Source organism: Siphonobacter sp., from assembly GCF_048595215.1.
GTDB lineage: Bacteria > Bacteroidota > Bacteroidia > Cytophagales > Spirosomataceae > Siphonobacter.
Genome location: NZ_JBMDWJ010000339.1, coordinates 1 through 42,630, shown reverse-complemented (window position 1 = coordinate 42,630; position 42,630 = coordinate 1). Strand labels below are relative to the sequence as shown.

The following is a 42,630-nucleotide window of genomic DNA, read 5'->3' as shown; positions in this document are numbered from 1 at the left end:
CACCTTGTTTGCCAGTTTTGCCAACCAGGGACAATTCAATAAGGCGTATTTTCTAAAAAACCCGGATTTTCATAATGCAACAGAACTCGTCAGTGAGGAAGCCAGCTTTCTTATTACGCAGATTCTAACGCAGGTAGCTCGTCCGGATTTACCTAACAACTACGCCTATACGTATCGATTACCGAAAATAGCCTGGAAAACGGGGACTTCGTTCGGGAAAAAAGATGCCTGGAGTATCGGCTACAACGCTCACTATACCGTTGGGGTTTGGGTAGGTAACTTTTCGGGTGAAGGCGTCCCCGAACTCAATGGAGCTAATACGGCCACGCCCCTACTCTTCGAAATCTTCAATACGATTGATTACAACGCCGCGGCTCAGGGCTTGCCTACACCCAACGGACTGGCCACGCGGCAGGTTTGTGCCGAAACGGGCCAGTTACCCAGTGAGTTCTGCACCCACACATTACCAGATTACTACTTGCCGGGTGTTTCTTCGACGCAACGTTGTACCCATAAAAAACGCGTATGGCTGGACCTGAAACGGCACATGAGCTATTGCCCCTACTGTAAGCCGGAAGAGGGAAGCATAGAAACCTGGGTGGCCCAGGATCCGCCCGAGCTGATCCACTGGTACGAAACCCGGCACATTGCCTACGAACGCGTGCCACCGCACAACCCGGCCTGTACGCGAGTGGCTGCAACCAGCCAGCAGCTCATCATTACCTATCCGGTGGATGGAGCTACGTATCGCCTGAGTCGGCAGGAGAAAAATCAGTTATCGCTCCATGCTCAGGTAGGTAATGAAGTAAAAAAAGTGTACTGGTACATCAACGATCAGCTCATTCAAACGGCTGATCCTACGCAAGCGGTGTTCTGCCAGCCACCCGCCGGTCGGGTAAAAATTTCCTGTGCCGATGATCAGGGCAGGCACCGCGATAGCTATATCCAGGTAAGCTATCAGGATTGAAATACCGCATCCAATTGAGCCCGAGTCAGCGGCTTTTCCAGCGACCCTTTCACATAGGGATAGAGCTGGGTCTTTTCCCGGTCCCGTATATCTATCGAAGAAGAAAGGATATAAATATGAATATACGCTTGTGCCTGAGTCATGAACGTTTCCAGGGCATCGAGTACTTGCCAACCCGTTAATTCAGGCATATTTAAATCCAATAAGACCAGGGTTAATTGGGGTGTTTGCAGACTTAATACATACGCGAGCCCTTCTTCGGGATTGGTAAAAGCCCGAATAGGAACGGGTTGGGGAAAATACCGTCCCAGTAGATACGTACAAATTTTGTTATTGAGGGGATCGTCGTCGATCAAAATAATCGTTTCAGGGATTGTCATATACTAACGGCGGAGAGCACGGGGAATTTTAGCGTAAAGCGGGACCCACGCCCTAACTCACTCTCTACAAAAACCTGGCCTCCTAATAATTCCACTTGCGTTTTCATTAAATATAAACCCATACCCTTGCCTTCAATGGGACGATGAAAGCGTTGATACAGGCCAAATACCTGCTCGGATTTACGACGTAGATCAATTCCTAGCCCATTGTCTTCCACGACCAGCTGAAAGATGTCCTCCTGCATGGCCCCACTAATGTAGATGAGGGGTTCCTGATCAGGCTGACTAAACTTAAGAGCATTAGAAATGAGCTGGGAGACAATACTATAGAAGTATGAACGAACGGTATACCACTCGTCCACCTGTGAAAAATCCGTCACCAGCTGGGCACGTTTAGCCGTTAAAGAGGGCTGTAATTGAGCTTGTATGTGGGCAACGAGTTGCGGTAAGTCTACCCATTCCTTCTCCGTGGGTACTTCATTGCGTAGGCTTACAATCTGATTAAGGTCTTTAATTACCTGATCCAGCCGCTGGGTGCACAGAACCACATCTTCCAGAAGCTGCTGCCGCTCGGATTCCGGCAGATCCGGTTGCTGCAACATTTCGGTTAGTCCCAAGACATTAGCTACGGGAGCACGAAGGTTATGGGAAACAATGGAAGCGAACTGTTCGAGGTTATGGTTTTTCAGCAATACTTCCTGCGTCATGCGTTGCTGCTCCAACTCCACCTGTTTCCGCCGACTGATGTCCTGCATACTTAAGCAAAGACCCAGCACCTGTTCTTCCCGAACCAAATGGATGGTCACATAAAAATAAAGTTCTCGCTGTTCATCGTAGAGTTCATACCCAACTCCTTCGCCCGTGGTGAGCACCTGCTGTAACAAGGCCTCGACCACCAGTCGCCGCTCGGGTGATACTAAGTCGATAAATCGTTCGGTATGGGCCACGTGGGGCTTCGTCTCCGGCCGACACAACTCCGTAAACCGATGATTATACAAACGAATCCTTCCTTCCGTATCTAACAAGACATAGCCTATTTCCGTATGATCCAAGACGACGCGTAGATTGGCTTCCGAACGTTTGAGTTCCTCAAGGGCTTCTTTGCGTTGCGTAACATCCACTTGATAGCCTTCCCAAACAACGGTTCCATCGTCCAAAAGACGCGGCGTAGCTCGTACCCGAACCCAACGAGCGTCCTGATGAGCATTGATCACCCGCAATTCGATCTTCAGGGGTTGACGATTTTTTAAAGAGGCCCGAAGTTTTTCCCGAAGTTGCTGGTAGTCATCCGGATGGATCCGTTTGAATAATAGATCTGCATTATGGAGTACTTCTTGAGCGGGTTGTCCCGTAGCTTCTCGCACCGTATCACTCACATACGTAAAACGTATGGGTTTGCCGGGCTCCTGCACGGCCTGAAAAATCATCAGTCCATACAGGTGATTGCTCAGTAAGGCCAACTGGGCCTTTTTTTGGGAAATTTCTTCTTCGGCTTGTTTTCGGTCCGTGATATCAGCGGCCTGCAAAATGAAGTGATGCGGCTCCAGGTCCAAGCGAGCGATGGAAAGGAGTACCCAAACGATCTTTCCCGTCTTGTGAACGTAACGCTCTTCGGTTTGATAGGTTTGCTGTTGACCCAGCCGTTCAAACGTTCGAGGGTTCTCGCCATACGTAAGGGAGTCAAAGGTTTTGCCCAGCATTTCTTGCTCCGTATACCCCAGCATCTGACAGAAAGCCCGATTGACGGTCAGGCAAACGCCTTCCTTTGAAGTCAAAGCCACGCCGCTGGCCGAATACTCCAGAGCCGTACGGAAGAGCTTTTCACTTTCCTCTATCTTCCGACTGCTGTATACCAAAGAAGTAATATCCTGAAAATTACCAATAATGGCGTTTAGACCCTCCAAGTCAAGTTTATTGACGATGTATCCTTCCAACCACCGGGTTTGTCCCTGGGCATTGACAATACGGTGTCGGCTTTTGAAGGTTTGATCGGGATGGGCCATGAGTTCCCGGTACATTTCCGTCAAAGCGGGCAGGTCGTCGGGGTGCACCAGCTCGGCGTAGGGCTTTCCCAACAGGGTATCTAAATCATAGCCGGTGAGTTTGCTTACGTAGGGATTTCCGTACAGCCACCTTCCCTGCTGATCGATTAAGGCCATCGTATCCCGGCTGTTTTCACTCATCAGCCGAAACTTTTCCTCACTTTTTTTAAGGGCTTGATACGATTGTTTGGTAGCCGTAATATCCTGGATTTGTGAAATGAAGCAGGAGGTACTGCCCTGACGGGCCAGCGTAACCGTTAACAATCCCCAGACTACTGAGCCATTCTTATGCAAATAGCGTTTCTCCAAAGCGTAACTCGCGATTTCACCGCGTATCACTTGATGGGCCAAAGCAAGATCCTCGGCTAAATCTTTTGGATGGGTAATGGATTGAAAATCCATCTCGAGAAGTTCTTCTTCCGTATAGCCAATGAACTGACAGAGGGCTTGATTTACCCGAATCCACCTGCCATTGAGCTCAAGTAGGGCCATACCAATGGGTGCGTAACGCAGGATGGCTTCAAACTGTTGCTGCCCGGTTATTTGCTCTGCCGGCCACGCTTCGGCCAGGGCCAGAACGCTACTGCCCAGCTTCGTACCTTGGTCATCTAAACGCGGCATCACTTCCAAACGCAAGGATTGATGGGTACCCTGAGCCCGAAACTCATGGATAGCAGGGCTCGGGCTTTTCAGCTGATTTTGTAAATAGATATAATCCAGATCCCCCAAAAGGATTTGAAAAGGATCGTTGGTAGCACTTAGTTCCCGTAATTGGGCGTTACCATAGGTGTAGGTTCCTTGGCGGTCAAATTCGGCGTAATAAATTAATCTAGATTGATCTAGACCTGAAGAATGGGCAAAGCTTTGCATATAGTTGGCGGTCAAGCAAAAGCAATAACAGGTACTCTTCGCTACATAAACTAAGCGTATAAATTTCGAGAGAGGCAGCTATTGCGGAGAAGATAAATACCAAAGCAGGTGGGGTTGAATCCTGCTAGAAACCGATGAGAAAACTGGCTTTTTCCCTTCAGGTTTTTGATTGAGTACCTCTACCGTCCGCACTTCTTGGCTACATAAGTACTAAAGTCGAAATATACTCTCTTTTGCCTAGAAAACTAGGAATAAAAAGGAACAAGTACCTATTTTCAATTCGTTTATATCGCTTGCTTACGGCTTGATTCATAAAAAATCCCGTTTAGTAAGAAAAGTACGTGCTTTCTTAGTAAACGGGATTTTAAACAGGCCATAGCCTCTAATGTGCCGACCTATAGCCCTTTTTCTTTGACGAAACTTAATCCTCGCTGGCTGCTCCCAGAGCTCCGGAAACGAGCGAAACGATGAAGCTAAATATCAGGGCGATCAGCCAGTTGTCGACGGCAAACCCGTCCACGAGATAATCGGTCATTTTGATAATCAAAACGTTGATTACCAGGAGAAACAAGCCTAGCGTGAGAATGGTAATCGGCAGGCTAAGGAGTTGTAAAATCGGCTTAACGAATGTGTTGAGTAAAGCCAGTACAACGGCAACAATGAGAGCCGTCGTAAAACCATCGACCGAGACCCCGGGCAGAAAACTGGCCACCAGGTACACGACAACGGCATTAATCAATAAGCGGACAATAAGGCCCATAAGAAGAAGGTGTTAGTACAAAGGTTGAACATGCAAAATTTTGTACCAAAAACCTAGATCTCCCTAGTGATTATTGACGCTCGCGATGGCGATCTTCGAGAATAGCAATGACCTCGTCGAGATCGATATTGCGGTCTTCGAGCAGGATCAGGTAGTGAAACAGCAAATCTGCTGCTTCGTTTTTGAACAGCTGGTCGTCATTGGACATGGCTTCGATGACCAATTCAACGGCTTCTTCACCCACTTTCTGGGCAATTTTATTCGTACCACGAGCGAACAATTTAGCCGTATACGAACCTTCACTGGGGGATTGTTTCCGCTCCCGGATAATAGCTTTTAACTGATCTAAGAATTCAACGGCCATACAGAATGGGCAAGGTTGCCTTTAAAATGGGTAAAGTATGCCGGAAAGAGCCGATGCTCTTACCGGGGATTTTCTTCAAAAAAACAGGTATCGGCTCCCGTATGACACACGGGACCCACGGGTTCTACTTTAATCAACAACGTATCCTGATCGCAGTCGATACGGATTTCCTTGACGTGCAGAAAATGACCGGAGGTCTCACCCTTGGTCCACAGCCGATTTTTGGTACGGCTGAAAAAGGTGACAATCTGGTCGGCCTCCGTTTTGGCGTAGGCTTCTTCGTTCATAAAGCCCAGCATGAGCACTTTATTCGTCTGAACGTCCTGGATAATAGCTGGTACTAGACCGCCGGCTTTTTCAAAATTCAGTTTCATAAGACTTGATTACAGTCGCATCGTGACGCCCTTTTCCTGGAGGTACATTTTCAAAGGCTGAATACCAATTTCCCGGAAGTGGAAAATACTAGCGGCTAAGCCCGCGTCGGCTTTTCCGGTCGTGAATACTTCGTGGAAATGTTCCATTAACCCCGCTCCCCCCGAAGCAATCACGGGAATACTGAGTTGTCCGGAAACCGCCGCCGTAAGTTCGAGAGCAAACCCGGCTTTGGTACCATCGGCGTCCATGGAAGTCAGCAGTATTTCACCCGCCCCTCGTTCCTGAGCTTCTTTTGCCCAGGGCAAGGTACGCAGTTCGGTAGGCTTACGGCCCCCGTGCGTGTGTACGACGTGCTCGGTCGTCAGGCGAATTTCGTGGGTACTGACGCGTTCGTTGCCAAACCGGCTGGTCGTGGTTTCCTGATGGCTCACTACGTCGCTGGGTACGGAAATCTCCCGCGTGTCAATCGCTACAATGATGCACTGCGAACCGAACTGCAAAGCCAGTTCGTCGATGAGTTCAGGCCGACGGACGGCCGAAGAATTGATTGAAATTTTATCGGCTCCGGCGTTCAGTAAGGCCGATACATCGGCTACGGAACTGATACCGCCGCCGACGGTGAAAGGAATATTGACGTGACGAGCTACGTTACGAACCAGCTCCACGAGCGTTTTCCGGTTATCGACGGTAGCCGTAATATCGAGGAATACGAGTTCGTCAGCTCCTTGCTCGGCGTAGATGGCTCCGAGTTCTACCGGATCTCCGGCATCCCGCAGGTTCACGAAATTCGTTCCTTTGACCGTGCGTCCGTCCTTGATGTCCAGGCACGGAATGATGCGTTTGGTTAACATAGCTGCCTAGTTTTCAACGAAGGTACTTAAATCTTTCAGGGAAACCCGGCCTTCGTAAATGGCCTTCCCGACAATAACGCCGTATACGTTCATTTCCGCCAGCTTCTCCAGATCGGCCATTGAACTTACGCCCCCCGAGGCAATCACCCGCAGGGCTGGCGACTGCTCCTGAAGCTTCTGGTACAGGTCAAAACTAGGACCCTGTAAGAGCCCATCTTTGGCAACGTCGGTCGAAATGATGTACTGAATGCCTCTTTCTTCCCACTGCTTCACGAAATCATACACCCACAGTTCCGTTCCTTCTTCCCAGCCGCTTACAGCGATGCGTTCGTTTTTGGCGTCGGCTCCAAGAATCATTTTCTCACCCCCGTACTGACTGAGCCAGCTGGCAAACAAATCGGGATTTTTCACCGCAATGCTCCCGCCCGTCACCTGCGTCGCTCCGCTTTCGAAGACGATTTTCAGATCCTCGTCCGATTGCACCCCACCACCAAAATCAACCTGCAAACGCGTCTGTGTAGTAATGGTTTCGAGTACTTTCCAGTTAATGACCTTCTTGGCTTTGGCTCCATCGAGGTCCACCAGATGCAGACGCGTCAGTCCGGCTCCTTCAAATTCCTTGGCTACTTCCAGCGGATGGGCGTTGTAGACGGTTTTCTGCGAATAATCGCCCTGCGTCAATCGAACGGCTTTGCCTTCAATCAAGTCGATGGCGGGAATAATAAACATAGCTACCTAGAGTTTCAGGAAATTTTCAAGAATGAGCTGCCCTTCTTTTCCGCTGATTTCAGCGTGAAACTGAGCGGCGTAGAAATTGTCTTTGTGCAGCATCGCCGAAAAGGGCACGACGTAATCGCAACTGGCTACCGTGTATTCGCACACCGGAGCCGCGTAACTGTGCACAAAGTACATGTACGGATGGGGCGTCATCCCCTCCGTCAGTGGTGACTTCAGGTCGTACAAATTATTCCAGCCCACGTGCGGCACCTTCAGTTCGCCCGCCGGAAAACGTCTGACGTCCACCGGAAAAATGCCCAATGCCTGCGTCTGGTTTTCTTCCGAATACTGGCACATCAGCTGCATACCCACGCAGGTGCCCAGTACGGGTTGCTGGAGCGTAGGAATGACACGGTCAAGGCCCTTTTCCCGCAGGTACGCCATGGCGGTTGAGGCTTCGCCGACGCCCGGAAAAATGACCTTATCGGCAGTACGGATCTCGGCCTCATCGTCCGTCCAGAGGTACGATGCCCCGATGCGTTCCAGCGCATACATGACGCTCTGTACATTGCCGGCGTTGTATTTGATAATGACGGTTTTCATAACCTTCAGCGATTACGTTCGATCATAAAAAAACGCCCGATTCGGTGAATCAGGCGTTTGTATCTGTTATTCGGTGTTTGCTAGACCATAAAACCGGAATCACATCAGCCTGTTCAGCGGAGCCATACATGGGAATGATGATGAAATACGGTGCAATTCATACGGCAAAAGTAGAAGAATTTTCCAGAAATCGCATTTCTGCGAAGGGGATACACCCGCTTTTCTTTAAAACAGACTCATCTGATCGACTTTCGGCAAAAACTTAGGTAGCTTCAATGACAAGCCCAGCTGCGTATTCAATTCCTGAATCCAGTAGTTGGCCAGCTCGGGAGCACACTCACTCTGTCCGCAGTGAATGAACGCGTAGAGTTCTTCCAGCCCCTCCTGCTGCCATTTTTTAAGGCGTTGAATCCATTCGTCGGTACGGATATAATCCGTGGGATGTAGCTCATTACCCACAAAGCGAATCACGGCTTTGGGCACCGTCAGCGTCTGATGCAGGACATCCCGGCGACCGGACACATCGGTAATCACTGCCGCGTGCCCCGCCTCCCGCAGGATTTCGCAGGTACGGGCCCAGATGCGGGGATTAGCAAACCAGTCCGGATGCCGGAATTCCACCGCAATCGTCATTTCTTCCGGAATAAGTTTCAGGAATTCCACTAGTCCTTTTCCCTTTTGCGGCGTATAAGCCGGACCCATTTGCAGAAACGGAATACCTAAATGATCGCCCAGTTTGAGTAACTGCCGACAGAAAAATTGCGTCGCGTCTTCTACCCCGAGCAGTTCCTTTTCGTGACTAATCGCTTTGGGAAACTTGGGACAGTATTTAAAGCCCGGCGTAGCCTCTTCCAGCCAACGCTCGATGGTCTCGTCGTTGGGCATCTGGTAATGGGTACCGTTGAGTTCGATGGTATTGAACTGTTGGGTGTAATGAGCCAGTGCTTCTTTATCCTTCATAGCCGAAGGATAGATTTTACCCAGCCAGCTTTTCTCCATCCAGACGGGGCAACCCACATACGCGGGCAAGGGATGAGCCACCGGCTGGCCCGGCAATACCTGCGTATTCAGGGGCGAGTCGGCGGGAAGCGTAAAATTGATGGTATTGATTTGACTGGGTGAAACTTTACCAAAGTCCATGATACGTGCAAATTAGGTGGCATCCGCGATGAAAAAGTCAGGCCACCTTAGTCCCAGTCCTCGCCCAGTACTTTCCAGACCAGGCCTGATTCGTAGCCTTTGCTCAGGGCGTACCGAACCAGTTTCTGTTTCCGTACCCGTGGGTCGGTATCTTTGAGGGAGGCGTCTTTCTTGGCCAGTAAGCTTTTCAGCGAGTCGTGGTATTCCGTCTGGTCGATTTCTTCCAGCGCATTTTTGCGGTCGGTTTCGCCGAGGCCTTTCCGCCGCATTTCCATCTCAATTTTGATTTTCCCCCAGTGGCGGGTTCTGAATTTTCCCCGGGAAAAACTCTTGGCAAAGCGTTCTTCGCTGAGGTACCCGTCCTGAACTAATCGGGCCAGGATGGCTTCGGTATCTTCTTCGGATACCTCCCAGGCGTTGAGTTTCTGACGGACTTCCTGCATCGTTCGTTCCTGGTAGGCACAAAACGAAGCGGCCTGTCGTAGGGCATCTGCATTCATGGCAAAAAGGGCTTAATTCTTAAAATTACGAATTTTTCAGGGGATTTAAAACGCTCTTCTGTCTTCTTTTCAAAGAAAAAACAGAGAATATGTACCTTTGATTCTTCTTCAAACTTCCCTCAGCATAGCACTTGCGTTGACATGATTATACAGCTTTATCGATCCGCCTATAGCGGGCTTTCGCGATCTATATGGTTGCTGGCTCTGGTCATGTTTATCAACCGCTGCGGTACTATGGTAATTCCCTTTCTGGGGGTGTATCTAACGGAGTCCCTACACCTAAGTATTGACCAGTCTGGCGTCATTATGGCTCTGTTTGGCGTGGGCTCCATTGGCGGTACGCTGCTCGGCGGACGACTTACGGATCGCCTCGGCGCCTACCGAGTGATGTGGGTATGCCTGGGGCTGGGTGGCCTGATGTTTCTAGTGGTAGGTCAGCTCAAAACGTTTGAAAGCTTATGCCTGGGTACCTTTGTACTGGGACTAGTTGCCGAGGGATTCCGTCCGGCCGTTACCGCTGCAGTAGCCTTATACAGCACGCCCGAAAATCGTACCCGTTCGTACTCGCTAAATCGATTAGCTCTGAATCTGGGCTGGTCGGTAGGCCCAGCGGTAGGCGGCTGGCTGGCATCCATTGATTACTCGCTCCTGTTTTGGGCGGACGGTTGCACGTGCCTGGCCGCGACGCTTCTGCTTATACTGATTCTTCCTCGAACGTCCGTTTCACACGAAAGCCCAACTGTTCAGCAATCCCGTCAGGATTCGGCCTATCGGGATACGCATTTCATGATTTTCATGGTTTTCGTCACCCTGTTTGCCATTACTTTTTTTCAGTTGTTCTCAACGGTTCCGCTCTACTACAAGCAGGTGTATCACCTACCCGAAAATCAGATTGGTACACTCATGGCCCTGAACGGCGTGCTGATTGTAGCCGTCGAAATGGTGCTGGTCCATCAACTGGAAAACCGCTTTGTACACTTGCGACTCATGGCCATTGGAACGTTACTGGTGGGTATATCCTACCTGCTTTTTAACGTATTCTTTGGTGTCATCTGGTTAGTCGTAGCCATGATCCTGGCTACGCTGGCCGAAATGTTAGCCATGCCTTTTATGAACTCGTATGCTATTGCCCGCTCTAAACCTCACAATCGGGGCCAGTACACGGCAGCGTATACGGCCTCGTGGTCCATTGCTCAAATTTCAGCTCCTTTGCTCGGTACCCAGTTTATCAGTCGCGTCGGCTTTGCATCGGCCTGGTGGTTGATGATCAGCTTTTCTATAGTGGCTACCATCGGTTTTTTAAGCCTTTCGTATCGTTCCAAAAAAAGTTAACGTTTTCATAAAAAATTATGAGATTATTTTCCAACCCTGAAACTTTCAGGTAAGGTCCGCCGTTTTACCTACAATTGCGATTCAAAAAAACAAAAGACCCGACTCTTCAACGAGCCGGGTCTTTTGTTTTTGGGTCATTCGTAGCCTACAATTTCAGCTTTAGGTGACTGGCTTCATCCTGGGTCAGCGTCCGTAGTTTTTCCAGCGAATGTTTTAACTCGTCCTTGTGACGGCTGATTAAGGCCTGCACCCGATCGTCTCCACTTTGGTTCGTCTGCCACTCCTGCTCGTACTTCTCTAGGTTTGCTTCTTCCGCACAGCATAATGCCTCTACAATAGCTTTGGAATCATGGCCGGATAGTTTCGACCGAAAGTCGATCCATAGATTATGCAAATCCCCGGAAAGCGTACTTTGTTCTTCCCATTGGAGATTTAACTCCTGTAAAAGTGTGCGAATTTCCTGCATCATCTGTCCACTTTCCCGTTCGCCATGGCTAAACATTTCTTTCAAATGAGATTCTCGGGCTTCTTCCTGAGCGTTTTGGTATTGTTCATGGCGATCACTGCAAACCGCGTACAGGAAGTTTAATATCTGCTTTTGTTCACTTACGTCCATAGCGATTGCTCTTTAAAAGAGTGGTTTATACGGAGAAGAAAAGATCTGTCGTTGCATTGCCTCAGATACAATGCTTGCCTAAAACCGAAAATGTAGTGCCACTCCCCTAGTCCAGAGATTCTGCCTTATCTTTCGAAAAGTTACGCTGATCTGGACTGTCTTTTTATTGACTTTTACCGCTCCTTAACGTCTTATTCCCATGCTTATTCAAGCCAGTTGCCAGATTGAACTAGAAGCCCTAGCTCTTGTTCCCGCCGTTTTTATGCTTCGACCCCGCAGTGGAGCCAGTCAATTTATTGTCAAGGAAGAGTACATCGTTGATCCGCTCGTTCAGATCACGGAATACACGGATTCGTACGGAAATCTTTGTCAACGCTTGATGATTCCACCCGGCCCTTTTCGACTGGAATCAAGAGTAACGGCCGATTGTGCGGATCAAATTGATGTGCATACCGAAGCTGACTGGGTACCCGTATCTAATGTACCCGATGAAGTAATGCAGTTTCTTTTGCAAAGCCGATACTGCGAAGCCGATAAGCTCGGTGGGTTAGCGGCAGAAATCATTCAGGGTTATTCTTTGGGCTACGCTCAAGTAGAAGCCATTCGACAGTGGATTTATAATAATATTCGGTATGAATACGGCGTAACGAATTCTTCTACGTCGGCGATGGACATTACGCTGAATCGCGTCGGCGTATGCCGGGACTTTGCTCACCTGGGCATTGCCCTATGTCGCAGTTGTAACATTCCAGCCCGTATGGTGGTAGGCTATCTGTATCAACTTGATCCGATGGATTTGCATGCCTGGTTTGAAGCGTACGTAGGCGATCGCTGGTACACCTTCGATCCTACGCAATCGCAGCCCCGCGGGAACCGCATTGCGGTTGCGTATGGTCGCGATGCGGCCGATGTTGCCTTTGCTTCTTATTTTGGAGGAGTTAATTTTAAAAGCTTACAGGTAGCCGTAGAAGCGGCTCAGCCGCCGATACCAACCCCTTCACATGGGTAACGTTCTAGCTGGACTGACCATATTTTGTGTATTTTTTTCTACATATTTCTTTCTAATCGCTAAACTAAGCTTTTCTACACATCTGGCCTTATTAATGGCTTGATGCAATCCGTTAGTAAAGCATTGCCGTTAAAACTTAGGTACATTTCTTTATTTATTAGCTGTTGAGTACGTACAGTTTACTGTTTAAACGAAGAATGCCTTATGAAAAAACAAGTTCTCTCCTGGGTAAACCTGGGAATCTTAGGTTGCTCGCTCTTCATGGCTTGTACCGCAAAAGAGAAACACCAAGCGGCTGAGGATGCCCAGAAAGCCCAAGATAAAATAGAAAACGCAGCGGATCGAGCCGCCGACAAGACCAAGGAAGCCTTTGATGAGGTAGCTACGGATGTTAAAGAATCAGGACAGGAAAGCAAAGAAGACTGGCAACGCGAGCGTTCTGAGTTAGCGGTGAAGGTAGAGGATCAGAAGATGGCTCTGCAAAATGAGATTGACCGCGTAGATGCTAAAATCAAAGTAGCCAAAGACAAAGAAAAAATCCGGTGGCAGGAACGAAAAGCAAAATTAGAAGTGAAGCGGGATGAATTAGATACTTCATTGAAAAAGATTCAAAACAATGCGAAAGAGGACTGGAAAGAGTTTAAGAGTGATCTTAATCGTAAGATAGATGAAGCTCAAAAAAGTTTGAAGGATTAAGTATAAATACTGTGTAGCTCAAAATCCCCCATATTACTCAAGGATTTCTTAGTATTTGGTTGCTTTATTAGGGGTCTACTCATTAGACTATCCATTTACAAACTAGCCAAGTCCCAAGGGGGAATCTTTTTAGAACTGATTGCTAATAAATGTATTAGAAACGAATAAAGCTCCGGCCTATCAAGGACCGGAGCTTTACAAAATAATATAATACGTGTTTCGTACTCGATTAATCCAAAACGGACTCAACTAGTCTAAAACTCAGAGGCTTTTCCAGAAAAGCATCGGCACCATTAGCCAAAGCTCTTTCACGTAAATTACTCATGGCACTAATCATGACAATGCGGCTTTCGGGATATAATTGTCTCCAGCTAGGCAGAGCTTCGAGGCCCGTTCCATCCGGCAAATTATTATCAAGAAAAACGACGTCTGGATTGACATGGTGCAACTGCTCCAAGCCGTTGCGAAGATTATTAGCGTAGCTTACTTCTGCTTTTTTTCTGCGAAGGAAACTTCCTAGCAGCATACATAAATCCTCTTCATCATCTACGATCAAAACCTTCATATTGTCTCCGTATATACTCGGAAGATACGTGGGCATATCTTATACAGTTTATAGCCAAGACTTAACAAGTCTATCATAATCATTTAGGTCTGAACCAATTAAGTTAAAAAAAGATTGGGCAAATCCGGTGGACTTGCCCAATGCCGATCTTCCACCTAACCTAAAACACCTGTACGGTGCGGTATCCGGGTAAAAGTTTTTAAAATAATATACCAAAGCGCTTATGAGGGGTTTTTTCCCCACTTTGAGTCATCCTGTTATCTTTTTGGAAAAACGGATGATTTTTCACATTTCTTGAATTTCCCCGAAATTATACTATCATTTGATAATTTATACCTAATATGTCTTATTACTCAAAAAATTACCCCTTCCTTTTCATTTGCTGGCACGGCTGTTTTTCCATTTTCATTCGAATCAAAAGTTTCACTATTTAAACAGGAGGATGTCATGTCTAATAATGGAAAAATCTTTTTAGGAATTGTTACTGCAGCTGCAGCTGGAGCAGTGATCGGTCTGTTGTTCGCTCCCGATAAAGGAGAAGACACGCGTGGTAAAATGAAAAAGCAAGTGGGGGATTTGGCCGATGAAGTATTGAAAGCGATCCAGAAAGGTAAAATCTCTTTGGAAGACCTAAAGAGCCAAGCTGTTTCAAAAGCTGGTGACTTAAAAGATAAAGCACGCTCGAAATTCGAAGACCTGCAAGATCAGGCTGATGAAGCAAAACAAACTGCTAAGCAGAAAGTGAACGAGCAACTCGGTTAATCTCGCTGGCTAAATCAGTCACCGATTAGTCGATGATCAACGGGGAGCTCACGGTTGAGTTCCCCGTTTGTTATTACATCCTGATATCCTCCAACAGATTGTACATCTTTTGATTTAAATCTACTTTTATTTATCGCTCTCAACCCGTATGGAATCAATAAAGGACCTTCGCGAATCAGCCGAAGACTTATTTGCACGCGTTACTGAATATGTAGAGGCCCGCTGGAATATGGCGGTACTGCAAACAGCCGATAAAACGGCTGATATCGTCTCATCCGTTGTTGCCGGTCTAATCGTCAGTGTATTTGGTGGACTTGTTTTATTGTTTGGCAGTATTGCATTGGCTTGGTGGATTGGTGAATCGGTGGGTAGTGTAGCGGCAGGATTTGGATATGTAGCTTTAGGATACGCTGTATTAACGATTATTTTATTCATGATTCGTGATAAATTTATTAAGATTCCGGTGCTCAATACCTTTATCAAACGCTTCTATTACGAAAAAGATCAATCGAAAAAGTAGCCTCTACTTTAGTCTTATTTGCTAATGACTATGAACAATAGAATAGAAAGTTTATCCGATTTACAGGCCGAAAGAGCCCGCTTGAAAAATCAGATTGAAACGTCAAGGGTAGGAATCCGACGGCAGTTTGATGATATTAAGGAAGATATAAATCCCGCTCGGCAAGTCGTTCAGACGTTTACGCAATTGATGAGTAAACCCAAGAACAATGCCTTACAAATGGGTGTGGTACGGGGCATCGATATGGCCTTAGCCTATACACCCATTGGTCGGATGGCCTGGCCGTTACGATTCGTTATTCGTTTTCTTTTGAAACGGGCTACGGCGAATTACTTGTCATCCAACCAAAATCATTTGCTTCAAAAGTCCCTCACCTGGGTGAAAGAAGTATCTGACGATGAACCCAAAGTGGTTCGGATTTCCGAAGGAAAACCGAAGAAGCACTGGAAAGAGCGATTCTTCCGCTGGTTGAAGGATGCTACGGCCGAGGATGATATTCCGCGGGCTCACGTGGTAGAGTCTTTACCCCTCGTTCAATCGGAACGACCGGTTCGAACACCGTTATAATCGTTAAGCCAACAAAAAAGCCGATTCTCGCAAGAATCGGCTTTTTTGTTGGCTTAACGATCTTATTTCCAAGGTATGGAAGCAATGCTTAACCAAAACTGACCAAAGCTTTTGACAATCTGTAAAAGCTGATCGAATGAAATGGGTTTCGTAATGTAGCAATTTGCTCCTGACTCATAGGTACGAAGAATATCCCGCTCAGAATTTGAAGTCGTGAGTACAACTACCGGAATGGCCTTGAGGTCTGGATTTTGTTTGATTTCAGACAACGCCTCCCAGCCGTCTTTGCGGGGCATGTTCAGATCCAGGAAGATAATGCCAGGACGTGGATAGTTTACGGCATCCGCATAGGGGCCCTGGTGATACAAAAACTGCATCAACTCTACGCCATCGGCTACAAAAAATATATCGTTGGTTAATTGGCTGTCCCGAAAAGCGGTTCGGATTAAAAAACGATCATCTTCATCATCATCAGCCACTAAAATGGGAATCTGTGTATTCATACCTGCACCAGGCTCAGGGCCATACGCTTTTGCTGTCTAATTGCCCTTAAAGATACGGCTATTTTTTTATTCTGTCGTACCAGTCAGATTCTGTTGGGTGGTTTCAACGGGGAGGTAGATCGTAAAGAGAGCCCCTTGCCCCGGTTTACCTTCCGCAAAGATATAGCCTTCATGGTTAGTCACGACCCGGCGACAAATGGCTAATCCAATCCCCGTGCCCCCGTAAGCCGATTTGGCGTGTAACCGCTGAAAAATTACAAAAATTTTCTCTGCATATTCGGGTTCAAACCCGATGCCATTATCGCTGATGCGTATGCGATGGTACCATTGTTCTTTTTTCAAATCCGAATCCAAGGTTGGTATTTCAGACCCATCTACTTTCCGATACGTAACTTCAACAATCGGAAGCACATCCGGCTTGGTAAATTTAAGGGCGTTACTGAGCAAGTTCAGCAAAAGTTGCCGTACCTGCGAAGGATAGCCTTGAATCGTGGGTAAGGACTGTACCTGAACGGAAGCCTGCTGTTCAGTAATCACCTCCGAAAGATCCACCTGAACTTCGTCCAGTACTTCATTCAAATTAACGATCTGCAGCGTGTCCGTACGACTGACCATTCGCGAGAAGGTTAACAGATCGTTAATGAGGCCCTGCATACGTTCGGCGGCACTCGCGATTTTGTCCAGCATGGTCTGCCCATCTTCGGTGAGCTGCTCGCGTTGTCGCATCAGTAGCCGATCCGCAAAAGCTCTAATTTTCCGTAACGGCTCCTGCAAGTCATGCGAAGCTACGTAAGCAAATTGTTCGAGTTCAGCATTCGAACGGTTGAGGGCTTCGACTTTCTTCTCCAGATCGATCTGAATCAAACGCCGCCGCCGAAGTTCGATATTGAGTAGCGTCGCCGAAAGTATCAACAGTCCCCCCGCCAACATTGCTAACGTTAATAAGTACGTAGGAGCCAAATTAAACTCTCGTTCACGAGCCTTTAAACGACTTGTCAAGAGCTTACGTTCTTCGTTTTGAATTTCATTGATCTGCTTTTGCATGGCATCCATGATGGCCTTGCTCTTGAGAATCATAGAATCTTGGTTCTGGATTTTATCGATCCCCTTCAACTGCATATCCATACTTTCCCACTTGTCACGAGCCAGACTTTTAAATACGGCCAGCCGACGTAATTGATGGACATTATCGTTAAGCAGGAATTGCATACGTTGAGCGGAAGCTTCGTACTCGTTACGCCCCTGTTTATACGATTTGATGAATAATTCATTCGAGGTAAGTAGATAGCCCCGAATCCCTGCTTCCGCTTCCTTAACCTGCGAAAACAGTCGTTCACTTTCATTAATTGTTTTATACGTATGCTCTACCCGTTCACTAAACCATTCGGTAGATCGTACCTGATCTAAACAGAGATAGGTCAACAGTACCAGTATGGCAATGGCAGAAGCAGCAGCAATATTGAGTAGCCAGACGTTCGAAGACTTCATTTACTAAATCGAAAACCAGACGAGTGGTTATATTTCTACAGTTTGGGGAAATAAGAGGAGGCAAAAAAAGGTAGCTTTCCGCCAAAAGAAAAGAGAAAGGGCAAGTAAAAAAATAAACTCGTCGGTCCCATTCGTACAAAAACGGCTTGATTATCAACAAAAAAAATGTGCTAGGTAATTGAAATCAGGCTCGAAGATGCAGGATTTGTGTGAATAAGTCTCGTGTGGCTTGACTTTATGAATAGGTATAGTACTTCAGTTACCGCCGTAAACGATCCAAACCACATATGAGCACTTCTGTCAACCTCTCTCAAACTCAGAAACAAACCCTACGGGTAGCTCCTCAGCAGATACAGTTTTTAAATTTTTTGCAACTTTCTACTTTGGAGCTTGAGCAACACCTTCGCAACGAGTTAGAGGAAAACCCTCTGCTAGAAGAAGGTGCCGCCGAAAAGGAGTCCAGTGATGAGGCCGAAATGGAACTTTCCTCCGACGAGCGGGACGATCATACGGTCGATTACGAAACACCGACGAACGTTGAGGACTACAGGGATTGGGACGAATTTTCGAACGATGATATTCCCGAATATAAAACGCGGTTAAGCCAGGATCCCAACGCGGAAGATGATCTGTACTCGTCACCTATCGTTGAACAGGAAACCTGGCGGGAAGCGATTAAAGAACAAATTCGCTGGATGAATCTGAAAGATCGTCAGCGGGCTCTGGCCGAATTTATTATTGACTCGCTCGACGATGATGGCTTCTTACGTAGCGATGCGGATGCTTTAGCCGATGATTATTCGTTTGGGCATGGAATTTTTGTAGATGGTTCAGAAGTCGAAGAAGTACTGGCAGCCATTCACGACGAGCTCGAACCAGCCGGTTTAGCAGCCCGTGATTTACGCGAATGTCTGCTTCTTCAGCTAGAAAGCCGCCGGGCTACTGCAGCAACCCTGCGAGCCATGGATATTGTCAGCGAATGCTTTACTGAACTTTCCAATCGTAATTTTGAGAAGATCTGTAAGCATTTGAGTATTGATCAGGACGAGTTACGAATGGCAGTTGCCGAAATTGGTAAACTCAATCCTAAACCCATCGTGGGTGGTAATAATGACTCCATAGTCGTGAAACGTGGTATTATTCCTGACTATGTTTTACATTACGACGACTATGGACGGATTGAAGTAGCCCTGAACCGTGGTAACTGGCCTGATATTCGGGTAAACAGCTCGATTATCGGTTTAGTCGATACCAGTCGTGAACGCGGAGCCGCCACTTACCTGAAAAATAAGCTACAATCGGCTCAATGGCTGGTTGACGCGATTCGTCAGCGGGAAAATACAATGCATCGAGCCATGCGAATGCTGGTAGAGTTACAGCGGCCTTATTTCGAAACGGGTGATGTACGGAATCTGAAACCCATGATTCTCAAAGACGTAGCGGATCGAATTGGTATGGATATTTCTACCATCTCACGGGTAACGTCGGGTAAGTACGTACAAACGCCTTTTGGTCTGATTCACCTGAAAGATTTATTTACGGAAGGTATTCGGACAGAAGACGGTCACGAAGTTTCAAATAAAGCCATTCAGCAGGCACTGGTAGAGCATATTTCCTGCGAAGACAAACGTAATCCATTCAACGACTTCGATCTGATGCGATTACTTGCTACGCAAGGCTACAGAATCTCACGTCGGACGGTCGCTAAATATCGCGATCAATTAGGTATTCAGTCCGCCCAGTTTCGACGGGGTATATAATCGTTGAGCAGATACTAATCGTTTGTTGTTAATAAAAGAGCATTTCACACCCATAAGGCTCTAGTTCAAGTGAGGGTAATGGTAGATTTTCTATGCAGAAAATATTAGTAATTGACGACGATACGGACATTTGTCTGCTTCTACGGCGATTCTTGGGGCGTAACGGCTTCGAGGTCGCCATTGCTCATAATGGAACTTCAGGTCTTGAAATCCTTACTGATTTCAAGCCCGATTTAGTCATGACGGACTTCCGTCTGGGAGACATGGACGGAGGCGAATTACTGGTTCGCATCAAGGAACAGTTTCCGCACGTACCGGTCATTGTCATCACGGGTTATTCAGATATCAAAATCGCTGTAAACGTGATGAAACAGGGGGCGTATGACTATGTAACGAAGCCGCTGTTCCCGGATGAGATTTTAGTGACCATTCGGAAGGCACTCGATCAAAGTACGGCTCAACCTACCGCACCTAGCGTTAATGGCGAAACCGGCACCTCAACGCCCGCCCCGAAACGTCCTACTGGCTCGGAACAATATATTTTTGGCAGTGGCCCAGAATCTAAGTACCTGTATCGTCAGGTAGATCTGGTTGCTCCAACCAACTATAGCGTCATTATTTATGGCGAAAGTGGTTCGGGTAAAGAAGCCGTTGCTCAGGAAATTCACAAACGTAGCAAACGCTCCAGCGGACCTTTCGTAGCCATGGATTGCGGAGCTATTTCTAAGGATTTGGCCGGCTCGGAACTATTTGGACACGAAAAAGGGGCGTTTACGGGAGCTCTTAACCAAAAAATTGGTCACTTCGAACAAGCTCACGGGGGTACTCTTTTCTTAGATGAAGTGAGTAATTTACCTTATGATGTGCAGGTTTCTCTTTTGCGGGTAGTACAGGAACGGAAACTACGCCGATTGGGTGGTACGAAAGAAACGCCTATCGATGTACGCATCATTGTTGCCTCTAACGAACGTCTGATTGAATCTGCTAAAAAAGGAAAATTCCGAGAAGACCTTTACTACCGCTTTAACGAATTCAGCATCGATGTACCGCCGCTTCGTGAGCGTAATGCCGATATCCTGGTATTTGCCGATTACTTTCTGCAAGCCACCAATGGCGAGCTGGGCAAGCAAGTACGTGGCTTTGCGGATGATGTAGTAGATTTATTCATGCGTTATGAATGGCCCGGTAACCTTCGGGAAATGCGTAACGTCATCAAACGAGCTACGTTGCTTACCGATAGCGAGGCTATTCAGTCACGGGACCTTCCTTTTGAGATTGTGCACTTTAACAAGTTGCAGTCGATGGAGACGAATACGCCACCCGTAACGCCCGTATACGTACCGGAAATTCCGGTTATTCCTCCGCAAACTTATTACAGTGAACCACCCGTTGGCATTGTGGCTCCGGACGTACCCAAGGGTGAAAAACCTAATTTGCGTTCGGCAGCACTTGAGGCTGAATACGATATGATTCTCAAGACCCTTAAGCAGGTCAATTTTAATAAAAGTAAAGCTGCTCAATTGCTGGGCATTGACCGCAAAACGCTTTACAATAAAATGAAAAATTACCACTTGTCGTAAGTGATTTTCGGGCATGCTCCTGTTTGAGTCAGGCGTATGCCCTTTTCACGCATGTCGCTTCTTTTTAGCTTATCAGTATGTCTCAGCTTTATGATAGTACTGCCTACCTTCGGGAAGCTGAATCCTTATTACGATTTGGTACGTTCGATTGGTCGACTACTACGAAAGAATTTTACTGGTCGGAGGGTCTATTTCGCGTGTTGAGCTTCCCGGCTGAGGTTCGTACGCCCCCCAACGTACACTGGTTTTACGAGCAGATTCTGGAAGCAGATCGCGAGAAAGTGGTCACCTCGATTCAAGAAGCCATTGAAAATCAGCTCCCCTTTCAGGTACAATACCGCATTCTAGACTATACGGGCCATGAACTCGTACTCATGAGTCGAGGGAATGTGCTTCTAAGCCCTGACACAGAAGATGTACGATTGGTAGGCATAACGGCAGATCTTACGGCTCATTACCTCTTTGAGCAGGAGCTTAAGTCGAAAATGGACGCTTTGGATCGATCCAATTTCGAGTTGGAGCAGTTTGCCTATATCGCTTCACACGATTTGCAGGAACCACTTCGTAAGATTACCTCTTTCGGTGAACGACTAACCAGCCGTTATCAGGAAAATCTGGGCGAAGAAGGTAAACATTATCTTTCCCGGATGCTCGGAGCTACGCAGCGAATGAAATTGCTCATTGAAAGTTTGCTTAGTTACTCCAGAATTTCGCGTCCAGAGGAGCCGTTTACTCCCGTCAACCTAAACGAAGTTGCCAAGAACGTACTCAGTGATTTTGAATTACGATTAACAGAAACGGAAGCAGAAGTCGAAGTAGGTCCATTACCGACCCTTTCTTCCCTGCCCACCCAAATGCACCAGTTGTTTCAGAATTTACTGAGTAATGCCCTGAAGTTCACTAGTCCTGATCGGAAGCCTCGCTTGAGGATCTCCTCAAGTCTACTCAACCGCCAGGAGATAGCCGAACACCGCTTCGTACCGGGTACCATCTACCATAAAATTACGGTTAGTGATAACGGCATTGGTTTTGAACCCGGACAGTCGGAACAGATTTTTACTTTATTTAAACGATTACATGGCCGTTCCGAATACGAAGGAGCGGGTATGGGATTAGCCATCTGTAAACGAATTGTTGAAAATCACGGCGGAATCATTTACGCTCAAAGTGAACCTGGTCAGGGTGCTTCGTTCGTACTCATCTTTCCTCAACAGCAGAAAGCATCGGTTAAATGAGGTAGGAATTTAGGGTACTCTTATCCCTCCCGCCCACTTGTTTAGGAGCGTCATGAAACATAGTCTCAAAAAACCGGTCGTGCTACTTATTGCCGACGATGATGAAGAGGACCGGGAAATGACTCGGGAGGCTTTCGAAGGAAATTTCAGTTTTAGCGAAATACAGATGGTAACGGATGGGCTGGCTTTAATCGACTATCTGTTTCGTCAAGGAATCTACGCCGATCCCGCACGTAGCCCGCGACCTGGCTTGATTTTACTGGATTTGAATATGCCTCGCATGGATGGTCGTCAGGCCTTACAGCAAATTAAATCGCATCCAGAATTACGAAGCATTCCGGTTATTGTTTTGACGACTTCGCACGCAGAGGAAGATATTTTCAAGAGTTATAATTTGGGCGTGAATTGTTTTATCTCCAAGCCGGTAAGTTCTAAAGATTTTATCGAAGTTGCCCAGTCTATTGGGCGGTATTGGTTTGAAACCGTTCTATTACCTTCGCCATCGAAATAACCTATACCTTCGTTTCACCTTTAAATGCTCTCTGGCGAGCAGGGAGGAATTATGAATAATGTGACGAGAGTCTTAATCGTGGATGACGATGAGGACGATTACCTGCTCACGAGTGACTACCTGCGAGACATTCCGGGCAGTCAGTTTGCGTTAGAGTGGGCTAATAGCTATTCCAGTGCCCTGGAAAAACTCAAAAACAGCAATCCCCAAATTGCCTTCGTAGACTTCTTTCTCGGAGCTAAAACGGGCCTTGACCTAATCGAAGAAGTACACGCCATTGGATTGTCTACGCCCATGGTACTACTCACGGGTCGTGGTGACCGTAAAGTGGATGAAGAAGCCACGAAACGGGGAGCTGTGGATTACCTAGTTAAACGGGATTTGAACGCCGAAAAACTCGAACGCTGTATTCGTTACGCACTCGAGCGGGCGGCTACGCTCAACACCCTCCGCGAGAGTGAACGCCGGTACCGGAGTTTGTTTAATCAGTTGCGGGAAATGATTTTTCTGGCGAGTCCTTCGGGTGAATTCTTGTACGTCAATCCGAACGGTAGCGAATTACTGGGCTATACCCCGGAAGATTTTACCCAGAAGCGGATGCCCGAACTTTTCGAAAGCACGGAACGCTACGCTATTTTTTCTTCCATACTTGATCAGTTCGGCGAAATCGAAGACTTTGAGGTGGCTTTACTGACCAGTCAGGGAGAAAAACGTTACTGTACGATCTACGCTAGTGTACAGAACGACGGCTTTGGCGTGCGGCAAATTCAGGGAATTGTCCACGATATTACGGCCCGAAAGAAAGCCGAACGAGATACATTGCTTACGGAGAAACTGGCGGCTACCGCCCGCTTGGTACGTACACTGGCTCATGAAGTACGTAATCCGCTCACCAATATCAATTTGTCGGCGGATGAACTACTCACGGGAATGGAAGACGATACCCTGATGATGTATCCCCAGATTATCAAACGCAACTCTCAGCGAATTAATGATCTGATTTCGGAGCTTCTCAATTCCTCCCGGCAAGCAGAAATCAATCTGGCCGACTTCTCAATCCACCAGATTCTCGACGAGACGCTAGCCCTGGCGATGGACCGGGTTCAATTAAAAAATATAACGTTGCAGAAAGATTACGGCGAAGATTGCTTCGTAAAGGTTGACAAGGAGAAAATCAAAATTGCGATTCTCAATATCATTGTCAATGCTATTGAAGCCATGGAACCCGAAGTAGGTATTCTTCACGTGCAAAACCATGTAGCCGGTGACTTCTGTTACGTAACCATTGAAGACAACGGATCGGGCATTCCAGCGGAAAATTTGGGTCGTTTGTTCGAACCCTATTTTACGTCTAAAAACAATGGAATTGGTTTGGGTTTGGCCGCTACGCTGAGTATTGTTCAGTCGCACAAAGCCCGTATTGATGTCGAATCAGAAGTGGGCGTTGGTACGGCCTTTACGATTTCATTTCCGCTGGCCGGAACCGAAGCCGAAGATTTTTAGTACTTACATTAGTATAAAAAAGCCCTCGCTCGTGCACGAGCGAGGGCTTTTTTTATTCATTCAAAGGTGACCCCATGATTCGTTGTCGGTGCATTTCCCCCCATCTACTCAGGGATTCCAGCACATCCTGAAGTGTATCACTGTATTCCGTCAGTTCATATTCAATAACTACGGGCGTTTCTGTATACACCACCCGTTTAATGAATCCGTTGATTTCCAACTCTTTTAGTTCGTGGGAAAGTACTCGGGCTGAGATCCCTTCTACCGCTCGTTGAATCTCATTAAATCGCTTGTTCCCTTCCTGCAGGGCGATGATGATTCGTAGTTTCCACTTTCCACCAATGACGTACAAAGCATCACCAATGGCTCCCAGCTTGTTGGTACACGCCTGAGCAGACAACGGAAGCTTTTCTTCTAGCTGAAACATAACGACTGATTTTTAAGGTCTTACACTAACCCAAAGGTTATCACTAACCTTTTGTATACTGCTAACTTTTAGTAAGTAAAGGTACATACTTTTGTTTCAAAAAAACAGAACAATGAAAGCAACCAACCTTATTTACTGGATCACGACCGGATTAGTAGCGGTGATGATGAGCTTTTCGGCCTATATGTACCTAATGAGTCCAGAGATGGAGAAAGCTTTTCAACACCTGGGTTTTCCCGCCTACTTTCGCGTAGAACTCGCCATCGCTAAACTACTAGGCGTGGTAGGTTTGATGATTCCCTTTACGGGCCGATTGAAAGAATGGGTCTACGCCGGATTTACGATCAATTTTATCTCCGCATTCATTGCCCATACGGCTTCCGGTGATCCCCTTTCAGCTAGCGTAGCTCCGCTGATTTTTCTGGGATTGCTCCTGACCTCGTACGTCATGTATCACAAACGGCAAAAGCATACGGCTCCCGCTGCGACACTTGTCGCTTTAGCCTAGTGTTAAGTTTATAAAAAAAGCCGTATCGAACGTTCGATACGGCTTTTTTTATGAAAAATGCATTCCCTTACTGCAACACTTTTTCCGGTGAAGCCGTCGATTGTTTCTCCCGAAATACGGCAATAAATAGCAGAAGAATAATACCCGCAATGCCCGCTGGTACCATCCAATAACCACTCCAGTTTACCCCCGCTTCCGTCGTAAAGGTATCTTTCAGAACGCCCGAAATGTACGAGCCGATGCCCATTCCCACGCCGTAGGTAGCAAACGTGATCAGACTTTGAGCCTGCGTTTTAATCCGTTCGCCGGCTTTGTTATCGGTATAGATTTGTCCGGTTACGAAGAAGAAGTCGTAGCAAACGCCGTGCAGAATGATCGCCATGTACAGAATCCACTCACCGGAACCAGCATCGCCAAAACCAAAGCACAGGAAGCGGACAATCCAAGCGATCAATGCAACGATGAACGTCCACTTTACGCCCAGTTTGCTATACGACAGCGGTAACAGCAGCATGAAGATTACTTCGGAAGCCTGTCCCAGCGACATTTTGTTTTCTACGTTCGTCATCCCTGAATCCGTCAGCGAAGGGTTCGCCATGGCGTAGTAAAACGAAAGCGGAATACAGATCAGAATCGAAGACAGGAAGAAAATGGCGAAAGACCGATCTTTGAACAGTACAAACGCATCCGTTCCGAGAATCTGGGAAGCTTTAGCCGGGCCCGTTGCCTTGGGCGGCGTATCGGGTAAGAAAAACGAAAAGACGCCCAGAATCAACGAAGCAACCATCGCAAACTGGAAGATCGTTACCTGATCTCCTACACCCAGGTAGCCCACAATGTTTGCCACCACAATCCACGCAATCGTCCCGGCAACACGAATGTTGGGAAATTCCTTCTCCGGACTCGCCATTTGGTTCATGGCAATACTCGTCGCCAGAGCCAGCGTTGGCGTAAAGGTGAGACAGTACGCCAGAATCAACCAGAAAAACTGATCAGGATTGGTTGCTTGCGTTAGAAAATACAGGACGACTGCCCCCAACAGGTTCAATACACCCAGTACTTTTTGAGCTGAGAAATAGCGGTCCGCGATCATCCCCACGAAAAAGGGTGCAATCAGCATCGCAATCGAAAACGTTGAAAAGGCAGCACCTTGTTGTTCACCCGTAGCTCCCAGCGTCGTTCCCAGGTACTTAGTTACTTGACCATACCACGATCCCCAGCAGAAGAACTGGAGAAACATCATGAGCATGAGTTGAATCCGAACGGTAGACTTCATTTGGTAATGTAAAAGTTAGAGTATAGTAAAATAGACGAAAGACTGTACGCAAAAAGAAGTAGCGTACTTTCCCATAAAGTCAAGCGGTCGGAGTTTTTTACTGCGAGTATACCCATTTTTTCGCGATTCTGTCCCGCTCTAGCGACGAGTTTCGCCAGCATTTCGGCGAAATCCATGGAATGAGGTTCTTTTGTCCAGCGGTATCTCAGGAATACACTTGTCCAATGGGTTCATCAGAGAAGCTTCCCGTTGTGTGTAATTCAATTGTATCTTTGAGCCGTTTGAAAGCTGTATGGAATGAAAAACAAAAACCTCACGACTGAACCGACCCCCGTTTCCACTGCCGGAACCTCCCGAATCCTCCTGTATGTATACGCCGCTTTGTTAGCTTTGATTGGATGGTTTGTTTTTCAGTACATCTTCGACAAGAAACTTTCGCTAACCGGCGATGCTACGGATTACTACATTTTAGGTAAAGCCATTGCTCAGGGGGATGGCTACGTAGGCATCACGGGCCCTGAACGCGTACCCGCCAATCACTTTCCGCCGGGGTATCCCTTTATGATTGCGATGATCATGCGGTTGTTTTCGGACAAAACGACGACCATTCAGGCCTTCAACGGCTTTTTCTTGGTGGTCTCACTTCTCCTCCTGTTCGACATTTTTCGCCGGATGGGCCGGAATATTCACCTGGCTTTCGTCGGGGCATTACTGGTGGCTCTCAACTTCCACATTTTACAGTATGCGACCATGATGATGAGTGAAATGACGTATTTCTTCATTTCGCTGCTGGCCCTGTGGTTTTTCGTGAAGTCAGATCTCAAACGTCCAGTCTGGAAAGATCCCTACTTCTGGGGCTTTGCTCTGGGTGTAGTGGCTTCGTACTACGTGCGGCAAACGGGACTGATGCTGCTGGGTGGAGCCGGACTCTATCTGCTAACTCGGAAGAAGTGGCTGCACATCGTTTTCATGGGCGTGATTTTCGTACTAGGCGTGCTGCCCTGGCAAATCCGGGCTTCGAAGCTGGGCGGCGACAGTCACTTGAGAGATATGCAACGCATCAATCCGCTTCGGCCCGAAGAAGGGGTAGTCCAAGGCTTTGGGGGCTGGGTAGAGCGTTTCTGGCACAATACCGAACGCTATATCACTCGCGAGATTCCTAGTGCCACCCTGAGTACGAACGTGGAAGATTACGCTTCATCCGTTTCTTCGGGGGAATGGCTGGCTGGACTCGCTCTGTTGGCTCTGATTGCTTTAGGCTGGTTCCATTTGCGACAGTATCGCTTACTCATTGCCGGGTATGCACTGGCTACCTTCGCTCTGTTACTGATTTATCCGGAAGTCTGGACGGGGAACCGCTTGATGTTGCACTTAGTCCCCTTCTTCCTGTTTTGCGGACTGTACGGGCTGTATTACCTGATTGGACTGGGCCTGGAAAAAGTACGGGTTACCAGCCCAGTGGTTCGGCGGGTGGCCGTTCCGTTTCTCTTCCTGTTTTTAGTACCCAGCTTTATCGGGCAAACGGCTACGGAGACACGTCCCGGCGATGGTATCAAGTTTCTGCGGCAGATGGCCCGGATTCCTAGCTACGACCCGGCTCACGAAAACTATTTTCAGGCTGCGGCCTGGATTAAGGAATACGCTCCAGCGAATTCCATGGTCGTTTGCCGCAAACCTAGTTTGTTCGTGGTTTTCTCCAATAGCTACGTAACTACGTATCCCTACACGGAAAATCAAAAGGACTTTCGGGAGTATCTGATCAAACGCAAAACCAATTTCGTAGTCATTGACGCTCTAGGCTACTCTTCGACGCCCCGCTACCTGATTCCCTACGTACAGGCCAACCCCGATCAGTTTGAAATTGTCCTGCAACTGCAGAATCCGGATACGTTTCTGTGCCGTTTCCATCCGGAATTGGGTTGGCACGGTCCCTACAATGACAAAGGCATGCCGGCAGGGAAAGGCGAGTATCGCTTCGGCGATGGTCGCAAGTTCGTGGGTACGTTCAGCGACGGTCGCATGCTGTCACTAACGGGCGAAGGTACCTTCTACGATCCACAAGGTAAGGTACTGGGCCCAGCTACGTTTGTGAACGGTCAGCAAAAGTAAAAGGCAAAAAAAGAGAGCAACGGTTGCCGCTGCTCTCTTTTCCTCAATTGGGAAGATAATCCTATTGCTTGTGACGTTTTTCGTCAGAAACGGTCAGTTTCCAGCGACCACGTGCCCGACGGGCTGCTAGTACACGACGTCCATTAGGAGTGCTCATCCGCTCGCGGAAGCCATGCTTGTTGCGACGCTTGCGATTTGATGGTTGGAAAGTTCTTTTCATTGCCTTATCTATTTATTTGGTTATCTGTTATCCGTACAGGCCGTTGAGCTTGAGAACTGACAACGGATAACTCATTTTTCCAGAATCGAGCGGCAAAATTAGCCATAAAATTCTGTTTCACAAGACGTCCAATCAAAAAAAGGATTTTTTTCTCTGTTTTCGGTGTTAGAAAAAGAAAATGGGTCAGCATGAGGGAATTTCAGTGGAATAGAATGGGCTTATTTACAGCATAGTTGAGCTGGCATTCTACGATTTTGATGTCTCTGGATTTGTTTCTATCCGGGCCGCATCTAAACAGCTACGGATCGAATGATTCTCATTTTAGTCCGGAAAATGTCATTGCATATTCCTGCGAAAACCCTTCTCTTTGCGGTTCTTTTGCGATAGCAAACACCGTAGATCGTTGCCTTTCAGCCTAGGTAACGGATAGATGTGGTAAACTTTTTGTAGATTCAAAGCAAAATTGAACAAGCCTCTACCGGGCTTACTTCATCGTTAATATGATTTCAAAAAAAGCCAAATATGCTCTCAAAGCCCTGAAAGTGTTGGGTCAGGAGTTTGGGAACCAAAAACCAGTACTGATTTCCTACATTGCCGAGCAGGAGAAAATCCCCAAGAAATTTCTGGAAGCCATTCTGCTCGATTTGCGGAATCACGGTATTCTGCAAAGCCAGAAAGGGAAAGGTGGTGGTTATATGTTACGGATTCCACCGGCCGAAGTAAACTTTGCCAAAGTACTGCGAATTATCGACGGTCCGATTTCACCCACGCTTTGCGTTTCGCTGTATTTCTACGGAAAATGCGACGACTGTGCTGACGAGCATACCTGTACCTTACGGAATGTCATGCGGGACTGGCGGGATGCTAACCTCCACGTACTCGAACAAACGACGATTGCCGACTTACTGGAGAACAAAGCGGGCGTGAATCTGGAAACACCACAAACGAATAGTTAGTAATGAAAAAAGGCTGGTTCAACCAGCCTTTTTTCATTACTCGGGTTGATGGTAGAGCGTCAGTCCCGCAATGGGTGTCTCCATAATCACACCGATGGTTACGCCTTTTTCCCGGGCTACTCTTCGGATAATGTCGGAGTAATAAAATGCGACCGATCCGGTCAGATGTACGCGGTAACTCGCGTAGTCGGGATATTTAAGAATGTATTTGTCGAAGAACAGTCGAAAGGCATCAGCGGCCAGTTGATAGGCAAAGGGATGCGTACGATTATCGAAGAGAAACTTGGAAAAACCCGCGAAATAGCGATTCGGAAAAGGTTTCTGATACGCATGTTCCAGTACCGTATCCCGATTGATTGTGGGGTACCGCTTCTCGAATTTGCTCTTCAATTCTTCCGGTAATTCCCGGTGCAAATACGCCTGAACCAGGGTTTTGCCCAGGTATCCCCCACTGCCTTCGTCGCCCAGCCAGAAACCCAGCGTATCAACTTTATACTGAATATCTCCGTTAGCGACCTGGCAGGTATTCGAACCCGTTCCCAGAATACACGCGATTCCTGCTTCGCGTCCGCACAAAGCCCGGGCTGCTCCCAGCATATCGGAGTGAGCTTCGATGTGCGTAGCCTCGGGAAACACCGCCGACAGCCCCGCCTGGATAATCGACGCTTTTTCCGGTCCGCTCACGCCTGCTCCGTAAAAGAAAATTTCCGTGACGGGTTCCGTCACTTTTGGTTTCAGACTCAGCGACAGTTCTTTCGCAATCTCTTCCGAGGTCTGGTAAAAGGGATTGAACCCCACCGTACGGGCCTGTGACACGCTTCCATCGGCGGCCAGCATCCGCCAGTCGGTTTTCGTTGATCCACTATCTGCAATCAGTTGCACGTTCGTTTCGTTTAGACGTGATTCCCAGGGATGGGGTTAGCCTTTCAGAGCAATTTCCCGATCACCCGCCCACTGTTTCAAATCCTGCTTGTTAATGGCCGCGGCCATGACTTCCGGGAACATATCGGGCGTACAGGCAAACACGGGAATGCCCAGATCACCCAAAAACTTGGCATTTCCGTGATCGTAATACGGGGCTCCCTCGTCATTCAGGGCCAGCAGACAAATCAGCTGAACGCCCGAAGCTACGATTTCCTGGACGCGTAGCCGCATCTGAGCCAGATTTCCACCTTCGTACAAATCCGTAATCAGGACCAGAATCGTATCGTTGGGTTTTTGAATGACTTGCTGACAATAGCCTAAGGCACGGTTAATGTCCGTACCGCCACCCAGTTGTACGCCAAAGAGCAAATCAACCGGGTCGCGTAGATCTTCGGTCAGATCGACCACTTCGGTATCAAACACGATCATCTGCGTTTTGATGGCCGGAATGGACGCCATGACTGAGCCGAAAATTCCGGAATAGACGACAGAACTGCCCATCGACCCCGACTGATCCAGGCACAGCACTACGTCCTTCAATGAACGTCGCGTTTTTCGCCCAAAGCCAATCAGGTCCTCGGGAATAATCGTCTGATACGTCGGCTGGTAATGCTTGAGATTTTTGCGGATGGTACTCGGCCAGTCCATTTCACTCAACCGTGGACGCCGATTGCGAACGCCTCGATTCAGGGCTCCGCTAATGGATTGAATGGTATTCTGAGCCAGTTTTTCCAGCAACTCATCGACTACCTGCTGTACAACCCGCCGGGCCGTATCGCGGGTTTTTGAAGGAATCAGCTTACCTAATTCCATCAGCGTAGCTACTAGATGTACATCGGGCGTAGCTTGCTCGAGAATCTCCGGTTCAAAGAGTAGTTTCTTTTGTAATTCCGGCTTTTGCAGGGCGTCTTGCTGCATGACCTGTACCACCGACGCCGGAAAGTACGTGCGAATATCCCCCAGCCAGCGGGCTACGTTCGGTTGCGAGGCTCCCGACCCACCCGCCCGTTCGGGACTATACTCAAATTTGCCGCGTATTTCAAAATCGTACAGGGCCGACAGAGCCTTGTCAATCTGGGCTTCCGTAGGGTCGAGAGCCACGCCTGTGCCATCGGCCTGATCTCCGCCCAGCAGCAATCGCCAGCGTTTGAGCGTTTCTTCGTGTATCGCCATGTGTGCTTAATTCAGTCCCAGTAATGCTTTCATCGGTGATAAACTGGCTTCCGCTCGTTCCCAATCGAATTCGCCTTCGGCCCAACTCGTTTGCACGGCCGTTTCCAGGGTTACGGGCGGTTGTTTAGCTTTTTCACCCAGCTTGCGGCGTTCGGCTACTTCGAAGGTCGCAAAGGTCCGACGCAGGACGGGCAGTAACTCCATGAAGATTCCCGCTTCCAGCTCGGCCACCCAGGTATACAGCAATTTCCAGAGAGCTGGGTCGTACAGTAGAATGAGCCCACTGCCGCTTAAGAAGCCTTCCAGCCAGGCCGCCGACTCGCTTGGTTCGTTGCCTTTCGACAGGGCTCGTTCAAACCGCTGCGTCATCAATTCCTCTTCCAGCACTTTGCTGTCGAAGAGCAGTCGTGTACTTCCGCCGGTAATGAGAGCGGGCAGGTGTTCTTTGGTAGCCAGAATTAGTAAGGTATCCCGCCAGGCCTGCACCAGCGATTCGCGTTCGAGCAGACGTACGGATTCGTCCACCTGACGAATAAGGCCGAGCATCCGGCGAGCATTTTCGTCATCCAGTCCGTAACAGGCCGTAGGTAAACCAATGCAGATTCGCGTCAGCAGCCCTTCCACGACCTGCATCAGGGTGGATAAGTCCGTTTTCCGAACGCTTCCGTACCGACTCACTGTGACCAGCGGTTGCAGGGCCATCATCAGTTCCTGCATATCTGCCGACACCGTCGCCAGTTCGCTAATTTTATGAATCAGGCCGTCGAGTACGCCAAACAATTCTGCCGGAATGGCCGCTTCCAGTTTTTGGGCCAGTTCGGTAATAGAGGTACTGCGTTGGGTTTGATCGAGCAGGTACTGCGTGGCCGCATCTTCAATCCGGTTGCCCCAGATGGCTTTTTCAATGAGTTGAAGAATTGCCTCCGGGCTCCATCGCAGTTGCCAGCCTTCCTTAAACGTCCCTTTCCCGGAAATACCCGTCAAACTGCCCCAGGGCACATCCAGCACCCGCAGGCGATGGAGAAAGATACTCCGGGAAAGATCCAGGTCTTTGCGAAGGTCCAGCTCCAGAAACTTGGTCTCTTCCCGAATTTCAAGACGTAGCTTTTTGGCAATCGTTTCAAAATCGGTTTGAATGGGCAACTTCGGTAGTTCGTCGGGCACCTGTCCCATGCGGTGAGCCACGATTAGCTCCTTTTCTACCAATCGCATCAGAATGCCGTCACCCATGCACATCACCGACTGCGTAGCCTCATTTAGCTCGTTCAAACCCGGACGCGGGAGGTTTCGCAAGGTCGCCAGCGAATCCGCCAGTCGGAAAGCTTCGATAATATGAGCCGTGGACACGTCCATCTTCTGCCGACGAAAGAGCCGGGCTACGCGGGTGAGCCATTGTTCGCCCCGGTCTTCGGGTTGATACCAGCGGTGCTCGTACCAGCCCGGCGAGTGAATCCCGGCCCCGTACCCACTCCACCAGCTCATGCGGGTGTTCGTCCAGGGAATCCAGGTCAGGCGTACTTTAGCTTTGGGTAAGCCTTTGACGAGCGGCGTATCCTCCTTTTTGGTCGTTTTCAGATCGGTCAAAGCCGGCACGTGCCAGGCTCCGCAGACCACGGCGATGTTGGCAAATCCCTCTTTCTGAGCTTCGCGAATATGCTGCCGCATGAAGGCTTCCCGAATCGCATCCTGCTGCGGCGTCGGATGGGCCGAAGCGGCCCGAGCCGTTTCCATGGTTAGCTGTACCGCCTCAAAATAAGCCGCCGAATCCCCGATGCGGGGATCCTGTTCGAAGCGTTCCTCCCACCAGTCGTGATAGGTTTCGTAGCCCGCCAGTTCAGCCAGCGTATGCAGCGGCGAAATTTCCCGTTCGGGTGCTTGCTCTTTTTGCAGGGAGTCGATTTTGGGTGCTTCCTCCTTCGCCAGCGAATGCAGTAAAGGCATATCGGTCATGCGTACGCTCACCGCGTGCCGATGAGCGTATTGCACGGCCACCCATTCGGGGGAGTACTCGACAAAGGGGTAAAATACGGCTTTCTGCGGTTCCTCGGCGTCGTAAGCGAGCACGGCTACGGGCGGCTGTAAATCTTTGTGAGCCGTCCAGTGCAGCAACTCCGTCAGTTCGGGCGGCCCTTCCACCAGAATCAAATCGGGCTGAATCTCCGTGAGCCGCTGCTGCACCCGCCGGGCCGATCCTACGCCGTGGTGGCGAATGCCCAACAAATGAATCGTCATAGCGTCAGTTCCTTGCAGGCCCGGTACAGATCGCGGTAGTTTTCGCGGGTCTTCAGTACCGTTTCCAGGTATTCATTCCAGACTACTTTATCCTGAACCGGATCTTTCACCACGGCTCCGATCAGACCCGCAGCCAGATCTTCCGCCGTTACCCGGCCATCGCCAAAGTGAGCGGCCAGAGCCATGCCATTGTTCATCACGGAAATCGCTTCGGCGGTACTCATCGTACCCGAGGGCGTTTTCAGCTTGGCTTTGCCGTCCTGCGTAGCCCCTGAGCGTAATTCGCGGAAGATGGTCACCAGTCGCTGGATTTCAGTCAGGTGGGGAAGCTCCGCTGGCAATTCCAAGGCTTTGGAAAGACTGCTTACGCGGCGTTGTACAATGCTGACTTCTTCATCCATACTCTCGGGTACGGGCAGAATAACCGTATTGAAACGCCGTTTTAAGGCACTCGATAACTCATTGACGCCCTTGTCGCGGTTGTTGGCCGTGGCAATCACGTTGAATCCTTTGGTGGCCTGTACTTCCGAGTTCAGCTCGGGTATGGGCAGGGTTTTCTCCGAAAGAATGGTAATCAGCGTATCCTGTACGTCGGCGGCAATCCGCGTTAATTCTTCGATGCGGGCAATTTTCCCGTCCTGCATGGCCCGCATCATGGGTGTTACGACGAGGGCATTCGGGGAAGGTCCCTCGGCTAGCAGGCGGGCGTAATTCCAGCCGTAGCGAATCGCTTCTTCCCCCGTACCAGCGGTTCCCTGGATGAGCAGCGTTGAATTGCCCGATACCGCAGCGGCCAGGTGCTCGGCTACCCAGGATTTGGCCGTACCCGGCAACCCGTACAGCAACAGAGCCCGGTCAGTAGTCAGCGTTGCCACGGCGATTTCCATCAGGCGGCGACTACCAATGTATTTGGGACTTACTTCGAATCCGTTTTTCAGCGTACCGCCCATCAGGTACGTTACGACCGCTTGCGGCGTCAGGACCCAGTTGGGGGGCCGCTGACCGCTATCCTGTTTCCGCAGTTCTTCTAATTCTTCGGCAAATTGCTCTTCGGCGTGTTGGCGTAAAGCGTTCATTTTTTCGTAAAAAGTAGGTTAGAAAACAGTTATAAAGCTTCGATGCGTTGACGAAGCTGTAGTATTTCCTTCAATAGAACGATAAGTTTTTCTTCGCCCGACTGGTAATACGAAGGCGTATCCGAGGGCCGGAGGGCATCGATCTCCGCGTCGCTCAGCGGGTACCAGTACGCACTGGCCTGCCGAACAAATTCCAGATACACGTGCGAGTTTCTGACCAGCTCGAACGACTCCCGCAAAATATGTTTGCTCAACTTCGACGACCAGGGAGCGGTCAGTAATTCGGAGCGTTGCATACTCAGCTCCCGGAACGAAACGATGGTAAAGATCTTCTCCCAGTCTTCCATCGTGAAGGAAGTAAGACCGGGATACGGAATATGTGCTTTCGCCAGTATGGCAAAGAGTTCAGGGACGCGAAAACGAACGGACGCCTCCATCAGCGATACGTAGCGGGCGTACGAGCGGTCCGCTTTGGCTTTTTCTACGGTAAAAAAAGTAACCACGCCGGGCCAGTCCGTTTTAAGTTCTTCTTTCCATACCCTGGGATCGACCAGTACCAAAGCTTCGGTAAACCAGAATTCGATTATCGATTGGTACTGATAGGAATCCGTATGTTGGGCCGCAAAGCCCCATTGCTGGTGAAAGCGTTCCATCGAAAAGAACGCATCTTCGGTTTCGGGCAGTACCAGTTTGGGATCGGAAGAGACCAGTCCCAGCAGTTTCTTTTCGCGAACGACATACTTCCGCATTTCCTTCTGCATCAGCCGCCGTTCGGGCGAATCGGGTAAGGTGGCCAGCAGACGGATGAGCAGTTGACGGGTTTCCTGCTGGATGGGTTTGTTGCCCTTCAATTCCTGTTGCACCTGCCGGAGAAAAGGCTCGTCAGCGGGAGATAAATCCAGAAAGAGTACGTCCAGAAAATCTTTCCGTTCGCGGGCGTTGAGTTCGGGCCAAGCCTGTGCGAGTCGCTCGCGGGCGGCGGCGGAGTTTTGCTTTCGCAGGGTCGTTAGTACCTGCTTTCGTTCACTGATCTTGCCTTCCTCCCAGCCCGCTTCCGAAGCTTTGGTTTTCCAGGGTTCGTAAAAATTCCGTAACCACTCGCCCCGTTTGCCCTGCACGGGAATCAAGGCTTCCTGTACGGAGTCAAGTCCGATGTTTAGTAGCGAAACCAGCCAGGCGGGCGGTACAATCCAGTCCTTTTGAGCTATTTTTTGTAAGAGTAAACCCAGTAAAACCGGATTCAGCGGTTGTTGATCCAGCAGGGTTTTGAGAATGCGAACTGCTTCCGCCGGGGCAATGGCCTTCTCTTCGGCTTCGGCAAGGGGTACGCCCGCAGATTCCAGCACGGGAACCCGGCGACCCGCCCGTTCGTACTGGTAGGTAAGAGCGGCGGCCTGTAAGAAAAAACCTTCGCGGTCCTGCGGATTGGCCTGAGTTAGTGCCTGCTGAAGGGGTTCGGGCAAGGTTTCGAGGGAAAACCTGCCTTTCTCCGTTCCCAGCAACGCCACTTGTACGAGTTCATTCCAGGTATTCATGCGGCTTAGGAAGGTAAAAGTTGATACTGATCATCCAGCCAGATACCGAGCGGATAGACCGTACCGTCGCTGTAGCGTACCGATAAGGTCAGGGGATTTCCGCCACCGAGAGCCAGCAGATGGAAAATTTTCATTTCGTAAAATTCCTCCGAGAGCGGTACAACCCGGTTTTCAGTATCCCGCAATACCCATTGATCGCCTACCCGTACCAGCGATACCTTTTCTATCCACAGCGGAATTTGATCAGCCCAGGGTTGAGCCAGCCAGATTTGGTTCAGGAACGCCTCTGCCTCCAGCCAGTTGGCAAATGCCAGCGGTGGTGTATCTAAAGTGGAATAGCCGGAATGATTACTAACGATCGCTCGAAAAGGAAAAGCCGAGGGAAAGAAGCGTAACTCCGCCCGGGAACTCGTGCCCGGTACCAGGGGCGTTTCGATGCCCGCATTCTGATACGCGAAATTCAGTACCAGTGCGATGCGGTTCGTCTGATGCCCCCAGAGCCAGTTTTGTTGCACGGTAATCCGCTCTTCTTCCCGCGTCAGGCGACCCAGTACCAGCCAGTCATCCGTGACGACTTCGCCTTCCGCATCCAGGTCTTTCGCCGAGCGGCTCCAACCGAGGGCCGTTTTAATATCTTCCTGTACGGGAATGGGCAAGGAATCCAGATTTTTGAACGCCTCCGTCCAGACAAACAGCTTGGTACACTGTTCTAGCACCTGACTCTGCCAGTCAGAGCCCGCGTACGGAATGGCATTGAAGGCTTTCACGGCATTCGCCAGTCCGGTCGCCTGAGCATCGACCATTCGGGCGGCGGTCTGATCAAAATGCCGGTAGCCGCGTTCGGGTACGTTTAGGGTTCCCGTTCGCACCATATCCCGCAGCCACTGGCCCAGCTCCGTAACGCCGCCCTGTACTTTTCGGAGGCGTTCCTGTTGCCGTTTCTGCCGATCTTTTTCTTTCTGCTCGTCCGTTGCGGGTGAGGCCACCACGGATTCAGCGGCTTTTTCGGCTTTCGTCTGGCGTTTATCCATCCACTCGCTTACCCAAGCGGGTTCTTCGGGCGGAGACTGAAAGGCAGGTGAGCATTTAGCAAAGAGTAACAACAGCCCCAGGCCGTGTTTGCAGGGAAATTTCCGGCTGGGGCAACTGCATTTAGAGGCCATTTGCCCCAGGTCTATCTGGGTGCGGTAGGGATCCTTGCCGCTCCCCTGTAGCTCGCCCCACAGGACGCGGTCGTTGAATGCCAGCGTCAGCCATTTATTCTCAACGGCTAAGGCTTTGCCTGCTTTGAGCGAAGCAGCATCGGGAGCTAATGAAACGACTTGTTCTTCCGTTATTGAATTCACGTGGTTCGCTTAATACAACATCCTTCAAGGGGGTAAAGAAAAACAATGATTCGGAAAATGCCCGTATGAGTCAGCCCAGGCCAACCGCACGTTTCTCCTCATCTGACAGAAAATCAAAGACTTAGTTCCGTCATTTTTTTTCCAGGATTATTCCCTTTTCCCCCCGAAAGCTACGTGGTTGTTTAGGTTACCCGCCCAAAATCCGGGCTTTTTTTCGTAGCTTAGGCCATCTAACATTTCTAGTATGGCCGATTTATTTCACAAACAAACCCGCTTTTTCCTATGCCCGAGCAAAGCCCGGCGGACGGCTACGGCGGGTACGTTGTACGGTCATTTCTGTAAGCTTCACCGCATCCGTACCTCTTCCGATCAGCTGCTCTACGTCATAGCCACGGCGGGTGAAATTCCGCAGTCGTACCGCTTTCCTGGTTTTATATAAACGAAGGGCCGCCGCCTTTCGGTTTTCTCCCTTTTTTACTCCTAGTTAGCGATGTACACGACGTTTGAATCCCCTACCCAGCGAGCAATTGCCCTTGAAGAGCGATACGGTGCTCACAATTACCACCCCCTTCCCGTAGTCCTGAGCCGAGGCCAGGGCGTATACGTTTGGGATGTAGAAGATAAACAGTATCTCGATTTTCTTTCCGCGTATTCGGCGGTGAATCAGGGTCATTGCCACCCCGCGATCATTGCTGCGTTGACCAAGCAGGCTCAGCGACTAACGCTTACCTCCCGTGCGTTTTACTCGGATAAACTTGGCGAATGCGAAAAGTATCTGGCCGAATACTTTGGTTACGATAAGGCATTGATGATGAATTCGGGCGTGGAAGGCGGTGAAACGGCTCTGAAACTCACCCGAAAATGGGCATATAAGGTCAAAGGGATTGCTCCCGATCAGGCGAAAACGGTGTTCGCCGCCGGAAACTTCTGGGGTCGTACGCTGGCCGCCATCTCGGCCTCGACGGATCCCGACAGCCGGAACGAATACGGACCTTTCCTGCCCGGTTATGTCATCATTCCCTACAATGACCTGGCGGCTCTGGAAGCAACCTTGGCCGCCGATCCGACCATCGCTGGCTTCATGGTGGAACCCATTCAGGGTGAAGCGGGCGTAGTCGTACCCGACGAAGGGTATCTGCGGGGCGTTCGTGACCTCTGTACGAAATACAACGTACTCTTCATTGCCGATGAAGTGCAAACGGGTCTGGGCCGTACGGGCAAACGACTGGCTTGCGATCACGAAGGCGTTCGCCCAGACATCCTGGTACTAGGCAAAGCTTTGTCGGGGGGGGTGTATCCCGTTTCCTGCGTACTGGCCGACGACGAGATTATGCTAACCATTCGTCCCGGCGAACACGGGAGCACCTACGGCGGAAATCCGCTGGCCTGTGCCGTTACGATGGCCGCTCTGGATGTAATTCAGGAGGAAAAACTTGCCGAAAACGCCGAGCGAATGGGCGAGCTGTTTCGCCGCCGCATGAGTGAACTCAGCCAGAAAAGTGATCTGATTACGCTGGTTCGGGGAAAAGGCTTACTCAATGCTGTAGTCATCAATGATATAGAAACGAGTAATACCGCCTGGCAACTGTGTCTGGATTTAAAAGACCGGGGTTTACTGGCCAAACCCACGCACGGCAATAAAATCCGCTTTGCTCCACCCCTGGTGATTACCGAGGCTCAGATGGAGGAGGCTTGTGCGATTATCGAGCAAGCGGTACTAGCTCAGTAACTGATCTGGATCTATTTATTCAATTTTCATACCCAAGGATTTCCTTCTTATCATCGGAAGGAAATCCTTATTTTTTGTACCGCTTACTAGTAAAAGCCATTCATCCTGTAATTTTGAAGACGAACTAAATTCGCCTACTCCTAGAAACGCTTTCTTTGTAAAGTCAACTAAGAAGAAGCCCCCGTTTTATTATGAAATACCTTCTACCTTCCTTTAATACCCCTTTATTAAGTTTACTAGTGGGGTTATTGAGTACGCTTTCCGTGACGGCCCAGCAAGTGGGCTGGGTCACGTTCGATCAGCTTCCCCGCGACAATCAGCTTTACGCCCGCGACGATAACAATACAGCCATTGTACCCATCTCGGGTCGAACGACGGGTACGGACTGGGAATATATGTCGGTAATTACGTATCGGAACAATCAAAAGTATTCCTACCACAAAGCGGCCTTTACCTTTATCCCCAATACGACCCGGGCAACCTTTCAGTTGTCGCCGACCATCAAGGCCGAACTCGCCGACTATTCCTTTCAGGTGTACTGCTGCCGTAAGCAGGATTCGGTACTGATGGCCACTCGATCGGACGTGGTGGCGGGTGATTTTTTTGTGATCCAAGGCCAGTCCAATGCCAATGCCCTTAAGCCTTACAACTATAGCGGTAAATATGCCCGCACCTTTTCGAGTACCCCCGCTCAGAGTCCGAATGGGGTTTCCCAAGCCGACACAAACTGGATTGACGCGGGTTGGGCCGTTTCTCCGGTCGGTTATTGGGGCCGGGAATTACAACGGCAGATCATTGAGACCTATAAAATTCCCGTTTGCGTAGTCAACGGAGCGTTTCCGGGGACAAAAATTGCTGAGCAATTAGCCGGTATTTACGACCATTTGCTGTACCGAATTCAAAAATCCCGCATCAGTCGCATCCGGGCGTATTTTTATTACCAGGGTGAAGATGACATCCTGGGCTTTACGGAAAATTATCCAGCTCAGTTTGACCAGTTGCAGAAGAAATGGCAAAAGGACATGCCCATGGTCGACCGCTTCGTGATTATGCAACTCAACCTACTCGCTTCCGCTAATTATACGGCCGGAGCCATTCGGGAATTGCAGCGAAAAAGTCCAATGCTGTATCCGAAGAATGACCACTTTGCAACCGTAGGCTTACCCGAATACGATGGCATTCATTATGAAGTACCAGGTTATCAGGAACTCGCCGAACGGCTTTTCCGCTTTCTTTCGCCCAAACTCTATAAATCCACGGATACCCTGCAGATTCGTACCCCTAACATCCAGAAAGTATTTTACGGAAACGCCGAAAAAACGAGTATTGTGCTGGAATTTGATGCCAACCAGACCATGGTATGGCCTGCCGACCAGGTAGTAACCGACCTATCCGGCAAGTCCGTTACCGTCAGCCTAAAAGACTTTTTTTACCTCGACGGAAAGGAAACTTCCGTAGCTCCCGTCACTTCGGGGCAGGCCAGTGGCAATCAGGTAGTACTGACGCTTCGAAATCCAATCGCAGCAACCAAGCTTAATTACCTGCCTTCGTACAACATCCTGACAAATCTACGTGCCTTCCCAGGACCCTTTTTGTCCAATAGCCGGGGGTTGGGAGCATTTACTTTTCACGAATTCCCCATTGCCACGGCCCTTGAGTTATCCCTAAAAGCTCAACTCAACCGAAGTGTCGTCTCGCTGAACTGGCCAGCCGTAACGAATGTCCAGCGTTATCGGCTGGAGCGGAAGACGGCTTCATCCAACACCTATGAATTACTAGCCGAACTGAAGGGTGACGCCACTTCCTACGAAGATCTAAATACGGAACCCAGCCAAACCTATACGTATCGGCTAAAGGCCATTAGTGCGGTTTCTGAATCGCCGTACGCGTCCGCTGAAATTCAAAGTCCTGCTTTGTCAGAAGCGTACTTAACGGCGAACTGGCGGGTTATGCCTAATCCCGCCACCACAAACATCTCTCTGACGTTTGGAGCAACGCTGAAAGGGACCTTGACGCTGTCTAGTTTGCAGGGTACCAAACTGGCCCAACGGGAGATTTCCGAAGAAAAATCGACGGACTTGAACGTGCAAACGCTTAAACCCGGTATCTATGTACTGACGCTGGTGACCGATACGGGCCTGAAAGTAAGTAAACGATTAATGAAGTATTAACCCGTCGAAAGTCTAAGCGAATTCGACTGATGTAGGCAGGGGCCATCCGCAGGGATGCCCTTTGCTAGTTTTCCCCAGTACCTGAATCCTTCTTCCTAATCATGACGCAAACCTCTCCTTCCCACACGACTCGACCCCTTATTGCTTCACTGGTTTTCCTGGTGATATACGCGTTGATTTTTGTCTATAAACGCTTTTTCAGCGAAGCCCTGTATCAGGATGAAATACACTTTCTACAAACGGCCATTCAGTTTAGCAAAGAGCCGATTCCTTCGCTGCGTTTACTTGAAACGTACGGAGAACTGAACACGCCTCTCCCCTTCATACTGGGTGGCTGGATCATTCGTTTGTTTGGCGAAGACATTTTTTACCTACGGATGTTGAATTTCGTATTGAGTTACGGCATTCTTCTCCTCTTTATCTGGACCCCACCCCGGCCTACGGCTCGCCTGTGGGTGAGCCTGATTGGCATTTTCCTGTTTCCTAGCTACTACCTCTGCAGCATTTATTACTACACGGACATTATTGCTATGATCTGCGTGCTGCTGGGTTTTGTATATTATCTACGGAATTCCCACGGGGTAGCCAGTCTGTTTTTTATTGCGGCGGTTTGTTCACGCCAGTACATGATTGCCTTTCCAGCCGCAATCCTCATGCACCTGGCCTGGCAATCGTATCAACAAAATGGCTGGGGATTTATACCTGTTTTTTTCAAGCAAACCCCCTGGATTG

General features: G+C 49.0%; 38 protein-coding genes and 3 pseudogenes. 19 read left to right on the top strand and 22 right to left on the bottom strand.

Annotation, left to right across the window (positions count from 1 at the left end; all coding sequences use genetic code 11):
• Positions 1-967 (top strand): annotated as a pseudogene (locus tag ACOJTG_RS21045) (penicillin-binding protein 1C); the annotation flags it as partial.
• On the opposite strand, the gene ACOJTG_RS21040 reads toward ACOJTG_RS21045, so the two are convergent.
• The 9 genes and pseudogenes from ACOJTG_RS21040 to ACOJTG_RS21000 all read right to left on the bottom strand — a co-directional run bounded on the left by ACOJTG_RS21040 (position 958) and on the right by ACOJTG_RS21000 (position 9,569).
• Positions 958-1,347 carry a response regulator gene (locus ACOJTG_RS21040; protein ID WP_420155616.1) on the bottom strand — a complete coding sequence of 130 codons (390 nt, stop codon included), beginning with the start codon at positions 1,345-1,347 and terminating at the stop codon, positions 958-960. The pseudogene ACOJTG_RS21045 and the gene ACOJTG_RS21040 sit on opposite strands and share 10 nt — an antisense overlap.
• Positions 1,344-4,259 (bottom strand): PAS domain S-box protein, encoded by a 2,916-nt coding sequence (locus tag ACOJTG_RS21035; protein ID WP_420155615.1) that lies wholly within the window; start codon positions 4,257-4,259, stop codon positions 1,344-1,346. The genes ACOJTG_RS21040 and ACOJTG_RS21035 overlap by 4 nt, the downstream gene beginning before the upstream one ends.
• 421 nt (positions 4,260-4,680) lie before the next feature.
• On the bottom strand, positions 4,681-5,019 hold the full coding sequence (locus ACOJTG_RS21030; RefSeq protein ID WP_420155614.1) for a phage holin family protein: 339 nt from the start codon (positions 5,017-5,019) through the stop codon (positions 4,681-4,683).
• 70 nt (positions 5,020-5,089) lie between these two features.
• Positions 5,090-5,757: pseudogene (gene hisIE / locus ACOJTG_RS21025) on the bottom strand (bifunctional phosphoribosyl-AMP cyclohydrolase/phosphoribosyl-ATP diphosphatase HisIE).
• Between the two features lie 9 nt (positions 5,758-5,766).
• Positions 5,767-6,609: an imidazole glycerol phosphate synthase subunit HisF gene (hisF, locus tag ACOJTG_RS21020; protein ID WP_420155613.1), complete on the bottom strand. Its 843-nt coding sequence runs from the start codon at positions 6,607-6,609 to the stop codon at positions 5,767-5,769.
• 6 nt (positions 6,610-6,615) lie between these two features.
• Positions 6,616-7,338, bottom strand: coding sequence for a 1-(5-phosphoribosyl)-5-[(5-phosphoribosylamino)methylideneamino]imidazole-4-carboxamide isomerase (gene hisA / locus ACOJTG_RS21015; RefSeq protein ID WP_420155612.1), 723 nt, complete (start codon positions 7,336-7,338; stop codon positions 6,616-6,618).
• A 6-nt stretch (positions 7,339-7,344) separates the two neighbouring features.
• The gene (gene hisH, locus ACOJTG_RS21010) at positions 7,345-7,929 is read right to left on the bottom strand and encodes an imidazole glycerol phosphate synthase subunit HisH (protein WP_420155611.1); all 585 of its coding nucleotides are present in this window, start codon (positions 7,927-7,929) and stop codon (positions 7,345-7,347) included.
• A 225-nt stretch (positions 7,930-8,154) separates the two neighbouring features.
• Positions 8,155-9,069: a DUF72 domain-containing protein gene (locus ACOJTG_RS21005; protein WP_420155610.1), complete on the bottom strand. Its 915-nt coding sequence runs from the start codon at positions 9,067-9,069 to the stop codon at positions 8,155-8,157.
• A gap of 47 nt (positions 9,070-9,116) precedes the next feature.
• The gene (locus ACOJTG_RS21000; protein ID WP_420155609.1) at positions 9,117-9,569 is read right to left on the bottom strand and encodes a regulatory protein RecX; all 453 of its coding nucleotides are present in this window, start codon (positions 9,567-9,569) and stop codon (positions 9,117-9,119) included.
• Positions 9,570-9,710: 141 nt separating this feature from the next.
• Between ACOJTG_RS21000 and ACOJTG_RS20995 the strand changes: the two genes are divergently transcribed.
• On the top strand, positions 9,711-10,901 hold the full coding sequence (locus ACOJTG_RS20995) for an MDR family MFS transporter (RefSeq protein WP_420155608.1): 1,191 nt from the start codon (positions 9,711-9,713) through the stop codon (positions 10,899-10,901).
• 145 nt (positions 10,902-11,046) lie between these two features.
• Here the strand turns inward: ACOJTG_RS20995 and ACOJTG_RS20990 are convergent, their stop codons facing one another.
• Positions 11,047-11,517, bottom strand: coding sequence for a PA2169 family four-helix-bundle protein (locus tag ACOJTG_RS20990; protein WP_420155607.1), 471 nt, complete (start codon positions 11,515-11,517; stop codon positions 11,047-11,049).
• A gap of 199 nt (positions 11,518-11,716) precedes the next feature.
• On the opposite strand from ACOJTG_RS20990, the gene ACOJTG_RS20985 reads away from it, so the two are divergent.
• Both ACOJTG_RS20985 and ACOJTG_RS20980 read left to right on the top strand, forming a co-directional pair.
• The gene (locus ACOJTG_RS20985) at positions 11,717-12,526 is read left to right on the top strand and encodes a transglutaminase domain-containing protein (RefSeq protein WP_420155606.1); all 810 of its coding nucleotides are present in this window, start codon (positions 11,717-11,719) and stop codon (positions 12,524-12,526) included.
• A 204-nt stretch (positions 12,527-12,730) separates the two neighbouring features.
• Entirely contained in the window at positions 12,731-13,222 is a 492-nt protein-coding gene (locus ACOJTG_RS20980; protein WP_420155605.1) for a hypothetical protein, read from the top strand.
• A gap of 229 nt (positions 13,223-13,451) precedes the next feature.
• On the opposite strand, the gene ACOJTG_RS20975 is transcribed toward ACOJTG_RS20980, so the two are convergent.
• Positions 13,452-13,823, bottom strand: coding sequence for a response regulator (locus ACOJTG_RS20975; protein WP_420155604.1), 372 nt, complete (start codon positions 13,821-13,823; stop codon positions 13,452-13,454).
• Between the two features lie 258 nt (positions 13,824-14,081).
• On the opposite strand from ACOJTG_RS20975, the gene ACOJTG_RS20970 reads away from it, so the two are divergent.
• The 3 genes from ACOJTG_RS20970 (at position 14,082) to ACOJTG_RS20960 (ending at position 15,636) form a co-directional block, all read left to right on the top strand.
• Complete coding sequence (locus ACOJTG_RS20970; protein WP_420155603.1) at positions 14,082-14,549, top strand: YtxH domain-containing protein; 468 nt, start codon at positions 14,082-14,084, stop codon at positions 14,547-14,549.
• A 148-nt stretch (positions 14,550-14,697) separates the two neighbouring features.
• Positions 14,698-15,069 carry a hypothetical protein gene (locus tag ACOJTG_RS20965; protein ID WP_420155602.1) on the top strand — a complete coding sequence of 124 codons (372 nt, stop codon included), beginning with the start codon at positions 14,698-14,700 and terminating at the stop codon, positions 15,067-15,069.
• 30 nt (positions 15,070-15,099) lie between these two features.
• Positions 15,100-15,636 carry a hypothetical protein gene (locus ACOJTG_RS20960; protein WP_420155601.1) on the top strand — a complete coding sequence of 179 codons (537 nt, stop codon included), beginning with the start codon at positions 15,100-15,102 and terminating at the stop codon, positions 15,634-15,636.
• A gap of 62 nt (positions 15,637-15,698) precedes the next feature.
• On the opposite strand, the gene ACOJTG_RS20955 is transcribed toward ACOJTG_RS20960, so the two are convergent.
• Together ACOJTG_RS20955 and ACOJTG_RS20950 are read right to left on the bottom strand one after the other, a co-directional pair.
• Positions 15,699-16,139, bottom strand: a complete 441-nt coding sequence (locus tag ACOJTG_RS20955) for a response regulator (RefSeq protein ID WP_420155600.1) — start codon at positions 16,137-16,139, stop codon at positions 15,699-15,701.
• 66 nt (positions 16,140-16,205) lie between these two features.
• The gene (locus ACOJTG_RS20950) at positions 16,206-17,627 is read right to left on the bottom strand and encodes a sensor histidine kinase (protein ID WP_420155599.1); all 1,422 of its coding nucleotides are present in this window, start codon (positions 17,625-17,627) and stop codon (positions 16,206-16,208) included.
• A 287-nt stretch (positions 17,628-17,914) separates the two neighbouring features.
• Between ACOJTG_RS20950 and rpoN the strand changes: the two genes are divergently transcribed.
• The 5 genes from rpoN (at position 17,915) to ACOJTG_RS20925 (ending at position 24,216) form a co-directional block, all read left to right on the top strand.
• Positions 17,915-19,387 carry an RNA polymerase factor sigma-54 gene (gene rpoN / locus ACOJTG_RS20945; protein WP_420155598.1) on the top strand — a complete coding sequence of 491 codons (1,473 nt, stop codon included), beginning with the start codon at positions 17,915-17,917 and terminating at the stop codon, positions 19,385-19,387.
• Positions 19,388-19,479: 92 nt separating this feature from the next.
• The gene (locus ACOJTG_RS20940) at positions 19,480-20,967 is read left to right on the top strand and encodes a sigma-54-dependent transcriptional regulator (protein ID WP_420155597.1); all 1,488 of its coding nucleotides are present in this window, start codon (positions 19,480-19,482) and stop codon (positions 20,965-20,967) included.
• Between the two features lie 77 nt (positions 20,968-21,044).
• Positions 21,045-22,202, top strand: coding sequence for a sensor histidine kinase (locus ACOJTG_RS20935; protein WP_420155596.1), 1,158 nt, complete (start codon positions 21,045-21,047; stop codon positions 22,200-22,202).
• 52 nt (positions 22,203-22,254) lie between these two features.
• Positions 22,255-22,713, top strand: a complete 459-nt coding sequence (locus tag ACOJTG_RS20930) for a response regulator (protein WP_420155595.1) — start codon at positions 22,255-22,257, stop codon at positions 22,711-22,713.
• A 51-nt stretch (positions 22,714-22,764) separates the two neighbouring features.
• On the top strand, positions 22,765-24,216 hold the full coding sequence (locus tag ACOJTG_RS20925) for an ATP-binding protein (protein ID WP_420155617.1): 1,452 nt from the start codon (positions 22,765-22,767) through the stop codon (positions 24,214-24,216).
• Positions 24,217-24,268: 52 nt separating this feature from the next.
• On the opposite strand, the gene ACOJTG_RS20920 is transcribed toward ACOJTG_RS20925, so the two are convergent.
• Entirely contained in the window at positions 24,269-24,643 is a 375-nt protein-coding gene (locus ACOJTG_RS20920) for a winged helix-turn-helix transcriptional regulator (protein ID WP_420155594.1), read from the bottom strand.
• Positions 24,644-24,755: 112 nt separating this feature from the next.
• Here ACOJTG_RS20920 and ACOJTG_RS20915 point away from each other — a divergent pair, with 112 nt between their 5' ends.
• On the top strand, positions 24,756-25,151 hold the full coding sequence (locus ACOJTG_RS20915; RefSeq protein ID WP_420155593.1) for a DoxX family protein: 396 nt from the start codon (positions 24,756-24,758) through the stop codon (positions 25,149-25,151).
• 67 nt (positions 25,152-25,218) lie between these two features.
• Here ACOJTG_RS20915 and ACOJTG_RS20910 read toward each other — a convergent pair whose 3' ends face one another.
• Positions 25,219-26,427, bottom strand: a complete 1,209-nt coding sequence (locus ACOJTG_RS20910) for a nucleoside permease (RefSeq protein ID WP_420155592.1) — start codon at positions 26,425-26,427, stop codon at positions 25,219-25,221.
• A gap of 297 nt (positions 26,428-26,724) precedes the next feature.
• Between ACOJTG_RS20910 and ACOJTG_RS20905 the strand changes: the two genes are divergently transcribed.
• Positions 26,725-28,536, top strand: coding sequence for a glycosyltransferase family 39 protein (locus ACOJTG_RS20905; RefSeq protein ID WP_420155591.1), 1,812 nt, complete (start codon positions 26,725-26,727; stop codon positions 28,534-28,536).
• A gap of 61 nt (positions 28,537-28,597) precedes the next feature.
• On the opposite strand, the gene rpmH is transcribed toward ACOJTG_RS20905, so the two are convergent.
• The gene (gene rpmH / locus ACOJTG_RS20900; protein ID WP_093208143.1) at positions 28,598-28,756 is read right to left on the bottom strand and encodes a 50S ribosomal protein L34; all 159 of its coding nucleotides are present in this window, start codon (positions 28,754-28,756) and stop codon (positions 28,598-28,600) included.
• Between the two features lie 500 nt (positions 28,757-29,256).
• Here rpmH and ACOJTG_RS20895 point away from each other — a divergent pair, with 500 nt between their 5' ends.
• Positions 29,257-29,712 carry an RrF2 family transcriptional regulator gene (locus tag ACOJTG_RS20895; RefSeq protein ID WP_420155590.1) on the top strand — a complete coding sequence of 152 codons (456 nt, stop codon included), beginning with the start codon at positions 29,257-29,259 and terminating at the stop codon, positions 29,710-29,712.
• A gap of 36 nt (positions 29,713-29,748) precedes the next feature.
• Here the strand turns inward: ACOJTG_RS20895 and ACOJTG_RS20890 are convergent, their stop codons facing one another.
• The 6 genes from ACOJTG_RS20890 to ACOJTG_RS20865 are packed head-to-tail and all read right to left on the bottom strand — an operon-like array spanning position 29,749 to position 37,998.
• On the bottom strand, positions 29,749-30,594 hold the full coding sequence (locus ACOJTG_RS20890) for an N-acetylglucosamine kinase (RefSeq protein WP_420155589.1): 846 nt from the start codon (positions 30,592-30,594) through the stop codon (positions 29,749-29,751).
• Between the two features lie 36 nt (positions 30,595-30,630).
• The gene (locus tag ACOJTG_RS20885; RefSeq protein ID WP_420155588.1) at positions 30,631-31,809 is read right to left on the bottom strand and encodes a VWA domain-containing protein; all 1,179 of its coding nucleotides are present in this window, start codon (positions 31,807-31,809) and stop codon (positions 30,631-30,633) included.
• Positions 31,810-31,815: 6 nt separating this feature from the next.
• Positions 31,816-34,041, bottom strand: a complete 2,226-nt coding sequence (locus ACOJTG_RS20880; RefSeq protein ID WP_420155587.1) for a DUF5682 family protein — start codon at positions 34,039-34,041, stop codon at positions 31,816-31,818.
• Positions 34,038-35,117: an ATP-binding protein gene (locus ACOJTG_RS20875; RefSeq protein WP_420155586.1), complete on the bottom strand. Its 1,080-nt coding sequence runs from the start codon at positions 35,115-35,117 to the stop codon at positions 34,038-34,040. The genes ACOJTG_RS20880 and ACOJTG_RS20875 overlap by 4 nt, the downstream gene beginning before the upstream one ends.
• 29 nt (positions 35,118-35,146) lie before the next feature.
• Positions 35,147-36,652, bottom strand: coding sequence for a DUF5691 domain-containing protein (locus ACOJTG_RS20870; protein ID WP_420155585.1), 1,506 nt, complete (start codon positions 36,650-36,652; stop codon positions 35,147-35,149).
• 5 nt (positions 36,653-36,657) lie between these two features.
• Positions 36,658-37,998: an SWIM zinc finger family protein gene (locus ACOJTG_RS20865; protein WP_420155584.1), complete on the bottom strand. Its 1,341-nt coding sequence runs from the start codon at positions 37,996-37,998 to the stop codon at positions 36,658-36,660.
• Positions 37,999-38,242: 244 nt separating this feature from the next.
• On the opposite strand from ACOJTG_RS20865, the gene ACOJTG_RS20860 reads away from it, so the two are divergent.
• The 4 genes and pseudogenes from ACOJTG_RS20860 to ACOJTG_RS20845 all read left to right on the top strand — a co-directional run.
• Complete coding sequence (locus tag ACOJTG_RS20860; RefSeq protein ID WP_420155583.1) at positions 38,243-38,437, top strand: hypothetical protein; 195 nt, start codon at positions 38,243-38,245, stop codon at positions 38,435-38,437.
• 51 nt (positions 38,438-38,488) lie between these two features.
• Positions 38,489-39,727, top strand: coding sequence for an ornithine--oxo-acid transaminase (gene rocD, locus ACOJTG_RS20855; RefSeq protein ID WP_420155582.1), 1,239 nt, complete (start codon positions 38,489-38,491; stop codon positions 39,725-39,727).
• A 191-nt stretch (positions 39,728-39,918) separates the two neighbouring features.
• Positions 39,919-41,898, top strand: coding sequence for a sialate O-acetylesterase (locus ACOJTG_RS20850; RefSeq protein ID WP_420155581.1), 1,980 nt, complete (start codon positions 39,919-39,921; stop codon positions 41,896-41,898).
• 101 nt (positions 41,899-41,999) lie between these two features.
• Positions 42,000-42,630: pseudogene (locus ACOJTG_RS20845) on the top strand (hypothetical protein); the annotation flags it as partial.

Bases quoted from the DNA above. Each gene is read 5' to 3' on its own strand.
- ACOJTG_RS21005 (WP_420155610.1), bottom strand. From the start codon at position 9,069: ATGGACTTTGGTAAAGTTTCACCCAGTCAAATCAATACCATCAATTTT.
- ACOJTG_RS20930 (WP_420155595.1), top strand. From the start codon at position 22,255: ATGAAACATAGTCTCAAAAAACCGGTCGTGCTACTTATTGCCGACGAT.
- ACOJTG_RS20910 (WP_420155592.1), bottom strand. From the start codon at position 26,427: ATGAAGTCTACCGTTCGGATTCAACTCATGCTCATGATGTTTCTCCAG.
- ACOJTG_RS20875 (WP_420155586.1), bottom strand. From the start codon at position 35,117: ATGAACGCTTTACGCCAACACGCCGAAGAGCAATTTGCCGAAGAATTA.
- ACOJTG_RS20985 (WP_420155606.1), top strand. From the start codon at position 11,717: ATGCTTATTCAAGCCAGTTGCCAGATTGAACTAGAAGCCCTAGCTCTT.
- ACOJTG_RS20870 (WP_420155585.1), bottom strand. From the start codon at position 36,652: ATGAATACCTGGAATGAACTCGTACAAGTGGCGTTGCTGGGAACGGAG.
- ACOJTG_RS20850 (WP_420155581.1), top strand. From the start codon at position 39,919: ATGAAATACCTTCTACCTTCCTTTAATACCCCTTTATTAAGTTTACTA.
- ACOJTG_RS20880 (WP_420155587.1), bottom strand. From the start codon at position 34,041: ATGACGATTCATTTGTTGGGCATTCGCCACCACGGCGTAGGATCGGCC.
- ACOJTG_RS20935 (WP_420155596.1), top strand. From the start codon at position 21,045: ATGTCTCAGCTTTATGATAGTACTGCCTACCTTCGGGAAGCTGAATCC.
- ACOJTG_RS20895 (WP_420155590.1), top strand. From the start codon at position 29,257: ATGATTTCAAAAAAAGCCAAATATGCTCTCAAAGCCCTGAAAGTGTTG.
- rpmH (WP_093208143.1), bottom strand. From the start codon at position 28,756: ATGAAAAGAACTTTCCAACCATCAAATCGCAAGCGTCGCAACAAGCAT.
- ACOJTG_RS20950 (WP_420155599.1), bottom strand. From the start codon at position 17,627: ATGAAGTCTTCGAACGTCTGGCTACTCAATATTGCTGCTGCTTCTGCC.
- ACOJTG_RS20885 (WP_420155588.1), bottom strand. From the start codon at position 31,809: ATGGCGATACACGAAGAAACGCTCAAACGCTGGCGATTGCTGCTGGGC.
- ACOJTG_RS20915 (WP_420155593.1), top strand. From the start codon at position 24,756: ATGAAAGCAACCAACCTTATTTACTGGATCACGACCGGATTAGTAGCG.
- ACOJTG_RS20925 (WP_420155617.1), top strand. From the start codon at position 22,765: ATGAATAATGTGACGAGAGTCTTAATCGTGGATGACGATGAGGACGAT.
- ACOJTG_RS20975 (WP_420155604.1), bottom strand. From the start codon at position 13,823: ATGCCCACGTATCTTCCGAGTATATACGGAGACAATATGAAGGTTTTG.
- ACOJTG_RS20980 (WP_420155605.1), top strand. From the start codon at position 12,731: ATGAAAAAACAAGTTCTCTCCTGGGTAAACCTGGGAATCTTAGGTTGC.
- ACOJTG_RS20920 (WP_420155594.1), bottom strand. From the start codon at position 24,643: ATGTTTCAGCTAGAAGAAAAGCTTCCGTTGTCTGCTCAGGCGTGTACC.
- ACOJTG_RS20990 (WP_420155607.1), bottom strand. From the start codon at position 11,517: ATGGACGTAAGTGAACAAAAGCAGATATTAAACTTCCTGTACGCGGTT.
- ACOJTG_RS20960 (WP_420155601.1), top strand. From the start codon at position 15,100: ATGAACAATAGAATAGAAAGTTTATCCGATTTACAGGCCGAAAGAGCC.
- ACOJTG_RS20860 (WP_420155583.1), top strand. From the start codon at position 38,243: ATGGCCGATTTATTTCACAAACAAACCCGCTTTTTCCTATGCCCGAGC.
- ACOJTG_RS21030 (WP_420155614.1), bottom strand. From the start codon at position 5,019: ATGGGCCTTATTGTCCGCTTATTGATTAATGCCGTTGTCGTGTACCTG.
- ACOJTG_RS21040 (WP_420155616.1), bottom strand. From the start codon at position 1,347: ATGACAATCCCTGAAACGATTATTTTGATCGACGACGATCCCCTCAAT.
- ACOJTG_RS21035 (WP_420155615.1), bottom strand. From the start codon at position 4,259: ATGCAAAGCTTTGCCCATTCTTCAGGTCTAGATCAATCTAGATTAATT.
- ACOJTG_RS20905 (WP_420155591.1), top strand. From the start codon at position 26,725: ATGAAAAACAAAAACCTCACGACTGAACCGACCCCCGTTTCCACTGCC.
- ACOJTG_RS20995 (WP_420155608.1), top strand. From the start codon at position 9,711: ATGATTATACAGCTTTATCGATCCGCCTATAGCGGGCTTTCGCGATCT.
- rocD (WP_420155582.1), top strand. From the start codon at position 38,489: ATGTACACGACGTTTGAATCCCCTACCCAGCGAGCAATTGCCCTTGAA.
- ACOJTG_RS20940 (WP_420155597.1), top strand. From the start codon at position 19,480: ATGCAGAAAATATTAGTAATTGACGACGATACGGACATTTGTCTGCTT.
- ACOJTG_RS20955 (WP_420155600.1), bottom strand. From the start codon at position 16,139: ATGAATACACAGATTCCCATTTTAGTGGCTGATGATGATGAAGATGAT.
- ACOJTG_RS20965 (WP_420155602.1), top strand. From the start codon at position 14,698: ATGGAATCAATAAAGGACCTTCGCGAATCAGCCGAAGACTTATTTGCA.
- hisF (WP_420155613.1), bottom strand. From the start codon at position 6,609: ATGTTAACCAAACGCATCATTCCGTGCCTGGACATCAAGGACGGACGC.
- hisH (WP_420155611.1), bottom strand. From the start codon at position 7,929: ATGAAAACCGTCATTATCAAATACAACGCCGGCAATGTACAGAGCGTC.
- ACOJTG_RS21000 (WP_420155609.1), bottom strand. From the start codon at position 9,569: ATGAATGCAGATGCCCTACGACAGGCCGCTTCGTTTTGTGCCTACCAG.
- rpoN (WP_420155598.1), top strand. From the start codon at position 17,915: ATGAGCACTTCTGTCAACCTCTCTCAAACTCAGAAACAAACCCTACGG.
- hisA (WP_420155612.1), bottom strand. From the start codon at position 7,338: ATGTTTATTATTCCCGCCATCGACTTGATTGAAGGCAAAGCCGTTCGA.